The sequence below is a fragment of the Silanimonas lenta DSM 16282 genome (assembly GCF_000429065.1).
Taxonomy (GTDB): Bacteria; Pseudomonadota; Gammaproteobacteria; order Xanthomonadales; family Xanthomonadaceae; genus Silanimonas; species Silanimonas lenta.
Genome location: NZ_AUBD01000008.1, coordinates 1 through 55,741, shown reverse-complemented (window position 1 = coordinate 55,741; position 55,741 = coordinate 1). Strand labels below are relative to the sequence as shown.

At 71.2% G+C, this 55,741-nt stretch carries 51 protein-coding genes, 1 pseudogene and 1 riboswitch (1 of these 53 cut by a window edge); of the genes and pseudogenes, 33 read left to right on the top strand and 19 right to left on the bottom strand.

Annotation, left to right across the window (positions count from 1 at the left end):
• On the bottom strand, positions 1–480 hold the 5' portion of the coding sequence (locus G408_RS0104350) for a hypothetical protein (RefSeq protein WP_028770097.1). 438 nt of this gene lie to the left of the window's left edge; the window shows 480 of its 918 coding nt (coding positions 1–480); it begins with the start codon at positions 478–480; its stop codon lies off the left edge, out of view.
• Between the two features lie 83 nt (positions 481–563).
• Between G408_RS0104350 and purT the strand changes: the two genes are divergently transcribed.
• Positions 564–1,757: a formate-dependent phosphoribosylglycinamide formyltransferase gene (purT, locus tag G408_RS0104345; RefSeq protein WP_037412255.1), complete on the top strand. Its 1,194-nt coding sequence runs from the start codon at positions 564–566 to the stop codon at positions 1,755–1,757.
• A 226-nt stretch (positions 1,758–1,983) separates the two neighbouring features.
• On the opposite strand, the gene G408_RS0104340 is transcribed toward purT, so the two are convergent.
• Genes G408_RS0104340 through G408_RS13120 form a run of 7 tightly spaced genes read right to left on the bottom strand, consistent with a single transcriptional unit; the run spans position 1,984 to position 8,319 of the window.
• Positions 1,984–2,673, bottom strand: coding sequence for a hypothetical protein (locus tag G408_RS0104340; protein WP_028770095.1), 690 nt, complete (start codon positions 2,671–2,673; stop codon positions 1,984–1,986).
• The gene (locus G408_RS0104335) at positions 2,670–3,899 is read right to left on the bottom strand and encodes an endonuclease/exonuclease/phosphatase family protein (RefSeq protein WP_028770094.1); all 1,230 of its coding nucleotides are present in this window, start codon (positions 3,897–3,899) and stop codon (positions 2,670–2,672) included. Before G408_RS0104335 ends, G408_RS0104340 begins: the two co-directional genes overlap by 4 nt.
• On the bottom strand, positions 3,896–4,615 hold the full coding sequence (locus G408_RS13135; protein WP_051282613.1) for an arginyltransferase: 720 nt from the start codon (positions 4,613–4,615) through the stop codon (positions 3,896–3,898). The genes G408_RS0104335 and G408_RS13135 overlap by 4 nt, the downstream gene beginning before the upstream one ends.
• 41 nt (positions 4,616–4,656) lie before the next feature.
• Positions 4,657–5,952, bottom strand: a complete 1,296-nt coding sequence (locus G408_RS15465; protein ID WP_051282612.1) for a GGDEF domain-containing protein — start codon at positions 5,950–5,952, stop codon at positions 4,657–4,659.
• Positions 5,949–6,815, bottom strand: a complete 867-nt coding sequence (locus G408_RS13125) for a type 2 periplasmic-binding domain-containing protein (RefSeq protein WP_051282611.1) — start codon at positions 6,813–6,815, stop codon at positions 5,949–5,951. The genes G408_RS15465 and G408_RS13125 overlap by 4 nt, the downstream gene beginning before the upstream one ends.
• Positions 6,815–7,657, bottom strand: a complete 843-nt coding sequence (asd, locus tag G408_RS0104315) for an archaetidylserine decarboxylase (RefSeq protein WP_028770093.1) — start codon at positions 7,655–7,657, stop codon at positions 6,815–6,817. Before asd ends, G408_RS13125 begins: the two co-directional genes overlap by 1 nt.
• Positions 7,654–8,319, bottom strand: coding sequence for an SCO family protein (locus G408_RS13120; protein WP_084628062.1), 666 nt, complete (start codon positions 8,317–8,319; stop codon positions 7,654–7,656). The genes asd and G408_RS13120 overlap by 4 nt, the downstream gene beginning before the upstream one ends.
• A gap of 101 nt (positions 8,320–8,420) precedes the next feature.
• On the opposite strand from G408_RS13120, the gene prmB reads away from it, so the two are divergent.
• The 9 genes from prmB to hutG all read left to right on the top strand — a co-directional run bounded on the left by prmB (position 8,421) and on the right by hutG (position 18,570).
• Positions 8,421–9,338 (top strand): 50S ribosomal protein L3 N(5)-glutamine methyltransferase, encoded by a 918-nt coding sequence (gene prmB / locus G408_RS0104305; RefSeq protein WP_028770092.1) that lies wholly within the window; start codon positions 8,421–8,423, stop codon positions 9,336–9,338.
• 19 nt (positions 9,339–9,357) lie between these two features.
• On the top strand, positions 9,358–10,491 hold the full coding sequence (aroC, locus tag G408_RS13115; protein WP_037412253.1) for a chorismate synthase: 1,134 nt from the start codon (positions 9,358–9,360) through the stop codon (positions 10,489–10,491).
• Between the two features lie 132 nt (positions 10,492–10,623).
• On the top strand, positions 10,624–11,643 hold the full coding sequence (locus G408_RS0104295) for an aspartate-semialdehyde dehydrogenase (RefSeq protein WP_028770091.1): 1,020 nt from the start codon (positions 10,624–10,626) through the stop codon (positions 11,641–11,643).
• A gap of 139 nt (positions 11,644–11,782) precedes the next feature.
• Complete coding sequence (locus G408_RS14720) at positions 11,783–14,158, top strand: FimV/HubP family polar landmark protein (RefSeq protein ID WP_156890046.1); 2,376 nt, start codon at positions 11,783–11,785, stop codon at positions 14,156–14,158.
• A 33-nt stretch (positions 14,159–14,191) separates the two neighbouring features.
• On the top strand, positions 14,192–15,022 hold the full coding sequence (truA, locus tag G408_RS13105) for a tRNA pseudouridine(38-40) synthase TruA (protein WP_084628061.1): 831 nt from the start codon (positions 14,192–14,194) through the stop codon (positions 15,020–15,022).
• Between the two features lie 4 nt (positions 15,023–15,026).
• The gene (locus tag G408_RS0104280) at positions 15,027–15,680 is read left to right on the top strand and encodes a phosphoribosylanthranilate isomerase (protein ID WP_037412250.1); all 654 of its coding nucleotides are present in this window, start codon (positions 15,027–15,029) and stop codon (positions 15,678–15,680) included.
• Positions 15,649–16,878: a tryptophan synthase subunit beta gene (gene trpB, locus G408_RS0104275; RefSeq protein WP_028770089.1), complete on the top strand. Its 1,230-nt coding sequence runs from the start codon at positions 15,649–15,651 to the stop codon at positions 16,876–16,878. The genes G408_RS0104280 and trpB overlap by 32 nt, the downstream gene beginning before the upstream one ends.
• A 101-nt stretch (positions 16,879–16,979) precedes the next feature.
• Positions 16,980–17,771, top strand: coding sequence for a tryptophan synthase subunit alpha (trpA, locus tag G408_RS0104270; protein WP_028770088.1), 792 nt, complete (start codon positions 16,980–16,982; stop codon positions 17,769–17,771).
• Between the two features lie 10 nt (positions 17,772–17,781).
• Positions 17,782–18,570 carry an N-formylglutamate deformylase gene (gene hutG, locus G408_RS0104265; RefSeq protein ID WP_028770087.1) on the top strand — a complete coding sequence of 263 codons (789 nt, stop codon included), beginning with the start codon at positions 17,782–17,784 and terminating at the stop codon, positions 18,568–18,570.
• A gap of 262 nt (positions 18,571–18,832) precedes the next feature.
• Here hutG and parE read toward each other — a convergent pair whose 3' ends face one another.
• Complete coding sequence (parE, locus tag G408_RS0104255) at positions 18,833–20,734, bottom strand: DNA topoisomerase IV subunit B (RefSeq protein WP_028770086.1); 1,902 nt, start codon at positions 20,732–20,734, stop codon at positions 18,833–18,835.
• Positions 20,735–20,919: 185 nt separating this feature from the next.
• Here parE and G408_RS0104250 point away from each other — a divergent pair, with 185 nt between their 5' ends.
• From G408_RS0104250 to truD, 8 genes are all read left to right on the top strand, one after another.
• Complete coding sequence (locus G408_RS0104250) at positions 20,920–21,351, top strand: Sbal_3080 family lipoprotein (protein ID WP_037412248.1); 432 nt, start codon at positions 20,920–20,922, stop codon at positions 21,349–21,351.
• Positions 21,352–21,423: 72 nt separating this feature from the next.
• Positions 21,424–23,085 (top strand): CTP synthase, encoded by a 1,662-nt coding sequence (locus G408_RS0104245; protein ID WP_028770084.1) that lies wholly within the window; start codon positions 21,424–21,426, stop codon positions 23,083–23,085.
• Positions 23,085–23,921 (top strand): 3-deoxy-8-phosphooctulonate synthase, encoded by an 837-nt coding sequence (gene kdsA / locus G408_RS0104240; RefSeq protein WP_028770083.1) that lies wholly within the window; start codon positions 23,085–23,087, stop codon positions 23,919–23,921. The genes G408_RS0104245 and kdsA overlap by 1 nt, the downstream gene beginning before the upstream one ends.
• A gap of 48 nt (positions 23,922–23,969) precedes the next feature.
• Positions 23,970–25,259 (top strand): phosphopyruvate hydratase, encoded by a 1,290-nt coding sequence (gene eno, locus G408_RS0104235; protein ID WP_028770082.1) that lies wholly within the window; start codon positions 23,970–23,972, stop codon positions 25,257–25,259.
• A 31-nt stretch (positions 25,260–25,290) separates the two neighbouring features.
• Entirely contained in the window at positions 25,291–25,623 is a 333-nt protein-coding gene (locus G408_RS0104230; protein WP_342664909.1) for a septum formation initiator family protein, read from the top strand.
• Positions 25,620–26,318: a 2-C-methyl-D-erythritol 4-phosphate cytidylyltransferase gene (gene ispD / locus G408_RS0104225; RefSeq protein WP_028770080.1), complete on the top strand. Its 699-nt coding sequence runs from the start codon at positions 25,620–25,622 to the stop codon at positions 26,316–26,318. The genes G408_RS0104230 and ispD overlap by 4 nt, the downstream gene beginning before the upstream one ends.
• 10 nt (positions 26,319–26,328) lie before the next feature.
• A complete protein-coding gene (gene ispF / locus G408_RS0104220; RefSeq protein WP_037412245.1) occupies positions 26,329–26,811 on the top strand; it encodes a 2-C-methyl-D-erythritol 2,4-cyclodiphosphate synthase in 483 nt (160 codons plus the stop codon).
• The gene (gene truD / locus G408_RS13100; protein WP_051282609.1) at positions 26,808–27,890 is read left to right on the top strand and encodes a tRNA pseudouridine(13) synthase TruD; all 1,083 of its coding nucleotides are present in this window, start codon (positions 26,808–26,810) and stop codon (positions 27,888–27,890) included. Before ispF ends, truD begins: the two co-directional genes overlap by 4 nt.
• A 30-nt stretch (positions 27,891–27,920) precedes the next feature.
• On the opposite strand, the gene G408_RS0104210 is transcribed toward truD, so the two are convergent.
• On the bottom strand, positions 27,921–28,475 hold the full coding sequence (locus G408_RS0104210; protein ID WP_051282608.1) for a Smr/MutS family protein: 555 nt from the start codon (positions 28,473–28,475) through the stop codon (positions 27,921–27,923).
• A 101-nt stretch (positions 28,476–28,576) separates the two neighbouring features.
• Between G408_RS0104210 and surE the strand changes: the two genes are divergently transcribed.
• Genes surE through G408_RS0104195 form a run of 3 tightly spaced genes read left to right on the top strand, consistent with a single transcriptional unit; the run spans position 28,577 to position 30,962 of the window.
• Positions 28,577–29,353, top strand: a complete 777-nt coding sequence (gene surE, locus G408_RS0104205) for a 5'/3'-nucleotidase SurE (RefSeq protein WP_028770077.1) — start codon at positions 28,577–28,579, stop codon at positions 29,351–29,353.
• Complete coding sequence (locus tag G408_RS0104200) at positions 29,350–30,024, top strand: protein-L-isoaspartate(D-aspartate) O-methyltransferase (protein ID WP_028770076.1); 675 nt, start codon at positions 29,350–29,352, stop codon at positions 30,022–30,024. The genes surE and G408_RS0104200 overlap by 4 nt, the downstream gene beginning before the upstream one ends.
• Positions 30,024–30,962 (top strand): peptidoglycan DD-metalloendopeptidase family protein, encoded by a 939-nt coding sequence (locus tag G408_RS0104195; RefSeq protein ID WP_028770075.1) that lies wholly within the window; start codon positions 30,024–30,026, stop codon positions 30,960–30,962. Before G408_RS0104200 ends, G408_RS0104195 begins: the two co-directional genes overlap by 1 nt.
• Positions 30,963–30,976: 14 nt before the next feature.
• Here the strand turns inward: G408_RS0104195 and G408_RS0104190 are convergent, their stop codons facing one another.
• Positions 30,977–31,357 (bottom strand): Mth938-like domain-containing protein, encoded by a 381-nt coding sequence (locus G408_RS0104190; RefSeq protein WP_028770074.1) that lies wholly within the window; start codon positions 31,355–31,357, stop codon positions 30,977–30,979.
• A gap of 8 nt (positions 31,358–31,365) precedes the next feature.
• Positions 31,366–31,668, bottom strand: a complete 303-nt coding sequence (yhbY, locus tag G408_RS0104185) for a ribosome assembly RNA-binding protein YhbY (RefSeq protein WP_028770073.1) — start codon at positions 31,666–31,668, stop codon at positions 31,366–31,368.
• 87 nt (positions 31,669–31,755) lie between these two features.
• Between yhbY and rlmE the strand changes: the two genes are divergently transcribed.
• From rlmE to folP, 4 genes are read left to right on the top strand one after another with little or no spacing between them, the layout of a single operon-like run.
• Entirely contained in the window at positions 31,756–32,388 is a 633-nt protein-coding gene (rlmE, locus tag G408_RS0104180) for a 23S rRNA (uridine(2552)-2'-O)-methyltransferase RlmE (RefSeq protein ID WP_028770072.1), read from the top strand.
• Positions 32,385–34,292 (top strand): ATP-dependent zinc metalloprotease FtsH, encoded by a 1,908-nt coding sequence (ftsH, locus tag G408_RS13095; protein ID WP_084628059.1) that lies wholly within the window; start codon positions 32,385–32,387, stop codon positions 34,290–34,292. Before rlmE ends, ftsH begins: the two co-directional genes overlap by 4 nt.
• Positions 34,289–34,516: a hypothetical protein gene (locus G408_RS0104170; RefSeq protein ID WP_028770071.1), complete on the top strand. Its 228-nt coding sequence runs from the start codon at positions 34,289–34,291 to the stop codon at positions 34,514–34,516. The genes ftsH and G408_RS0104170 overlap by 4 nt, the downstream gene beginning before the upstream one ends.
• Positions 34,517–34,532: 16 nt before the next feature.
• On the top strand, positions 34,533–35,435 hold the full coding sequence (gene folP, locus G408_RS0104165) for a dihydropteroate synthase (RefSeq protein WP_028770070.1): 903 nt from the start codon (positions 34,533–34,535) through the stop codon (positions 35,433–35,435).
• Between the two features lie 10 nt (positions 35,436–35,445).
• Here the strand turns inward: folP and G408_RS0104160 are convergent, their stop codons facing one another.
• Positions 35,446–36,513 carry an alkane 1-monooxygenase gene (locus G408_RS0104160; protein WP_028770069.1) on the bottom strand — a complete coding sequence of 356 codons (1,068 nt, stop codon included), beginning with the start codon at positions 36,511–36,513 and terminating at the stop codon, positions 35,446–35,448.
• Positions 36,514–36,621: 108 nt separating this feature from the next.
• Between G408_RS0104160 and miaA the strand changes: the two genes are divergently transcribed.
• From miaA to G408_RS0104125, 7 genes are all read left to right on the top strand, one after another.
• On the top strand, positions 36,622–37,596 hold the full coding sequence (gene miaA / locus G408_RS0104155; protein ID WP_051282607.1) for a tRNA (adenosine(37)-N6)-dimethylallyltransferase MiaA: 975 nt from the start codon (positions 36,622–36,624) through the stop codon (positions 37,594–37,596).
• A gap of 39 nt (positions 37,597–37,635) precedes the next feature.
• On the top strand, positions 37,636–37,923 hold the full coding sequence (gene hfq, locus G408_RS0104150) for an RNA chaperone Hfq (protein ID WP_028770067.1): 288 nt from the start codon (positions 37,636–37,638) through the stop codon (positions 37,921–37,923).
• The gene (hflX, locus tag G408_RS0104145; protein WP_028770066.1) at positions 37,920–39,215 is read left to right on the top strand and encodes a GTPase HflX; all 1,296 of its coding nucleotides are present in this window, start codon (positions 37,920–37,922) and stop codon (positions 39,213–39,215) included. Before hfq ends, hflX begins: the two co-directional genes overlap by 4 nt.
• 50 nt (positions 39,216–39,265) lie before the next feature.
• A complete protein-coding gene (gene hflK / locus G408_RS0104140; RefSeq protein ID WP_028770065.1) occupies positions 39,266–40,366 on the top strand; it encodes an FtsH protease activity modulator HflK in 1,101 nt (366 codons plus the stop codon).
• A gap of 7 nt (positions 40,367–40,373) precedes the next feature.
• The gene (gene hflC, locus G408_RS0104135) at positions 40,374–41,261 is read left to right on the top strand and encodes a protease modulator HflC (RefSeq protein ID WP_028770064.1); all 888 of its coding nucleotides are present in this window, start codon (positions 40,374–40,376) and stop codon (positions 41,259–41,261) included.
• A 112-nt stretch (positions 41,262–41,373) separates the two neighbouring features.
• Positions 41,374–42,666: an adenylosuccinate synthase gene (locus G408_RS0104130; RefSeq protein ID WP_028770063.1), complete on the top strand. Its 1,293-nt coding sequence runs from the start codon at positions 41,374–41,376 to the stop codon at positions 42,664–42,666.
• Positions 42,667–42,767: 101 nt separating this feature from the next.
• Complete coding sequence (locus G408_RS0104125; protein WP_028770062.1) at positions 42,768–46,070, top strand: sensor histidine kinase; 3,303 nt, start codon at positions 42,768–42,770, stop codon at positions 46,068–46,070.
• Positions 46,071–46,093: 23 nt separating this feature from the next.
• On the opposite strand, the gene G408_RS0104120 is transcribed toward G408_RS0104125, so the two are convergent.
• From G408_RS0104120 to G408_RS15230, 6 genes and pseudogenes are all read right to left on the bottom strand, one after another.
• Positions 46,094–46,411, bottom strand: a complete 318-nt coding sequence (locus tag G408_RS0104120; protein ID WP_028770061.1) for a hypothetical protein — start codon at positions 46,409–46,411, stop codon at positions 46,094–46,096.
• A gap of 118 nt (positions 46,412–46,529) precedes the next feature.
• Positions 46,530–49,448 carry an aminomethyl-transferring glycine dehydrogenase gene (gene gcvP, locus G408_RS0104115; protein WP_028770060.1) on the bottom strand — a complete coding sequence of 973 codons (2,919 nt, stop codon included), beginning with the start codon at positions 49,446–49,448 and terminating at the stop codon, positions 46,530–46,532.
• A 276-nt stretch (positions 49,449–49,724) separates the two neighbouring features.
• Positions 49,725–49,826, bottom strand: a riboswitch (glycine riboswitch).
• Positions 49,827–50,102: 276 nt separating this feature from the next.
• Positions 50,103–50,264: pseudogene (locus G408_RS15030) on the bottom strand (type II toxin-antitoxin system YafQ family toxin); the annotation flags it as partial.
• 149 nt (positions 50,265–50,413) lie between these two features.
• Positions 50,414–51,637, bottom strand: a complete 1,224-nt coding sequence (locus G408_RS0104105; RefSeq protein ID WP_028770059.1) for a DUF3322 domain-containing protein — start codon at positions 51,635–51,637, stop codon at positions 50,414–50,416.
• A complete protein-coding gene (locus G408_RS0104100) occupies positions 51,634–55,047 on the bottom strand; it encodes an ATP-binding protein (RefSeq protein ID WP_028770058.1) in 3,414 nt (1,137 codons plus the stop codon). Before G408_RS0104100 ends, G408_RS0104105 begins: the two co-directional genes overlap by 4 nt.
• Positions 55,040–55,444 carry a DUF4194 domain-containing protein gene (locus G408_RS15230; protein WP_281168679.1) on the bottom strand — a complete coding sequence of 135 codons (405 nt, stop codon included), beginning with the start codon at positions 55,442–55,444 and terminating at the stop codon, positions 55,040–55,042. Before G408_RS15230 ends, G408_RS0104100 begins: the two co-directional genes overlap by 8 nt.
• Positions 55,445–55,513: 69 nt before the next feature.
• Here G408_RS15230 and G408_RS0104090 point away from each other — a divergent pair.
• Positions 55,514–55,741, top strand: a 228-nt coding sequence (locus G408_RS0104090) for a transposase (RefSeq protein ID WP_037412314.1), incomplete at its 3' end; no start/stop codon positions are given.

The following is a 55,741-nucleotide window of genomic DNA, read 5'->3' as shown; positions in this document are numbered from 1 at the left end:
CACGGCCTCGCAGTCGCGGGCGCCATCCGGCCAGCGGAATTCCAGGGTCCAGGCCGGGCGCAGGCGCAGGCCGGGCGTGAGCGCCTTCGGTTCCTCCACCACCAAAAGCCTCAGTGTGCGGCGCAGGCCGCCGTTGTCGCCGGTGTCGGCGATCAGCAGGTAGCGCCTCCCCTCGAGGGTGAAGGCGGCCAGGTCCTCCCAGTCGGTGTTGCGCACGCCGTCCACCGGCACGCTGGCGAGGTGCTCGCCGCTGGCCGACATCAGGTGCAGTTCCGGGGCGTTGCCGCTGTCGTTGTGCACCCAGAAGGCGTTCTCGCGCACGCGCGCCGGCACCATGCCGCTGGTCTCGTCCAGTCGGGTGTCGTTCATCAGCCCGGCGATCTCGGGCGACCCCCAGCCACCGGCCGCGGCTGCCGGGGCGCAGGGGAGGAAGGCAAGGGCGAGCAGGGCGCCCGCGAAGCGTCGGGAGAGCATCGGCATCGGCCAAGGATGCGGCCCCGGTACGGTAGGCCACAAGCCGGGGCTACACTGCGCGCCCCTGCCCGCTTATCGAGACCCTGCCCATGAGCCACGGCCCCGTCACGCTGGGAACGCCGCTTTCGCCCACCGCCACCCGGGTGCTGTTCCTCGGCAGCGGCGAGCTGGGCAAGGAGGTGGCGATCGAGCTGCAGCGCCTCGGCGTGGAGGTGATCGCCGCCGACCGCTACGCCCATGCCCCGGCGATGCAGGTGGCGCACCGCAGCCATGTGCTGAACATGCTCGATCCGGCGGCGCTGCGCGCCCTGATCGAGCAGGAGAGGCCGCAGCTCGTGGTGCCGGAGATCGAGGCCATCCACACCCCGACCCTGGTGGAACTCGAGGCGCAGGGGCAGCGCGTCATCCCCACCGCCCGCGCCGCCCGCCTCACCATGGACCGCGAGGGCATCCGCCGCCTCGCCGCCGAGACGCTCGGCCTGCCCACCTCGCCCTACCGCTTCGTCGATACCGAGGCCGAGTACCGCGCCGCGGTGGCGGCGCTCGGTCTGCCCTGCGTGGTCAAGCCCTTGATGTCGAGCTCCGGCAAGGGCCAGAGCGTGGTGCGCAGCGAGGCCGACATCGCGCCGGCCTGGGCCTATGCCCAGACCGGGGGCCGCGCGGGCCAGGGCCGCTGCATCGTCGAGGGCTTCATCGACTTCGACTACGAGATCACCCTGCTCACCGTACGCCACCGCGATGGCACGAGTTTCTGCCCGCCGATCGGCCACCTGCAGGTCGCTGGCGACTACCGCGAGAGCTGGATGCCGCAGCCGATGTCGCCGCTGGCGCTGGCCGAGGCCGAGCGCATCGCCAGGGCCGTCACCGACGATCTCGGCGGCTTTGGCCTGTTCGGCGTGGAGCTGTTCGTGAAGGGCGATGCGGTGTGGTTCTCGGAAGTGAGCCCGCGGCCGCACGACACCGGCCTCGTGACCCTGGCAGGACTCGAGCTTTCGGAGTTCGCCCTGCATGCCCGCGCCATCCTCGGCCTGCCGATCCCGGCCCTGCGGGCGCTGGGCCCGGCGGCCTCCTGCGCCATCGTGGCCGAGGGGACGGGCGTGCCGGTGTTCGAGGGCGTGGACGCGGCGCTCGCCGAGCCGGACACCGCCCTGCGCCTGTTCGGCAAGCCGCGTGTGGAAGGCAGCCGCCGGGTGGCGGTGACCCTGGCCCGCGATGCCGACGTGGAGTCCGCCCGGGCCAAGGCCCGGCGCGCCGCGGCGGCCCTGCGGGTGCGGCTGGTCTGAGGGGGCGTGCCGCAGGCCAGGTGCATCATCGGCGTGCGCCTGCCTTCGCGGTGATTGCGCCCCCATGCCGCTCAAACTCTGCGTCCAGCGCCGTATTCGCGGACGCTCGGCGTCGTGCCTCGCTCACGGGGGCGCATCCCCCGCGGGGGGAAGAGCGAAATGCCGCACGCGGCAAGCTAGCCTGCTGAAACCGCCGTCCGCACGAGGCAGACGCCCTACGACCGGCCTACTCCCGGAGCGGCCTCGCGGTCCGCGGGAAGCCGAGGGCGAAGGTGGGCGGCTCGCCCTCGGGGAAGCGCAGGCTCACTTCCACATCGAGGCTGCGGCCGCAGCCCTTCACGTCCCACATCTCCACCCGGTCGGCCAGGGCCGACATCGAGCTCGCATCGGGGCGCAGGATCGGCGGCGGGGCCGGGCGCACGCGCACGCCCTCGAGCGCCTCGCAGGCCATCAGCTTGCTGGCCACCGGAATGATCTCGTCCAGCACCTCGGCGCGGGTGTCCTCGTCCAGGGTGTTGCCGGTGAGCGGCAGGGCCGGTTCGCCGCGCAGGGTGAGGCGCAGCCGCCCGCAGGTGTAGGCGAGCGTGTCGGCCTCGGCGCTGGCGAAGCGCTGCTCCGCCTGCTTCCGGATCGCGGCGTCGATGGCCTCACGGCCCTGGCCCTGCGAGGCGGCGATGCGCTCGACCAGGGCCGCGGCCTCGGTGAGGATGGCGGCGCGGCGCTCACGCCACTGCGCCAGCTCGGCCTGCCAGGGCGCATCGGTGAAGGCGGGCAGGCTGCGGCAGCGCTCCACGAGCACGGGGAAACTCAGCGCTTCGGCATGCCGCTCGACGAGGCGCTGCTGCTGGCGCTCGCCGGCGATGAGCACGGCGGGCAGCAGGGCGAGGCAGGCCAGGGTGGTGAGCGCGCGCCTCATGGAAGGGCCTCCGGCCCTGCCAGGTCGACCCAGACCGGATGGTGGTCGCTGGCCTCGATCCAGTCGGCCCCGGTCTCGCCGGGCAGGGGCCAGAACACGCCGCTTGCCCGCACGTCGAAGCCGGTGGAAGGCAGCACGTAATCGAGGCGCAGGGTGCCCGATCCCGGGCCGAAATCGCCGGTGGCATGCGCGGGGTTGCCGCGCCGCGGCAGCTCCGGGTAGCGCCGGGCCGCGGCCACGGCGCCACGGCTTTCGGGGGTGCGCAGGCGCAGCACCCGCGGGTGCTCGAGCAGTTCCACGATGGCCTCGCGCAGCCCGTTCCCGTCGGCGGGGTCGTTGTTGAGGTCGCCGGCGATCACGAAGCGCGCCCCGGGGGGAAGCCCGCCGCAACGTCCCTGATCGTCGCAGAGCCAGGGCGCCTCGCCGCCATCGAGGTAGTGGCGCCAGAGGGCGAGTTCGTCGGCATTGCGCAGGCCGTTGCGGTTCTCCTCGCCATCGAACACCGGCGGCGTGGGGTGCGAGACGAGGAAGTGCAGCCGGCCGAGCGGGGTGTCCACTGGCACGTCCCAGTGCGATTTCGAAGACAGCCTGAGCCGCGGCCAGACCGCATCGTCGTACCACCAGCCGCCGCCCACGGGATCGATGGGCCGGCGCGCCCCCGGCAGCGCGGCCCAGGGCAGCCGCTGGAAGGTGCGGACCTCGTCCATGGCGATGGGGAAGCGCGAGAGCACCAGCATGCCGTACTGGCCGGGGTACAGGCCGTAGCCGAAGGCATCGTCGCCATGCTCCCGGCCATGGCCGCCGATCCGGCCATCGCGGTTGAGGTCCATGCCACTCGGCACGCCGGTGTTCACCGGCGCGAGGAAGCGGTAGGGGTAGTGGATGGGCGCTTCGCCGAACTGCCCGACCTCGAGGTACTCGCGCTGGAGCAGGTCGGCCAGCCGCCCGCCCTCGTCGTAATCGACCTCGTTGAGCAGCAGCAGATCGGGACGCAGGTGTTGCAGCACGGCGGCCACCCGTCGCGCCTGCCGGTCCCGGCCGCCCGCCAGGCGGGCGAATACGGCGCCGGCTTCCTCGCCATAGAGCGAGACGTTGTAGGTGGCCACGCGCAGCGTCGTCATGGCGGCAGCCGGCGGTGGCTCAGGCGCCGGGCCGGGCGCGGTACAGGCCGCCAGCCACGCGCCGGCGCCGAGCGCGGCCGCAAGGCAGAGGACGGCCGCCCTCACGCCGGGGCCCCATCGAAGGCGATCCAGTGCCCGTTCCACAGGCGTTCGAGGGGGCGGAAGCGGCATTTGTAGTGCATCTTGGGGTGGTGCTTGAGCCAGAAGCCGAGATAGAGGTGGGGGCGGGCGGTGCGCCGCGCCCAGTCGATCTGCCCGAGGATGGCCTGGGTGCCGAGGCTGCGTGCTGGCAGGTCGGGATCGAAGAAGGTGTAGACGGCAGAGAGCGCGTTCGGCGTCACGTCGGTCACCGCCACCGCCACCAGCCGGCCGTCGAGGCGCCATTCGAAGAAGCGGGTCGGACTCCAGTCGCCGACGAGGAACTGGTCGAACTCCGTCTCGTCGGGATCGGCCATCGGGCTGTCGGGGTGGCGCGCGCCGAGGTAGCGCTCGTAGAGGGCGAAATGCTCGGCGCTGCGCTTGGCCGGCCCGACGCTCATCACGAGGTCGGCGTTGCGCTTCCAGGTGCGGCGCTGGCTGCGGTCGGGGCGGAAGGCCGCCACCGGCACCCGCACCGGCAGGCAGGCGGTGCACAGCCCGCAGTGGGGGCGGTACACATGGCGGCCGGAGCGGCGGAAGCCGAGGCCCAGGGCCTGTTCGTAGAGCGCCGGCAGGGCCGGTTCCATCGGGTCGAGCACGAGATCGCGGGCCGGGCGGTCGTGCCAGTAGCCGCAGGGGTGGGCCTGCGTCAGGTAGACCTTGATGTCGGTAAGGGCGCCCATGGCGGCAGTGTAGTGCCCCGCGAAGGTGCCGGGGCACGGTTTCAGCCGGCCTCGACCACCCGGTTGCGGCCTTCGCGCTTGGCCCGGTAGAGGGCGGCATCGGCGGCCGCCAGCAGGCTGTCGATGTCTTCCGCGGCGCTGGCGGTGAAGGCGAGCCCGATCGAGACGGTGATCGCCACCGCAGCGCCTCCGGGCAGGGTAACGGGCCCGGCCGCCACGGCGGCGCGCAGGCGCTCTGCCACCTGCCGCGCTACCTCCCGGCCGGTGGCGGGCAGTACCACCCCGAATTCCTCGCCTCCCAGGCGGCCAAGGAGGTCGTGGGCCCGCAGCTGGGCGGCACAGGTGGCATGGAAGGCCCGCAGCACGGCATCGCCGCCGGCGTGGCCATGGGTGTCGTTCACCCGCTTGAAGTGGTCGATGTCGAGCAGCAGCACGGCAAGCCCGCCTCCCTCGCGGGCGGCGCGTGCCCGCTCGCGCCCGGCCAGCTCGAGGAAATGGCGGCGGCTCAGCGCGCCGGTGAGGGCATCGGTGTTGGCCAGGGCCTCGATGGCCCGGCGCTGTTCCTCGAGCTCGCGGTTGCGTTGCTCGAGTTCGGCGGTGCGTTCGCGTACCTGGGCCTCGAGGGTGGCGGCGTGGGCCGCGATCTCGTCCCGCAGCCGCTCGATCTCGCGCACATCCCGGCTCACCTGCGCGCGCATGGTCTGCAGGGCGGTTTCCAGCCGGCCGATCTCGTCGTTCGCGGCATGGGGGCGCAGGGGGGCATCGTCCGCGGGCTCTTGCGAACGCACCGAGAAGCGCTCGATGCGCCGGGTAACTGCCGCCAGCGGCCGGCCCACCCGCTGGCGGAACAGCCAGGCGCCGGCCACCGCGCTCACGCCGAGGGCCAGCACCAGCACCAGCAGGGTGCCGAGGGCACGGCGTTCGAGGCGCCCCCTGAGCACGGCATTGCCCAGGCTCACCTCGAGCTCGCCGAGCGGCAGGTCGCCGGCCTTGCGGTAGCGCAGCGGGAAGCGGCCTGTCTCGAGAACGCCCTGGCGGGCATCGCCGAGCACCCGGCGCCGGCCCTCCTCGTCGGTCAGCACCACGCGGGCCACGGCGGGGTTTTCCACCAGGCCCTGCAGGATGGCCTCGATCTGCGGGGTGTTGATGCCCCACAGGGCCTCCTCCAGGCTGGGCACCGTGGATTCGCGGACCAGTTCGAGCTGCTCTTTTGCCGCCCGGCGCTCGTCGGCCACGATCCAGGCGAGCTGCGCCAGCACCGCGAGCAGGCCGACCAGGGCCGAGAGCAGCAGGCTCGGCAGCAGCACCCGGCGGGTGACGGTGGTGGGGCGGCTCATGGCCCGGCCTCCGGTTGCCACCACCAGCGTGGGTCCTGGCTCAGCGCCCCGGCGGCGAGCAGCGGGTTTTCCAGGGCCAGCACGCGCCACGGCCCGGCGGCCACGCTGGCCAGGTCTTCCTGGTACACCTGCCGGAACAGGGCCTCGAAGCGGCCATCGTCCATGGCCTGCCGCAGGCCGCGCTCGAGGGCCTCGGCCAGCACCTCGTCGCCCGGATTGACGTAGAACACCAGTGCCGTGCGGTAGTGCAGCAGCAGGCCCGGCACCAGCACCAGGCCTTCCGCCTCGCGCAGCCCGAGCTCGCGCCGGGCTTCCGCCAGCGAACGGCTGGCATGGTCGGCGCGCCCGCGCCGCAGCATCGCGAACAGGCCCGGGTAACTCGCCGCCGCCTGCACTGGCAGGCCGTTGTGGCGCTGGATCACGAGGTCTGGCCAGTCGTGCCCCTGCACCCCGGTGAAGCGGGCCAGGGCGGCCCGGTCCCGCACTCCGGACAGGGCCTCGGCGGCGGCCGGGGTGGCGAGCAGGCGCCGCCAGCCGAGCAGGCCGCGGTCGATGGGGTAGGGGATGGCCCGAAGTCGCGCCATGCGCTCGTCGGTGGCCATCGACCACATCACATCCATCTGCCCGCGTTCCACGAGGCGCAGGGCGCGCTCTTGGGTGGCCTCGGCCGGGAAGGCCTCGAGCCGGGCCGGCTGCCCGGCGGCCTTCAGCGCCAGCTCCAGCACGGCCAGCGGGTAGCGCAGCCGTGGGTCGTCGCCGGATTCCCCGGCAGGATGCACCACCACCAGCGCCCCGGCGCCGGCCTCTGCGCCGGCAGCGAAGGCCAGCAGCAACAGGGCGGCGAGGCGGGCGACGGTGCGCATCAGGCCAAGGTACCGATCCTCTGCCCCAGCGTCACCGGGGTCTCGGCGGCCAGCGCTTCCATCGAGGCCAGCATGGCCTTCGGGAACAGCAGCACCACGGTGCTGCCGTAGTTGAAGCGCGCCATCTCGGCGAAGCGCTCCAGCGTGATGCCATGGCCGCGCCAGTCCTTGCGGACCACGCGGTCGGCATAGGCGGGGATCTCCTCGCCCGACCACACGGTCTCGACGCCGGAGACGAGGATGGCGCCCACCATCACCGCCACGAAGGGGCCGTGCTCGCCTTCGAAGTGGCAGACGAGGCGCTCGTTGCGGGCGAACAGGCGGGGGATGGCGCGGGCCGCCCAGGGCGCCACGCTGAACAGCCGACCCGGAACATGGACGGTCTCGACCAGCGTGCCTTTCAGGCTCATATGCACCCGGTGGTAGTCGCGCGGGCTGAGGTAGACGTTGGCGAACCAGCCGTCGCGGTAGGTCTCGGCCTTCACCTCGTCGGCGAGGAACTCGGCCGCCGTGAAGTGCTGGCCCTTGGCCTGGAAGATGCGTCCGTCCTCGATCCGCCCGATCTGTGCGATCCTGCCGTCGGCCGGGCAGAGCACCGCCTTCGGGTCCGGGTCGGCCACCCGCGCCCCGGGCTTCAGCGGCCGGGTGAAGAAAGCATTGAAGCTGGGGTAGCTCTCCGGATCGGGATTCGCCGCCTCGGCGAGATCGACATCGAACCTCCGCACCACGGTACGGATCAGCCAGCGTTTCAGCGGCGGCCACTCCGAGCGCGCCAGGCGATAGGCCAGGGAGGAGAGCAGGCGGTGGGGCAGCAGGTACTGCAGCAGGACCGCCGGGCTCACGGCGCGGCTCCGGCGAGCCGGGCGAGGTCGCGCGCCACGGCCCCGGGGTCGATGGTGGCGATGGCGCCGCTGCCGGGCAGGGCACCGCCCGGCAGCTTCGGGCGGATCACTCCGGCCACCCGCACCTCGGGATCGAGCAGCACCATCGAGCTGCTGTGGTCCATGGTGTAGGTCTCGCCCATCGGCACCTTGCGGAACACCAGGCTCAGGCTGGTGGTGAAACGCTCCAGGGCGGCGAGGTCGGGCTGGGTGGCGGCCAGGGTGGCGGGGTGGAAGTGGCGGGCGTAGCCGGCCAGCAGCTCGGGCGTGTCGCGCTCCGGATCGATGGAGACGAACAGCAGGCGCGGGCGGCGTGCTTCCGGCAGGGCCTCCCAGGCCTTCTGCGCCTTGGCCATGTCGGTGAGCGTGGTGGGGCAGACGTCCGGGCAGGTGACGAAGCCCACGAACACCACGGTCCAGCGGCCACGCAGGGTATCGGCGGTCACCGGTCCTTCGGCCGAAACCAGTTCGAAGGGCGGGACCGGCCGCGGCGCGGGGTAGGGCGTGATGGCCTCGAAGCCGGTGGCAGCGGGGCCTCGGGACAGCCAGCGATCGGCCGCCAGCAGGCCGAGGCCTGCGAACACGGCGGCGACGATGACCAGCAAAACGCTGCGGTTGAACATGGATATGCCCGCAAAACATCAGGAAACAGGCCGCAAAGTATAGGGGCGCTGGCTATACTCCGGCGTTCGTTCCGTGAATCCGCCGCCCGCACGACCCCCGCATGCCTGCCGAACTGCAGACGATCATCGACCTGATCCGCTACGGCGCGAGCCGCTTCGGCGAGGCCGGCCTGACCTTCGGTCACAGCTACGACAACGCGATGGACGAGAGCACCCAGCTGGTGCTCCACGCCCTGCACCTGCCCCATGACCTGAACCCGATCTACGGCGCCTCGCGCGTCACCGCCGAGGAGAAGGCCAAGGTGCTGGCCCTGTTCCAGCGCCGCATCGAGGAGCGCATCCCGGCTTGCTACCTCACCGGCGAGGCCTGGTTCGCCGGTCTGTCCTTCAAGAGCGATGCGCGCGCCCTGGTGCCCCGCAGCCCGATCGCCGAGCTGATCCTCAATGGTTTCCAGCCCTGGATCGGCGACGTGGACGTGCGCGACGCGCTCGACCTCTGCACCGGTGGTGGCTGCATTGCCATTGCCATGGGGCACTACAACCCCGCGTGGAACGTGGATGCCGTCGATCTCAGTGCCGAGGCGCTCTCGCTGGCACGGGAGAACCTCGAGCGGCTCGATGTCCGCAACGTGACGCTGCACCAGGGCGACCTGTTCGGACCGCTCACCGGCCGGCACTACGATCTCATCGTCACCAACCCGCCCTACGTCACCAATGCCGAGACCGACGCCCTGCCGCGCGAGTACTCGTACGAGCCGGAGATGGCCCTGCGCGCTGGCGACGACGGTCTCGACCTCGTGCTGAAGATCCTGCGCGACGCGCCGCTGCACCTGCGCAAGCACGGCATCCTCATCTGCGAGGTGGGCGAGAGCCAGCAGCATCTCGAGCGCCTGCTGCCGGAGGTGCCCTTCGCCTGGATCGAGTTCAAGGTGGGGCAGATGGGCATCTTCGCCCTGCACCACGACGATCTCGTGGCCCATCACGCCGAGATCCGGCGTCTCGCCGACCAGCGGCCCTGAGCCCGGACGCCCGACGCCCATGGCCAGCAACACCTTCGGCCGGCTGTTCGCGGTCACCACCTTCGGCGAAAGCCATGGGCCGGCCATCGGCTGCGTGGTCGACGGCTGCCCGCCCGGCCTCGCCATCGCCCCGGAGGACTTCCGCCGCGACCTCGAACGCCGTGCCACCGGCCGCTCGCGCCACACCTCGCAGCGCCGCGAGGCCGACGAGATCGAGATCCTCTCCGGGGTCTACGAGGGCCGGACCACCGGCACGCCGATCGCCCTGCTGATCCGCAATACCGATGCACGCTCGAAGGACTACGCGAAGATCGGCGAGCAGTTCCGCCCCGGCCACGCCGATTACGCCTACTGGCAGAAGTACGGCATCCGCGACCCGCGCGGCGGCGGCCGTAGCTCGGCCCGCGAGACCACCATGCGTGTCGCCGCCGGTGTCATCGCCAAGAAGTGGCTTGCCGAGCGTTTCGGCGTCACCGTGCGCGCCTGCGTCAGCCAGCTGCATACCCTCACTCCGAAGGCCTGGGACTGGTCGGTGGTGGAGGACAGCCCCTTCTTCTGGCCGGACGCCGCCCAGGTGCCCGAGCTCGAGACCTTCATGGACGCGTTGCGCAAGTCCGGCGACTCGGTCGGCGCGCGGGTGCGCGTGGAGGCCCACGGCCTGCCGCCGGGCTGGGGGGAGCCGGTCTACGGCAAGCTCGACGGCGAGCTTGCCCACGCCATGATGTCGATCAATGCGGTGAAGGGTGTGGAGATCGGCGCCGGTTTCGCCAGCGTCAGCCAGCTCGGCACCGAGCACCGCGACCTGATGCATCCCGAGGGCTTCGCCAGCAATCACGCCGGCGGCGTGCTGGGCGGCATCAGCACGGGCCAGCCACTCGTCTGCGAAGTGGCCTTCAAGCCCACCTCCAGCCTGCGCCTGCCGGGCCCGACCGTGGACGTGCACGGCAACGCGGTGGAGGTGGTCACCACCGGCCGTCACGACCCCTGCGTGGGCCTGCGTGCGCCGCCGATCTGCGAGGCCATGATGGCCCTGGTGCTGATGGACCAGGCCCTGCGCCACCGCGCCCAGTGCGGCGACGTAGGCGAGGTTGCGCCGCGCATTCCGGGTGGGGGCGGCGCAGCGGGCGGGAACGCCGTCGAGCGAAAACCCTAGCCTCGGGCATCACGCTTCCGAGGCCCGGGGCCATTGATCGCCGTACGCCAGGCAGAGCGCCTGCGTGCCCCGCGCCGGCGCCATGCGCCGCGCATTACCGCCAACGCAAACGCATTCGAGAGGAAACCGTCCATGTCCAACCGTTTCAGGGTCGCCGTCGTCGGCGCCACCGGCGCCGTCGGTGAAACCATGCTCTCCATCCTCGCCGAGCGCCGCTTCCCGGCCAGCGAGGTCATCGCGCTCGCCAGCGAGCGCTCCGCCGGCAGCCGGGTCGATTTCGGCAACGACACGCTCGCCGTGCAGGACCTCGCCGGCTTCGACCCGGCCGGCGTGGATTTCGCCCTGTTCTCGGCCGGTGGCGACATCTCGCGCGAGTATGCGCCGAAGTTCGCCGCCGCCGGGGCCATCGTCATCGACAACAGCTCGGCCTTCCGCATGGAGCCCGACGTGCCGCTGGTGGTGGCCGAGGTGAACCCGGAGGCGCTCGCGCGCATTCCGCGCGGCATCGTCGCCAACCCGAACTGCTCGACCATGCAGATGGTGGTGGCGCTGAAGCCGATCCATGATGCCGCTGGCATCACCCGCATCAATGTCGCCACCTACCAGTCGGTATCCGGCGCCGGCCGCTCGGCGCTGGAGGAACTCGGGCGGCAGAGCGCCGCCCTGCTGCGCTTCGAGGATCCGAATCCCTCGCGCTTCCCGGTGCAGATCGCCTACAACCTGATCCCGCAGATCGACGCCTTCGCCGACAACGGCTACACCAAGGAGGAGCTGAAGCTGGTCTTCGAGACCCGCAAGATCCTCGGCGACGATTCGATCCAGGTGAACCCCACGGCGGTGCGCGTGCCGGTGTTCTACGGCCATTCCGAGGCCGTGCATCTCGAGACCCGCGACAAGATCACGGCGGCCGAGGCGCGTGCGCTGCTGGCAAAGGCTCCGGGGGTGGTGGTGGTCGACGATCCCGCCAAGGGCGAATGGCCGACCCCGGTCACTCATGCTTCCGGGAACGACCCGGTCTACGTCGGCCGCATCCGCGAGGACATCTCGCATCCGCGCGGGCTCTCGCTGTGGATCGTGGCCGACAACATCCGCAAGGGGGCGGCGCTCAACGCGGTGCAGATCGCCGAACTGCTGGCGACAGGAGGGCGTTGAGGCGGTCTTCCGCCGCGGCCGGCGCCCCGCCACCGGCCCGCCATCCTTGGCGGCACGGGCGCGTTCGGCGTACTGTTGCGGCGTTTTTCAATCGTTGACGATCGGCCGGCCCCCGCCGGCCGCGTCCATGGAGACAGGCATGAAGTACCCGGTGAAGCTCCTCCCGCTGGTCACGGCCCTGGCGCTGGCCGCCGGCCAGGCCCAGGCCCTGGGCCTGGGGGCGCTGGAGGTGAAATCGCAGCTCAACCAGCCGCTGGTGGCCGAGATCCCCCTGATCGGCGTCGCCCCGGGCGAACTGGATGCCCTGAGCGTGCGCCTGGCGCCGCCGGAGGCCTTCGAGCGCGTGGGCCTGCCGCGGCCCGCCGGGGTTACCGCCAACCTGCAGTTCAGCGTGGGCCGCAATGCCCGCGGCGAGCCGGTGGTGCGGGTCACCACCAGCAACCGGGTCGATGATCCCTTCGTTTCCTTCCTGCTCGAAGCCGACTGGGGGCGGGGCAGTGTGGTGCGCGAGTTCACCGCCCTGATCGATCCGCCGCACATCGCCGCTGCCACCGTCACCCCGATGGCCCCGGCCACCGTGGCTGCCGCGCCTGCCGCTCCGCGGCCCGCGCCGGTGCCAGAGACTTCGGCGCCGGTCGCCGCCGCGGCCCCCGCCGCCGCCGAACCGCTGCCCGCTCCGCCGCCCGCCCGTCCGGCCCCGCCCGCCGCCCGTCCGGCTGCGGCTCCGGCTGCGCCGCCCTCAGCCCCCGCCGCTGCGCCGGGGCAGCGTGTGGTGCAGGCGGGCGAGACGCTCTGGCGCATCGCCAGCGAAACCCGTCAGGGCATGAGCGTGGCGCAGATGATGCTGGCCATCCAGCGCGCCAATCCCGAGGCCTTCATCGGCAACAACATCAACCAGATGCGGCGTGGCGCCGTGCTGCGCATCCCCACCGCCGCCGAGGCCCAGGACCTCTCGCGCGAGGCTGCCGAGGCCCAGGTGCGCGAGCAGATGGCCGCCTGGCGCGGGGGCAGCCCGGTGCCGACCCCGGTGCCGGCGGAAACCCCGGCCATGGCCGCCGCGCCGGCCCAGGCCCGCAGCCCTTCGCGTCCTGCCCCGTCCTCCACCGGTACCGGCCCGCGGCTGGAGATCGCGCCTCCGGCCGGGGGCGGGCAGGCTGGCGCGCAGTCCGGCGCAGCCGTCGGTGGTTCGGGCAGCGAGCTGCGGGCCGAGCTCCAGCAGCTGCGCGAAGACCTGAGTGCGCGCGATGCCGAGATCCGCGAGCTGCGCTCGCGGCTTGCCGAGCAGGAAGCCCTGGCCAGCGACCAGCAGCGTCTGCTGCAGCTCAAGGACAGCCAGCTGAGTGCGATGGAGGAAGCCTTGCGCCGCCAGCGCGAGGGCGAGCCGGCGGCTGCCGAGGCCGTGGCGCCGGCCGTGCCGGCGGAAGGCGGGCCGGCGGAAGGCGTGGCGGATACCGCCCCGGCCGTGCCCGCCCCGCCTGCCACCGCCCCGGCGGGCCCACCGGCGGCTCCGGCGGCAGACAGCGCTGCCGCGCCCGCTGCCACGGCGCCCGAGCCGGCCACGCCCTGGTACCAGCAGCCTCTGGTGCTGGGGGCCGGCGGCCTCGTGCTGGTGGGCGGCCTGCTTGCCCTGCTGCTGCGGCGCCGTTCCGCGCCGGTGGCCAAGCCGGTGCTGCCCGCCGCCGCGGCCGGCGCCGGTTCACGCGGCCGACTGTCCGAGGATGCCGAGTTCCTCTCCAAGCTCGCCCCGTCTCCGGCGCCGGTTCCGGGGGCGGAGGACGGGGAGGGCGACGTGACCCGGGTGCGCCCAGCGGTGGGCCTGCCCGCGGCCGAGGATGCCCCGGACACGGACCGGACCGGGCAGGCCCCTGCCGAGGCCGCTCCGCTTGCCGGTATCACCCAGGTCATGCCGGTCGTGCCACCGGCGGAGGCGCCCGGGTCCGCTCCGGGGCCCAGCGCCACCAGCCGTGATCCGGTGCGGGCCGAACTCGAGCGCCGCATCGCCGCCAATCCGGCGGACCTCGAGACCCACGTCGCCCTGCTGCGCCAGCACTACAACGCCGGCGATGCCGAGGCCTTCCTAGCCGCCGCCGAGGCCATGCGCCCGCAGGTGGGCGAGCCCGGCGATCCGCGCTGGCGCGAGGTGGTGGTGATGGGCATGGGCCTGCTGCCCGGCCACGCCCTGTTCCGCGAGGTGCGCTGGAACCCGGTGAACGCTGCCGATGTGCGGACCCGCAACGATGCTCCCCCGGCCACGCCGGCACCTCCGGTTGCGCCGTCCGCCCCGTCTGCCTCCGCGGGCGAGGACTTCGACGCCGAGATCACCGCCCAGCGTCCGGCCGTCTCCCTGCCCGAGCCCGAGGCCGCGGACATGGACGACACCCGCCTCGAGCTCGCCAAGGCCTATATCGAGATCGGCGATGCGGAAGGAGCACGCGGCATGCTGGAGGAAGTGCTGGCGGAAGGTGGCGCGGCGGCCCGCGCCGAGGCCGAGCGCCTGCTCAAGCAACTCGGGTGAGGACCGGCCGCGGGGAAGCCCCGCGGCCCTCGGATGCGCTACGCACTCGGCATCGAATACGACGGCAGCGCTTTCCTGGGCTGGCAGCGCCTCGCCCATGGCGACTCCGTGCAGGGGGCCGTGGAGGCGGCGCTCAGCTCGATCCTGGGGCACCCGGTGGATGCCGTGTGCGCCGGCCGCACCGATGCCGGCGTGCACGCCACCCAGCAGGTCGTCCACCTCGATACCGCGGTGGAGCGGCCGCTGCGCGCCTTCGTCGAGGGCAGCAACACCCGCCTGCCGCCGGCGGTACGGGTGCTCTGGGCGCAGGCCGTGCCCGAGGCCTTCCACGCCCGGCATTCCGCCCGCGCCCGGCGCTACCGCTACCGCCTGCTCAACCGCCGGGTGCGCCCGGCCCTGATGCGCGAGCAGCTGAGCTGGGAGCCGCGCCCGCTGGATGCCGCGGCCATGCACCGCGCCGCCCAGGCCCTGCTCGGCGAGCAGGACTTCAGCGCCTTCCGCACCGCGCAGTGCCAGGCCCGCCACCCGATGCGCGACCTGCAGTCGATCGAGGTGCGCCGCGAGGACGAGCAGGTGGTGGTGGAAGTGCAGGCCAATGCCTTCCTGCACCACATGGTGCGCAACATCGTCGGCAGCCTGCTGCTGGTGGGGCGGGGGGAGCGGCCCGAGGCCTGGATCGCCGAACTGCTGGCGGGCCGTGACCGTACCCGGGCCGGCCCCACGGCGCCGGCCGCCGGTCTCACCTTCCTCGGGCCCCGCTATCCGCGCACCTGGGGCCTGCCCGAGGCGGTCTGCCTGCCCGAGGGCTGGGTCGATCGCCCACGGCCGCTCGCCCTGCGGCCCTACGCCGATCTGGACGCCTGAACCCATGCCCCACCGCACCCGGATCAAGTTCTGCGGCCTCGTGCGCCCCGGCGACGTGCGCCTCGCCGGCGAGCTCGGAGTGGATGCCCTCGGCTTCGTCTTCGTGCCCGGCAGCCGCCGGGCGCTGGAGCCGGCGCAGGCCGCCGCCCTGCGTGCGGCCGTGCCGCCGCTGGCCCAGGTGGTCGCGCTGTTCATGGACCCCGACGAGGCCTGGGTGCGCGAGGTGATCCGCGCCCTGCGCCCCAGCCTGCTGCAGTTCCATGGTCGCGAGGACGCCGCGTTCTGCGAGCGCTTCGGCCTGCCCTACGTGAAGACCCTGCCGATGGGCGAGGGCGTGGAGGCTGCGGAAGCGCTCGCCGCACGCTACCCTTCTGCCGATGCCTTCCTGCTCGATGGCCACAAGGCCGGCGAGCCGGGCGGGCAGGGCGCCCGGTTCGACTGGGCGCGCCTGCCCGCGCTGCCGAAGCCCTGGCTGCTCGCCGGCGGGCTGACTCCCGACAACGTCTTCGAGGCGGTCCGCGCCGCGCGGCCGTTCGGCGTGGATGTGTCCAGTGGCATCGAGGACGCCCCCGGCCGCAAGGACGGCGGGCGCATGCACCGTTTCGTCGAAGAGGTACGCAAGGCCGATGGCTCCACCGCAGATTCCCCCCTCCGTTGAGGATTTCCACCAGTACCCCGACGCCCGCGGCCATTTCGGTCCCTACGGCGGCAGCTTCGTCGCCGAGACCCTGATGCAGCCGCTGGCCGAACTGGCCGAGGCCTACCGCATCGCCAAGGACGACCCCGTCTTCCAGGCCGAGCTCGCCGAGGACTACCGCCACTACGTGGGCCGCCCGAGCCCGATCTACCACGCCGCCCGGCTCTCGGCGAAGGTGGGCGGGGCGCAGATCCTGCTGAAGCGCGAGGACCTGAACCACACCGGCGCGCACAAGATCAACAACACCATCGGCCAGGCCATGCTGGCCAAGCGCATGGGCAAGACCCGCATCATCGCCGAGACCGGTGCCGGCCAGCACGGCGTGGCCTCGGCCACGGTGGCGGCGCGCCTCGGCCTCGAGTGCGTGGTCTACATGGGCGCCACCGATGTCGAGCGCCAGGCGCCGAACGTGTTCCGCATGAAGCTGCTCGGCGCCACCGTGGTGCCGGTGGAGAGCGGCAGCAAGACCCTGAAGGACGCGCTGAACGAGGCCCTGCGCGACTGGGTCACCAACGTGCACGACACCTTCTACATCATCGGCACCGTGGCTGGCCCGCACCCGTACCCCACGCTGGTGCGCGACTTCAATGCCGTGGTCGGCCGCGAGGCGCGGGCGCAGATGCTGGCCGAGTACGGCGCACTGCCCGATGCCGTGGTCGCCTGCGTGGGCGGCGGCAGCAACGCCATCGGCATGTTCCATGCCTTCCTCAACGACCGCGAGGTGGCCCTCTACGGCGCCGAGGCCGCGGGCGATGGCGTCGAAACCGGGCGCCATGCCGCTTCGCTGGTGGCCGGCCGCCCCGGCGTGCTGCACGGCAACCGCACCTACCTGCTCTGCGACGACGACGGCCAGGTCATCGAGACCCATTCCATCTCCGCCGGCCTCGACTATCCCGGCGTCGGCCCCGAGCACGCCTTCCTCAAGGACACCGGACGTGCGCAGTACGTCGGCGTGACCGATGCCGAATGCATGGAGGCCTTCCACCTGCTGGCACGCACCGAGGGCATCCTCGCCGCGCTGGAGAGCAGCCATGCCGTGGCCCAGGCCATCAGGCTCGCGAAGACGATGCGCCGGGACCAGCGCGTGCTGGTGAACCTCTCCGGCCGCGGCGACAAGGACATCTTCACCATCGCCAGGCGCGAAGGAATCGAACTCTAGGGACGAGTGGAGAGGAAAGAGGAGCGAGGGGCTCGCCGTGGGCCCGCACGCCGTCCCTCTTTCCTCTTTCCTCGCTTAATCACTCGTTTCTCGGACTCCACATGAACCGCATCGACGCGAAACTCTCTGCCCTGAACGCCGCCGGCCGCAAGGCCCTCGTCCCCTTCATCACCGCCGGCGATCCCTCCCGCGAATCGACGGTGCCGGTGATGCATGCCCTCGTCGAGGCGGGAGCCGACCTGATCGAGCTCGGCGTGCCCTTCTCCGATCCGATGGCCGACGGCCCGGTGATCCAGAAGAGTTCCGAACGTGCCATTGCCCGCCGGGTGGGCCTGTCCTTCGTGCTGGAGGCCGTGCGCACTTTCCGCGCCACCGATGCCAGCACCCCCGTGGTGCTGATGGGCTACCTCAACCCGATCGAGATGCGCGGCGTGGAGCGCTTCGCCGAGGAGGCCGCGGCGGCCGGGGTGGATGGCGTGCTGCTGGTCGACCTGCCGCCCGAGGAGGCCGATCCGGTGCGCACGGTGCTCAATGCCCGCGGCCTGCACCTGATCGCCCTCGTGGCTCCCACCACCACCGAGGCCCGGCTGGAGCCCCTGCGCCGCCACGCGCAGGGCTACCTCTACTACGTCAGCTTCGCCGGCGTCACCGGCGCCAGCAAGCTCGATGCCGGCGATGTCGCCGCCAGGGCGGCGGTGGTCCGGCGCCTGAGCCCGGTGCCACTGCTGATCGGCTTCGGCATCAAGGACGCGGCCTCCGCCCGGGCCCTCGCGGCCCATGGCGATGGCGTCATCGTCGGCAGCGCACTGGTGCAGGCGCTGGCCGAGTCGGCCGACCCCGTCGCCACCGCCCGGGCCTTCCTGGCGCCGATCCGGGCCGGCCTCGATGCCTGAGCCCGGCACCATGGAGTGCTTCCACCTGCGCCATGGGCGGGCCCCACTGCTCATCAGCCTGCCGCACGATGGCACCTACCTGCCGCCGGCGCTGGCGGAGCGGATGACGCCCGAAGCCCGCCGCGTGCCGGATACCGACTGGTGGATGTCGAAGCTCTACGGCCCGATCGCCGAGGCCCTCGATGCCTCGCTGATCGTGCCCACCCACTCGCGCTACGTCATCGACCTCAACCGCCCGCCCGAGGACCACTCGCTCTATCCCGGCCAGAACACCACCAGCCTGTGCCCGGCGGTGCGCTTCGATGGCGGCCCGGTCTACCTCGAAGGCGAGGCGCCCGGCCCCAGCGAGGTCGCCGGGCGGATCGAGCGCTACTGGCGGCCCTACCACGAAGCCCTCGCCGCCGAACTCGCCCGGCTGCAGGCCCGGCATGGCCGGGTACTGCTCTGGGAGGGGCATTCGATCGCCTCGCGCCTGCCCTGGCTGTTCGAGGGCGAGCTGCCGGAACTCAACCTCGGCACGGCCTCCGGGACGAGCTGCCACCCGGCCACCGAGGCGGCGCTGCGTGCGGCGCTCCAGGCGCAGTCGCGCTTTGGCTGGGTGGTGAACGGCCGCTTCAAGGGCGGCTTCATCACCCGTCACTACGGCCGTCCGGAACAGGGGGTGGAGGCCGTGCAGCTGGAGGTTGCCCAGCGCGCCTATCTCGAGGAGCCGGCCGGCCCCTGGGACCCGGAGCGTGCCGCGCCCCTGCAGGCCCAGGTGCGGGCCCTGATCGAGACCGCCCTGGCCGCTCTGCGCTGAAGGCCGTCCGTCTTGCGCGTCCGGCCTCCACGGCGCCCGGGCAGGGGAGGCGCGTAAATCCTGATTAAACGGCGTGCCGGCCGTCAGCACGCCGTCATCTTTGGCGTGTAAATCTATCGTTAACCGGGGTCCCGCCCACCCCGGTGCACGGAGCCCCGCCATGACCCCCGGACTGTCCCTCGCCCGCCTCCTCGTCGCCGGCCTCGTGGCCGTGCTGATGCTGGCCATGTCGAAGGCCGAAGCCTCGGCCTGAGATCCGCCCCTATACCTCCAGCGAGGCCAGGTCGCCCTTGGCCTCGAGCCAGGCCTTGCGGTCCGCGGCGCGCTTCTTGCTGAGCAGCATGTCCATCAGCGCGCTGGTCTCCCCGTCATCTTCCACCGTCAACTGCACCAGCCGGCGCGTATCCGGGTGGATGGTCGATTCGCGCAGCTGCGCGGGGTTCATCTCGCCCAGGCCCTTGAAGCGCGTCACCGTGACCTGCCCGCGGAGCTTCTCGCGCTCGATCCGCTCCAGCAGCAGGCGCTTCTCTTCCTCGTCCAGGGCATAGAACACCTGCTTGCCCACGTCGATGCGGAACAGCGGCGGCATGGCCACGAACACGTGGCCGGCGCGCACCAGGGCGGGGAAATGCCTGAGGAACAGGGCCGAGAGCAGGGTGGCGATGTGCAGGCCGTCGGAATCGGCGTCGGCGAGGATGATGATCTTGCCGTAGCGCAGGCCGTCGAGGTTTTCCACGCCAGGATCGCAGCCGATGGCCACGGCGAGGTCGTGCACCTCCTGCGAGCCCAGCACCGAGCCGCTCTCCACTTCCCAAGTGTTCAGGATCTTGCCGCGCAGCGGCAGGATGGCCTGGAAGTCCTTGTCACGCGCCTGCTTGGCGCTGCCGCCGGCCGAGTCGCCCTCGACGAGGAAGAGCTCGGTGCGCGAGAGGTCCTGCAGGATGCAGTCGGCCAGCTTGCCGGGCAGGGCGGGGCCTTGCGTGACCTTCTTGCGCACCACCTGCTTTTCGGTCTTGAGCCGCGCCTGGGCGCGGGCGATGGCCAGCTGGGCGATGGCCTCGCCCTGTTCGACGTGCTGGTTCAGCCAGAGCGAGAAGGCATCATGCGCCGCGCCCTCGACGAAGGCCGCGGCCTGCCGCGAGGAGAGGCGCTCCTTGGTCTGGCCGCTGAACTGCGGGTCGCCCATCTTCAGGCTGAGGATGAAGCTGGCGCGGTCCCAGACATCCTCCGGCGCCAGCTTCACACCGCGCGGCAGCAGGTTGCGGAAATCGCAGAACTCGCGCAGGGCATCGGTGATGCCGGAGCGCAGGCCGTTCACGTGCGTGCCGTGCTGCGCGGTGGGAATCAGGTTGACGTAGCTCTCCTGCGGCAGTTCGCCTTCCGGGGTCCAGGCCATGGCCCATTCCACCCTCTCGCCTTCCTTGGCCAGCCGGCCCACGAACAGCTCGGCCGGCAGCCAGTCCGGCTCGCCGCCACGGGCGACCAGTTCGCCCTTCAGGTAGTCGCGCAGGCCGTCCTCGTAAAACCACTCGTGGCGTTCGCCGCTCGCCTCCTCGAACAGCGTGACCTTGAGTCCGGGGCAGAGCACGGCCTTGGCGCGCAGCAGATGGCGCAAGGCGCGCACATTGAACTTCGGGCTGTCGAAGTACTTTGGATCGGCCCAGAAACGCACCCGGGTGCCGGTGTTGCGCTTGCCCACCGTGCCGATGGTCTCCAGCGGCGAGAAGCGCTCGCCATTGCGGAACTCCATGCGGTATTCATGGCCATCGCGGCGGATCTGTACGACCACTCGGGTGGAGAGCGCGTTCACCACCGAAACACCCACGCCGTGCAGGCCGCCAGAGAAGGCGTAGTTCTTGTTGCTGAACTTGCCGCCCGCATGCAGGCGGGTGAGGATCAACTCGACGCCGGGGATCTTCTCCTCGGGGTGGAGGTCCACCGGCATGCCGCGGCCGTCGTCGTTCACCTCGCAGCTGCCGTCGGCGTACAGCACCACCTCCACCGTCTTCGCATGGCCGGCCAGGGCCTCGTCCACGGCGTTGTCGATCACCTCCTGCGCCAGATGGTTGGGGCGCGAGGTGTCGGTGTACATGCCGGGGCGGCGCTTGACCGGGTCGAGACCGGAGAGGACTTCGATGTCGGCGGCGTTGTAGCGGGAGCTCATGCGAGGGAGGGGATCTACGGGTCGGGAGGGCGCCTGGCCACCGGAGGTGGCTCTCGCGCCGGAGGGCGGCAGGATGCGGGCGGGGGAGGGTGGGGTCAAGGCGGCCGCGGGCGATGCGTCTTGCCCTCGCCTCCGCCCATCCTGTAGCGTCGCTCGACCACCCCGAAGACTTTCAAGGAAGGACCATGCATCTGATCTCGCGTGTCGCGTTCGTTTTCCCGGCCTTAGTCCTCGCCGCCTGTGCCATCAAGCAGGACGTCCGTCCGGTCGTCGGGCTGCCGTCCGGCCAGCAGGTCTGCATCGTCGATGCCCCGTCGGTCCGCCAGGGGTTCCGGGATGAACTAGTGGCCTCACTGCGCCGCAAGGGTTTCCAGCCCGAGGTCAAGCCGGCCGGTTCGCCGACCACCGTTTGCCCCGTGACCGTGACCTACCTTGCCCGCTGGAGCTGGGACCTGACCATCTACCTGTCCTACGCCGAGGTCAACGTGTATCGCGACGGCATCCAAGGGGGCTCGGCGCGCTACGACTCGACCCGCGGCGGCGCGAACATGGGGAAGTTCATCGACGCCGAGCGCAAGGTGAATGAGCTGGTGGAGCAGTTGTTCCCGGCGGGCTGAGGCGTTGCCCGGGGCGAAGTCGCGTTCTCGCCGGGGGGTCGGTAGAATGCCGCTTTCACGCGGTTGCCTCCCATGACTCCCCTGATCTTCGTGACCGGCGGTGTGGTGTCCTCGCTCGGCAAGGGCATCGCGGCCGCCTCGCTCGCGGCCATCCTCGAAGCGCGCGGCCTGCGCGTGACGATGATGAAGCTGGACCCCTACATCAACGTCGACCCGGGCACGATGAGCCCGTTCCAGCATGGCGAGGTCTACGTCACCGACGATGGCGCCGAGACCGACCTCGACCTCGGACACTACGAGCGTTTCATCCGCACCCATCTCACGCGGAAGAACTCGATCACCACCGGGCGCATCTACGAGGAAGTGATCCGCAAGGAGCGCCGCGGCGACTACCTCGGCGCCACGGTGCAGGTGATCCCGCACATCACCGACGAGATCAAGCGCTGCATCGACGCCGCCACCGAGGGCTTCGATATCGCGCTGGTGGAGATCGGCGGTACGGTGGGTGACATCGAATCGCTGCCTTTCCTCGAAGCGATCCGCCAGCTCCGCACCGAGCGCGGCCCAGACAAGGCGATCTTCATGCATCTCACCCTGGTGCCCTGGATCGCCGCCGCCGGTGAGCTCAAGACCAAGCCCACCCAGCATTCGGTGAAAGAGCTGCGCTCGATCGGCATCCAGCCCGACGTGTTGCTCTGCCGCTCCGAGCAGCCGCTGCCGGATGGCGAGCGGCGCAAGATCGCGCTGTTCACCAATGTGCCCGAGGATGCCGTCATCTCGGCGGTGGACCTCGACAACATCTACAAGATCCCGGGCTGGCTGCACTCGCAGGGACTCGACCGGATCGTGGTCGAGCGCCTGCGCCTCGAGGGCAAGGCCAGGCCCGCCGACCTCTCGGAATGGAATGCCGTGGTCGATGCCATGGAGCACCCGGTGGACGAGGTGACGGTGGCCATCGTCGGCAAGTACGTCGACCACCAGGATGCCTACAAGTCGCTCGCCGAGGCGCTGAAGCATGGCGGCCTGCGCCAGCGTACCCGGGTGAACCTGAAGTGGCTGGAATCGGAGCAGATCGAGGCCGAGGGCACCGCGGCGCTGGCCGGGGTGGACGCCATCCTGGTGCCCGGCGGCTTCGGTGACCGCGGCTTCGAGGGCAAGGTGGCCACGTCGAAATATGCCCGCGAGACCGGCATTCCCTATTTCGGCATCTGCTACGGCATGCAGGCCGCGGTGGTGGACGTGGCCCGCCATCTCGCCGGCCTCGAAGGGGCGAACACCACCGAGAACGACCGCCATGCGCCGCATCCGGTGATCGGCCTCATCACCGAGTGGCGCACCGCCACCGGCGAGGTGGAGAAGCGCGACGAGAACTCCGATCTCGGCGGCACCATGCGCCTCGGCCTGCAGGAACAGCGCATCAAGCCGGGCACGCTGGCGCACCGGCTGTACGGCAGGGAGGTGGTGGGCGAGCGCCACCGCCACCGCTACGAGTTCAACAACCGCTACCGCGCCCAGCTCGAGGCGGCGGGTCTGGTGATTTCGGCCAAGTCGATGGACGACCTGCTGGTGGAGATGATCGAGCTGCCGGCGTCGATGCACCCGTGGTTCCTGGCCTGCCAGGCCCACCCCGAGTTCACCTCCACTCCGCGCGACGGCCACCCGCTGTTCGTCGGGTTCATCCGCGCCGCCCGCGAACGCAAGGCCGGCGGCGCCCTGCTCAAGGAGGCTTCCTGATGGAGCTCTGCGGCTTCGAGGTCGGGCTGGACAGGCCCCTGTTCCTGATCGCCGGTCCCTGCGTCATCGAATCGCTGGAACTGCAGGTCGAGGTGGCCGGACGGCTGAAGGAGATCACCTCGGCGCTGGGCATGCCCTTCATCTTCAAGTCCAGCTTCGACAAGGCCAACCGCACCTCGGCGACGAGCTTCCGCGGCCCCGGCATGGAGGAAGGACTCAAGGTGCTCGCCGAGGTGAAGCGCCAGGTCGGCGTGCCGGTGCTCACCGACGTGCATGAGTACACCCCGATGGAGGAGGTGGCCAGCGTGGTCGACGTGCTGCAGACCCCGGCCTTCCTCTGCCGCCAGACCGACTTCATCCAGAAGGTGGCGCGCGCCGGGCGGCCGGTGAACATCAAGAAAGGGCAGTTCCTCTCGCCCTGGGAGATGAAGCACGTCACCGCCAAGGCGCTCGCCACCGGGAACCGCCAGATCATGGCCTGCGAGCGTGGCGTGAGCTTCGGCTACAACAACCTCGTCTCCGACATGCGCAGCCTCGCGGTGATGCGCGACACCGGCTGCCCGGTGGTGTTCGATGCCACCCATTCGGTGCAGCAACCCGGTGGTCTCGACGGCCGCTCGGGTGGCCAGCGCGAGTTCGTGCCGGTGCTGGCCCGCGCCGCCGTGGCCGTGGGCGTGGCCGGCCTGTTCGCCGAGACCCACCCGGACCCGGAGAAGGCCCTCTCCGACGGCCCGAACGCCTGGCCGCTGGGCAAGATGAAGGCCCTGCTGGAGACCCTGGTCGAGATCGACCAGGTCGCCAAGCGCGCGCTCGCCCGCGACGCCTCGCTGCTCTGACCTCGCCACGCCCCACTCATTTCACTCTCCTTGGCACTCCCTCCTCCCATGACCACCGCCATCACCCGCATCCACGCCCGCGAGATCCTCGATTCCCGAGGCAACCCCACGCTCGAGGCCGAAGTCACGCTGGCCAGCGGCCATGCCGGCCGCGCTGCCGTGCCCTCGGGCGCCTCGACCGGCACCAAGGAGGCGGTGGAACTGCGTGACGGCGACAAGAGCCGCTACCTCGGCAAGGGCGTGACCAAGGCCGTGGGCAACGTCAACACCACGATCGCCTCCGCGCTCGCGGGCTTCGATGCCGCCGACCAGGCCGGCCTGGATGCGAAGCTGATCGCGCTCGATGGCAGCGAGAACAAGGGCACGCTGGGCGCCAACGCCCTGCTCGGCGTGTCGCTGGCCGCGGCGCATGCCGTGGCGGCCGCGCGCGGCCTGCCGCTGTGGAAGCACCTCGCCGGCGAGCGCGCGCCGGTGCTGCCGGTGCCGATGATGAACATCATCAACGGCGGGGCCCATGCCGACAACAACGTCGACATGCAGGAATTCATGGTGCTGCCGGTGGGCTTCGGGCGCTTCTCCGAGGCCCTGCGCGCCGGTGCCGAGATCTTCCACGCCCTGAAGTCGGTGCTGAAGGGCCGCGGCCTGTCCACCGCCGTGGGCGACGAGGGCGGTTTCGCTCCCGATCTCAAGTCGAACGAGGAGGCCATCGAGGTGATCCTCGAGGCCATCGGCAAGGCGGGCTACACCGCCGGCGAAGACGTGCTGCTGGGCCTCGACGTGGCGAGCTCGGAGTTCTTCGAGAACGGCAAGTACAACCTGGTGGGCGAGGGCAAGCGCCTGTCCACCGAGCAGTTCGTCGAGTTCCTCGCCGGCTGGACCCGCCAGTACCCGATCATCACCATCGAGGACGGCATGTCGGAACACGACTGGGAGGGCTGGTCGCAGCTCACCCGGGCCATCGGCGGCACGGTGCAGCTGGTGGGCGACGACCTGTTCGTGACCAACCCAAAGATCCTGCGCGAGGGCATCGAGAAGGGGGTGGCCAACTCCATCCTCATCAAGGTGAACCAGATCGGCACCCTTACCGAGACCCTGGCGGCCATCGCCATGGCCGAGGCCGCCGGCTACACCCAGGTGATCTCGCACCGCTCGGGCGAGACCGAGGACACCACGATCGCCGACATCGCCGTGGCCACCAGCGCCACCCAGATCAAGACCGGCTCGCTGTGCCGCAGCGACCGGGTGGCGAAGTACAACCAGCTGCTGCGCATCGAGGAGGCGCTGGGGGCGCAGGCCCACTACGCCGGCCGCGCCGCCTTCCCCGGCCTGAAGCGCTGATCCCGCCGGTTTCCCTGAGCCGGTCCTGCGCGTGATCCGCCGCTGGCTGCCGCATGCCGTGCTGCTTGCCATCGCGCTTTCGCTGCTCTGGCAGCTCGAGCGCGGGGAAGGCGGGCGCCTGCAGGTGGCCCGGCTGCAGGACAGGATCGCGGCCCAGCGGGCCGAGAATGCCCGCCTCGAGCAGCGCAACCAGGCCCTGGCCGCCGACGTGGCCGAGCTGAAATCCGGCGAGGCCGCGGTGGAGGACCGGGCCCGCGCCGAGCTCGGCATGATCAAGCCGGGCGAGACCTTCTACCGGGTGGTCGAGGAGCTACCGGGCAGCCGCCCGGCGCCGGCGGCCGACGAGGGCGAGCCGGGACGATGAGCTGGGTGGTGGTGCCGGCCGCGGGCCTGGGCCGCCGCTTCGGCGGCGAGGTGCCGAAGCAGTACCTGCCCCTGCTGGGGCGGCCGGTGATCGAGCACACCCTGCGCGCGCTGCTGGCGCATCCGGCGGTGAGCGGGGCGATGGTGGCCCTGGCCCCGGGCGACCCCCACTGGCCCGGCTGGCGCGAGCTGGAGGGCAAGCCGGTGCTGACCTGCCTTGGCGGCGGCGAGCGCGCCGACTCGGTGCTCTCGGCCCTGCGCGCCCTGCCGGCCACCGTGGCCGAGGACGGCTGGGTGCTGGTGCACGATGCCGCGCGTCCCTGCCTCAAGGCCATCGATCTTTCCCGCCTGTTCGCCGCGCTCAGGAGCGATCCGGTGGGCGCCCTGCTGGCGGCCCCGGTGCGCGATACCCTGAAGCGGGCGGACGGGGAGGGCCGGGTCGAGGCCACGGTGCCGCGCAGCACGCTCTGGCGTGCCCTGACCCCGCAGGCCTTCCGCCGCGGCAGCCTGGTGCGGGCGCTGGAGGCCGCCTTCCGCGCCGGTGTCCTCGTCACCGACGAGGCCATGGCGATGGAACGCCTCGGCCTGAAGCCGCTGCTGGTGGAAGGCGCGGAGGACAATCTCAAGATCACCACCCCGGCCGACCTCGCGGTGGCCGAATCCCTGCTGCGCCGCATGGGCGGCGGGCAGGCCTGAAGGAGGGCGCATGGGCAGCATCCGCATCGGCCAGGGCTTCGACGTGCATGCCTTCGGCCCCGGCGACCACGTGGTGCTGGGCGGCGTTCGCATACCGCACACGCAGGGCATCGTCGCCCACTCCGACGGCGACGTGCTGATCCATGCCCTGTGCGACGCCATCCTCGGCGCCTTGGCGCTCGGCGACATCGGCGTGCACTTCCCGCCCTCCGACCCGCAGTGGAAGGGCGCCGACTCGCGCCGCTTCCTCGCGCATTGCGCGGCGCTGGCCGCCGCGCGCGGCTACCGCGTGGGCAATGTCGATGCGACGGTGATCGGCGAGCGCCCGAAGGTGGGCCCGCATGCGCCGGCCATCCGCGCCGCCCTGGCCGGCGAACTCGGCATCGGGCTGGACGCCGTGTCGGTCAAGGCCACCACCACCGAGAAACTCGGCTTCACCGGCCGCGGCGAGGGCCTGGCGGCCATGGCCGTGGTGCTGCTGGAGCGGGCATGAGCGGCGACGCGGCGGCACGCACCGGGGCATACGGTGCCCCGGTCTGCTCGGCGCGGATCAAGGCAGCGCCGGAGGATTTCCGCGTCGAGGAACGGGCGGCGGAGCCGGCCACCGGCCGGGGCGAACACCTGCTGCTATGGATCGAGAAGCGCGGCCTCGCCACCCGCGAGGTGGTGCAGCGCCTGTGCCGCTGGGCAGGCGTGGCCCCGGTGGCGATCGGCTACGCCGGCCTCAAGGACCGGCAGGCCGTGACCCGGCAGCGCTTCACCGTGCACCTGCCGAAGCGCCAGTCTCCGGCGACGGAGGCGCTGGAGGGCGAGGGGCTCGTGGTGCTCTCCGCCGACTGGCATGCCCGCAAGCTGCCGCGCGGCGGGCTTTCCGGCAACGCCTTCACCCTGGTGCTGCGCGAGCTGCGCGGCCCCCAGGGGCAGGCGATGGACGCGGCGGTCCGCGCCGCCATCGAGGCGCGGCTCGCCACCATCGCCGCGCGCGGCGTGCCCAACCGCTTCGGCCTGCAGCGCTTCGGCCGCTTCGGCGACAACGTCGGTCAGGCGCGGCGCCTGTTCGCCGGTGCCCGGGTGGGCCGCGAGACCCGCTCGATGCTGCTTTCGGCCGTGCGTTCGGAACTGTTCAACCGCGTGCTCGGGCAACGCGTGGCCGACGGCAGCTGGGAGCGGGCGATCGAGGGCGAGGTGCTGATGCTGGACGGCCGGCGCAGCGTGTTCGGCCCCGAGCCGCTCACGCCGGAGATCGAGGCCCGGGTGGCAGCCTTCGATCTGCATCCCACCGGCCCGCTCTGGGGCCGGGGCGAGCCACGCACGAGCGGCGCGGCCGGGGCGATCGAACGCGCGGTGGCGGCGGCGGAACCGGCACTGTGCGCGGGACTGGAACGGGCCGGGCTGGCGCAGGAGCGCCGCAGCCTGCGCCTGCGTCCGCAGGGGCTCGCCTGGACATGGCAGGGCGATGCGGCCCTGGAACTGCGCTTTTTCCTGCCACCCGGCGCCTATGCCACCGCGGTGCTGGCGGAACTTTGCGGCGAGGGGGGCGAAGGCGAGACCGAGGACAGCGGGGGCGACTGAAAAAGCGCCCGCAGTTCCGTGGCCCGGGCTTCAGTGGCCGCGCAGCAGCACCAGGGTGGCGCCGGTGCCGCCCTGGGCCGGGGGCGCCGAGGCGAAGGCCAGCACGTCGCCGCGCTGGCGCAGCATCCGGTCGACCAGCGCCTTCAGCACCGGCCCGGCCTCCGAGCGCAGGCCCTTGCCGTGCACCAGACGCACGCAGGGGAACTGCTGGCGGCGCGACTCGCCGAGGAAGGCCCGCAGCGCGGCCTCGGCCTCGTCCACCCGCATCCGGTGCAGGTCGAGTTCGTCCTGCACCGCGAATTCGCCGCGCTTCAGCCGCCTCAAGGTGCGTGGCGGCACCTCCTCGCGGCGGAACTCCAGCACTTCGCCGAAGGCCTGGGCGATGGCGTCCAGCGGCTGGCGCAGGCTCTCGCGCAGGGCGGCGGCCTCGTCCTCGTCGTGGCGCCGGGTGTCGGGCAGGGGCTTGGGCTTCTCCACCGCCGGCGCTTCCACCGCGATGCGCCGCACCGGGCCGATCGCCTCGTGGAACAGGGCGATGTCCTCGCTCGGGGGCGGCGTGGCGGGGGCAGGGCGGCGCGGGCGCATGGATGCAGGCTAGCGCAGTGGCCGCGATGCTGTCGCGACCCGTGCATCGAAACCGCCTCCGGGCATTCGCTATCATGGCGCCTGCTTTGGTTGGAGATCCCATGCGCGTCCTGGTCAGCAACGATGACGGTGTCGATGCCCCGGGCATCCACGCCCTCGCCGAAGGGCTCCGTGCCGCCGGCCACGAGGTCACCGTCGTCGCCCCGGACCGCGACCGCAGCGGTGCTTCCAACTCGCTCACCCTGGACGTGCCGATCCGCGCCAAGCGCCTCGACGGACGCACTTTCCGTGTCGCCGGCACGCCCACCGACTGCGTGCACCTGGCGCTCGCCGGCCTGCTCGACGAGCAGCCCGACATCGTGGTCTCCGGCATCAACAACGCTGCCAATCTGGGCGATGACGTGATCTACTCCGGCACCGTGGCGGCGGCGATGGAGGGGCGTTTCCTCGGCCTTCCGGCCATCGCCATGTCACTGGTGGGCAATGGCCACGAGCCGCGGCATTTCGACACTGCCGCCCGCGTGGCGGTGGAACTGGTGCGCCGCCTCGTGGCCGATCCGCTGCCGGCCGACACCATCCTCAACGTCAATGTGCCGGACCGGCCCTGGGCAGCGCTGGCGGGCTTCGAGGTGACGCGCCTCGGCCATCGCCATCGCGCCGAGCCCTGCGTGCAGCAGTGCGATCCGCGCGGCCGTCCGGTGTGGTGGATCGGCCCCGCCGGCCCCGAGCAGGACGCCGGCCCCGGCACCGATTTCGATGCCGTGCGCCGCGGTTGCGTCTCGATCACCCCGATCCACGTCGATCTCACCCGCTACCAGGCCCTCGAGACCGTGGCCGGCTGGGTGGACGGCCTTGCCCAGGGGCTTGGCCGGGCATGATGCCGCGCCTCAAGCTGCAGCCGGAGGCCAGGGGCCTTGGCATGACCGGGCAGCGGGCCCGCGACCGCCTGGTGCAGCGCCTGCGCGAGCAGGGCATCCGCGACGAGCGGGTGCTGCAGGCCATCGGCACCCTGCCACGCCACCAGTTCATCGACGAGGCGCTCGCCAGCCGAGCCTATGAGGACACCGCCCTGCCGATCGGCCTCGGCCAGACCATCTCGCAGCCCGCGGTGGTGGCGAGGATGACCGAGGCCCTGCTCGAGGCCGGCCTGCCGCGGCGGGTGCTGGAGATCGGCACTGGCAGCGGCTATCAGGCCGCGCTGCTCGCCAGCCTGGGGATCGAAGTCTTCACCGTCGAGCGCATCGAGGCCCTGTTGCGCGATGCCCGCCGGCGGTTCCGCCAGCTCGGCCTCGACATCCGCTCGCGCCACGACGATGGCCGTCTCGGCTGGAGCGAGCACGCTCCCTTCGACGCCATTCTCGTCACTGCCGGGGGCGCGGCCCTGGAGCCGGCCCTGCTCGGGCAGCTCGGGGAGGGGGGCGTCCTCGTGGCGCCGGTGGGCGGGGCCAACGAACAGCGCCTGCTGCGCCTGCGCAAGGGGCCGGCGGGCATCGAACAGGACGATCTGGGCGCGGTGGTCTTCGTGCCCCTGCTGCCGGGAGTGCGTTGATGCGGAAACCCTTGCTCGGAGTGCTCTTCCTGCCCCTGCTGCTGGCCGCCTGCGCGACCACCACCGTGGTGCGCGAGGAACCGGCGCCGGCCGCGTCTCCGCGCCCGGCGCCAGCTCCGCGCCCGGCCAGCGCGCCAGTCCCGGCAGGCCCCACCTATGAGGTCAGGGCCGGCGACACCCTCTATGGCATCGCTTTCCGCAACCGGCTCGACTGGCGCGAGCTGGCACGCTGGAACGACATCCCCGAGCCTTACCTCATCCGCGTCGGGCAGGTGCTGCGGCTCTCGCCGCCGGCCCCGGCCGCCCCGCCGCCGATCCCGCGCGGCCCGGCAGGGTCGGCCGGCGCGGTGGTACAGGCACCGCCCCCGCCGCCTGCGAGCCCCGCCCCGTCCACCCCGCGTCCGGCGCCATCTCCGCCTCCCCCGCCGCCGGTCGCCGCCCCGGCTCCGGCTCCCGCGGCCGCCTCCCCGCCGCCCGCCAGCGCGCCGCCTGCCGTGGCCACGCCCGCACCCTCGCCGCCCGCGGGTCCCGTGCCTCCGGCGACCCCCGGCGCCGCCGTGTTCCGCCCCGGCCAGTGGCAGTGGCCCACCCAGGGCCAGGTGGTCTCGCGCTATGCCGAAGGCGACAAGGCCCGGCAGGGCATCGCCATCGCCGGCACCGCCGGCCAGCCGGTGCGCGCCGCCGCGGCGGGCACCGTGGTCTACTCCGGTGCCGGGCTGGTGGGCTATGGCGAGCTCATCATCATCAAGCACGACGACGAATGGCTCTCGGCCTACGGCCACAACCGCCGGCGGCTGGTGGCCGAGGGCGCCACGGTCAGCGCCGGGCAGCAGATCGCCGAGCTGGGCCGTACCGGCACCAGCCGCGACATGCTGCATTTCGAGATCCGCCGCAACGGCCGCCCGGTCGACCCGCTGCCGCTGCTGCCGGCGCGCTGAGCGCCCGGCGCCTTTCAGCCGGCGTCGATCAGGAAGGCCGCCACCACCCGCCGGCCTTCGCCGGCCAGCACGGCGAAGGTGCGGGCCGCGGCGGCGTTGTCCATGGCCTCGAGGCCGATGCCGCGGGTGAGCGCCGCGGCCAGCACGGCGGGCGCCGGGAAGGCGTGGCGGGTCCCGGTGCCGAGCAGCAGCACCGCGGGGGCGAGCGCGAAGGCGGGCTCGAGGTCTTCGGGAACCAGCTCGGCCACCCGGCGCGGCCGCCAGTGCTCCACCAGCACCTCGGCAGAAACGAGGAAGCTCGCCGAGAAGCAGCGCTCGTTCAGGGTGACCCGGCCCTCGGCATCGACGCCGCGCGGCACGTAGCGGAAGTCCGGGAGTTCCTGGGCCAGGGGCATGCCGGGGCTCAGCGGGGCAGGGCGATCAGCGGCTTCTCGGCCCGGGCACGGTACAGCACCGCGATGTTGCCGATGCGCTGCACCAGCGCCGCGCCGGTACCTTCGGCCAGGGCGGCGATCATGGCATCGCGGGTCTCGCGGTCCTCGGCGGCCACCTTCACCTTGATGAGCTCGTGGATCTCGAGCGCCGCCGCGGTCTCGGCCACCAGCGCCTCGGTCACTCCCTTGCCGCCGACGAGCACCACCGGCCTGAGTGCGTGGGCGAGACCGCGCAGGTAGCGGGCCTGGGCGGAGCTGAGGGCAGGGGACATGGCAGAACCTCGGGAATGCAGGACATCCGGCCAGCGGCCGTTGCGGGTGCGCAGGGTATCATGGGCTCCCGTCTTCTCCGTTTCCCCATGCCCCGCAGCAAGAGCAGCCAGCGCTGGCTCCGCGAGCACTTCAGCGACCCTTTCGTGAAGAAGGCGCAGGCCGAGGGCCTGCGCTCGCGGGCCGCCTACAAGCTCGAGGAACTGCTCGAACGTGACCAGTTGCTGAAGCCCGGCATGACCATCGTCGACCTCGGGGCCGCCCCGGGCGGCTGGTCGCAGCTGGCGCGCAAGCGGCTCGGCGACAGCGGGCGGGTGGTGGCGCTCGACATCCTCGAGATGCCGCCGATCGCCGGCGTGGATTTCCTTCACGGTGATTTCAGGGAAGCCGAAACACTGTCCCGACTCGACGCCCTCCTGGCGGGAGCCCCGGTGGACCTTGTGCTTTCCGACATGGCCCCCAACATGAGTGGCGTGGCCGTCGCCGACCAGGCGCGGGCGATGCATCTGGCCGAGCTGGCGCTGGAGTTCGTCGATGGCCACCTCAAGCCCGGCGGAGCCTTCCTCATCAAGCTGTTCATGGGGACGGGCTTCGACGATTACCTGCGGCAGCTGCGGGCCCGTTTCGGGCGCGTGGTGATCCGCAAGCCCGAGGCCTCGCGGAAACGCTCGGCCGAGGTGTATGCGCTGGCCACGGCCAGGCGCGAAGGACCTGTGAAATGAACGACCTCGCCCGCAACCTGCTTCTCTGGCTCGTCGTCGCCATCGTGCTGACGATGGTGTTCCAGAACTTCTCCGGTGGCCCCGGCGGCACCCGCGAGGTCAGCTACAACGACTTCATCGAAGAGGTGAAGGCCGGGCGCATCCAGAAGGTGGACATCGCGCCCAACGGGCTGCGCATCAATGCCACCCGCAAGGATGGCAGCACCCTCGTCACCGGCAACCCGCGCGACGACCGGCTCAACGACACCCTGCTCGACAATGGCGTGGTGGTGAACCAGGCCCTGCCTTCCGACAGCATCTGGGGTTCGCTGTTCATCAGCCTCCTGCCGGTGCTGCTGCTGGTCGGCGTATGGATCTACTTCATGCGCCAGATGCAGCAGGGCGGCGGCCGCGGGGCGATGAGCTTCGGCCGTTCCAAGGCCAAGCTGATGAGCGAGGATCAGATCAAGGTCACCTTCGCCGACGTCGCCGGCTGCGACGAGGCCAAGGAGGAGGTGGCCGAGCTGGTGGAGTTCCTGCGCGACCCCGGCAAGTTCCAGAAGCTCGGCGGCAAGATCCCGCGCGGCGTGCTGATGGTGGGGCCGCCGGGCACCGGCAAGACCCTGCTGGCCCGTGCCATCGCCGGCGAGGCCAAGGTGCCGTTTTTCAGCATCTCCGGCTCGGATTTCGTCGAGATGTTCGTCGGCGTGGGCGCCAGCCGCGTGCGTGACATGTTCGAGACGGCGAAGAAGCACGCCCCCTGCATCATCTTCATCGACGAGATCGACGCCGTGGGCCGCCATCGCGGCGCCGGCCTCGGCGGCGGCCATGACGAGCGCGAGCAGACCCTCAACCAGATGCTGGTGGAGATGGACGGTTTCGAGGGCGGCGAGGGCGTGATCGTGATCGCCGCCACCAACCGCCCCGACGTGCTCGACCCGGCCCTGCTGCGCCCGGGCCGCTTCGACCGCCAGGTGGTGGTGGGCCTGCCCGACGTGAAAGGCCGCGAGCAGATCCTCAAGGTGCACATGCGCAAGGTGCCGCTCGCCGACGACGTGGTGCCGATGACCATCGCCCGCGGCACGCCGGGCTTCTCTGGCGCCGATCTCGCCAACCTCGTGAACGAGGCGGCGCTGTTCGCCGCCCGCGAGAACGCCAAGCTGGTGCGCATGGAGCACTTCGACAAGGCCCGCGACAAGATCCTGATGGGTGCCGAGCGCCGCTCGATGGCGATGAGCGAGGAGGAGAAGCGCCTCACCGCCTATCACGAGGCTGGCCACGCCATCGTTGGCCGCCTGGTGCCCGAGCACGACCCGGTCTACAAGGTCACCATCATCCCGCGTGGCCGCGCGCTCGGCGTGACCATGTACCTCCCGGAAGGCGACCGCTACAGCCACAACCGCACCCAGATCGAGTCGATGCTCTGCTCGCTCTACGGCGGGCGCGTGGCAGAAGAGCTGATCTTCGGCGCCGACAAGGTCACCACCGGGGCCAGCAACGACATCGAGCGTGCCACCAAGATGGCCCGCAACATGGTCACCAAGTGGGGGCTCTCCGACGAACTCGGTCCGATCGCCTATGCCGAGGACGAGGGCGAGGTGTTCCTTGGCCGCACCGTCGCGCAGACCAAGAACGTCTCCGACGAGACGGCGCGGCGCATCGACGAGGTGGTGCGCGGCATCCTCGACAGGGCCTATGCCCGCACCACCCAGATCCTCAAGGACAACATGGACAAGCTGCACCTGATGGCCGAGGCGCTGCTGACTTACGAGACCATCGACGCGCAGCAGATCGACGCCATCATGGAGGGCCGTCGCCCCGGCCCGCCGGCCGACTGGGGCAAGACCGGTGGCAGTTCCCCGGCCCCGGATGGCGAGGAGCCGCCGGCCGGGGCGCCGATCGGCCCGGCTGCCCCGCAGGCGTGAGCCAGCCCGATCCGGCCCGCTGCCCGCAGCGCCTCGCCTCGAGGCGCCGGCGCCTTCTGGGCGCCATCGGTGGAGGCATGCTCGGCAGCGGGGCCGCGACCCTGGTGGTTTCGGCCCTGAATGCCTGGTCGGGCAAGCCCTCCCTGCTGGTCTGGGCCGGGCTGGCCATGGGCCTGCCGATGACCGTCGCCGGCATCGTCCTCATCAACCGCGTCTCCGACTGAAAGTTTCCGCGCCGCGATGTTCAGTCTCGATGCCACGCCCGTGCTCGCCTGCGGCGAGCGCCTCCTGCCGCTCGACCGTCCGCGGGTGATGGGCATCGTCAATGTCACGCCCGATTCCTTTTCCGATGGCGGCCGCTATGCCGGCCTCGAGGCGGCGGTGGCGCATGGCCTGCGGCTGGTCGAGGCGGGCGCCGACCTGCTCGACATCGGGGGGGAGTCCACCCGGCCCGGGGCGGCGCCGGTGGACGAAGCCGAGGAGCTGGCGCGCGTCATCCCGGTGGTCGAGGCCCTGGCGGCCCGAACATCCGTCCCGATCAGCATCGATACCCGCAAGCCCGCCGTGATGCGGGCGGCCCTCTCGGCCGGCGCCGGCATGGTGAACGACGTGATGGCCCTGCGCGCGCCCGGCGCCCTGGAAGCGCTGGCGGAAAGCAGGGCCGCCGTGGTGCTGATGCACATGCAGGGCGAGCCGCGCTCGATGCAGCAGGCCCCGCACTACGAGGACGTGGTGGGCGAAGTGCACCGCTTCCTCGCCGAGCGCGTGTTCGCCTGCGAGATGGCCGGCATCGACCGGCGCCGGATCGTCATCGATCCGGGCTTCGGCTTCGGCAAGACCCTCGAACACAACCTGGCGCTCCTGGCGCAGCTGCGGCGCTTCACCGAACTCGGGGTGCCGGTACTCGCCGGGCTTTCGCGCAAGCGCAGCCTGGGCGAGCTCACCGGCCGCGAGGTCGATGGCCGGCTCGCTGCCTCGGTGGCGGCGCACCTCATCGCGGTGCAGCAGGGCGCCGCCATCGTGCGCGTGCACGACGTGGCCGAGACCGTGGATGCCCTCAAGGTCTGGACGACGGTGGCCGCCGTGCCGGTGCCGCGCGGCAGGCCAGCCACGCCCTCGGTCCGCTGGCCGGACGAAGACTGAAAGCCCGGCCTCAGCCGCCGCGGAAGGCGGCGAGCCGCGGATGGATCACCCGGAACCACAGCGGCGGCACCAGGGCCAGCACGAACATGGCCGCATAGCCGCCCGGCAGCTGCGGGCTGTCGGCGTGGTGGCGAAGGATGGCGTAGGGCCGCTTCGGGAAGGCGTGGTGGTCGCTGTGCCGCTGCAGCTGGAACAGCATCAGGTTGGAGAGCCGGTAGTCCGAGTTCCAGCTGTGCAGGTGGGTGGTGCGCTCGTAGCGCCCGTCCGGCAGGCGCCGGCGTTCCAGCCCGTAGTGCTCGATGTAGTTGATGACCTCCAGCGAACTGGCGGCGAACAGCCCTTGCAGCAGGAAGAAGCCGAGCCCCGCCGGCCCGAGCCAGGCCGTCATGCCGGCGGCCATGGCGAGCCAGACGAGCGTCCAGCCGATGAGCTCGTTGCGCCAGTGCAGGGCCGGCAGGCCGAGCCGGCGCAGGCGCTCTGCTTCCAGCCGCCAGGCGTTCCGGGTGTTGCGCAGCAGGGCGCGGGGCAGGAAATGCCACAGGCCCTGGCCGTAGCGCGCGCTCGAGGCGTCCTCGGGGGTGGAGACGTGCACGTGGTGGCCGCGCAGGTGTTCGACCTTGAAACCGTGATAGCCCACCGAGGCGAGCAGCAGGCCGCCCACCGCCTGCTCGAGGCGGCTGTCTTTATGAATCAGTTCGTGCGCGGTGTTGATGGCCAGCACGCCGCCGACCACCCCCTGCGAGAGCAGCCAGCCCGCGGCCCCCACCACGCCCAGGTCAGTGCTGCTGAACCACCAGCCGCTCCAGGCCAGCACGCCGAGGTGCACCGGCAGGGCCGCCAGGGTGAGCCCACGGAACCAGCGGGCACGGGCCAGCCGGGCCTCGAGCGCGGGCGGCACATTGGCGCTGTCGTGGCCGAGGGCATAGTCGAGGAGGGGCAGCAGCACGAACAGGGCGAACAGCGGGAACCAGCCCGCCAGCGCCGGCGGCAACCCGTTCCCGGCCAGCCAGGCCGCGGCCGGCAGGGTGGCGGGCACCAGGAACACCAGCAGGAAACCGAAGGCCTTGAGGCGCGACATGGCGGCTCCGGGGGCAGGGTGTGGCGTGCTTCCAGCAATCTACGCCCGCGGCCCCGGGGCTTCAATGCGGCGCGGCGGGGCCACCGCGGGCGGGTATGCTGCGCGCCCATGCTGCCGCCCCTTGCCCCCCCCGATGATCCCCGCGCCGACCGGCGTCCGCTCGCCGTGGCGGTGATGGGGCCAACGGCCTCCGGCAAGACTGCCTTCGCGGTGGACTGGGCCGAGCGCCTGGGCAGCGAGATCGTGAGCGTCGATTCGGCACTCGTGTACCGCCGCCTCGACATCGGCAGCGCCAAGCCGGATGCCGCCACCCTGCGCCGCGCCCCGCATCATCTGATCGATCTTCGTGAGCCGCACGAACCCTATTCGGCGGCCGATTTCGCCCGCGATGCCCTGCCGGTGATGCAGGCGCTCGCCGCCCGTGGCCGGGTGCCGCTGCTGGTGGGCGGCACCGGGCTGTACTTCCGCGCCCTGCTGGAGGGGCTTTCCGAACTGCCGGAATCCGAGCCGGCGATGCGTGCCGCCCTGCAGGCCGAACTGGCGGCCCGTGGCCTGCCGGCCCTGCATGCCGAGCTGGCGGCCGTCGATCCCGAAGCCGCGGCGCGGATCAAGCCTGGGGATACCCAGCGCATCCTGCGCGCCCTCGAGGTATTCCGCCTGAGCGGCGTGCCGATCAGCGTCTGGCAGGCACGCGCCGCGCCGCGCCGCGTGTTCCCGTTCCGGGTGCTGCGGCTGGTGCTGGCACCGCGCGACCGCGGGCTGCTGCATGCCCGGATCGAGGCCCGTTTCCGGCAGATGCTGGCGCAGGGCTTCCTCGACGAAGTGCGCGGGCTGATGGCCGATCCGCGCCTGCATCCGGACCTGCCGGCCATGCGCGCGGTGGGCTACCGCCAGGCCTGGCGGCATCTCGCCGGCGAGACCGATGCCGCCACCTTCTTCGAGGAGGGCGTGGCCGCCACCCGCCACCTCGCCAAGCGGCAGCTCACCTGGCTGCGTGGCGAGCCAGGCGCGCTGTGGTTCGATCCGATCGAGGAGCGCGCGGCGCTGGACCGCGCGATGGCGGCCTTCCTCGGCGGGCGCTAGGATGCGCGTCCCGAGAAGAACAACCACGCCGGACACCCCATGTCGAAAGGCCAGAGCCTGCAAGACCCCTTCCTCAACGCCCTGCGCCGCGAGCGCATCCCGGTGTCCATCTATCTTGTCAATGGCATCAAGCTGCAGGGCACCATCGAGAGCTTCGACCAGTTCGTGGTGCTGCTCAGGAACACCGTGAGCCAGATGGTCTACAAGCACGCCATCTCCACCGTGGTGCCCTCGCGCAATGTGCGCCTGGGCCCGGGCGGTGGGCAGCCTGGCACGACCGACGCCGCCGGGGACGCGGCAGGCGAGGGCGACGAGCGCGAGGCGTGAGCGCCGCGCCGACCCGCGCCCTGCTGGTGCAGCCGCAGGCCCCGGGGCAGCGCGATCCGGCGCTGCCCGAGGAGTTCGCCGAGCTGGCCCGCTCCGCCGGCGCCGAGGTGGTGGCCCTCGTCGAGGCCCGGCTCGAGCGGCCCAGCGCCAGCCATTACCTTGGCAGCGGCAAGGTCGAGGAGCTGAAGGATGCCTGCGAGGCCGCCGGCATCGATCTCGTGCTGGTGAACGCCGCGCTCAGCCCGGTGCAGGAGCGCAACCTCGGCGATGCGCTCGGACGCCGCGTGGTCGACCGCGTGGGCCTGATCCTCGACATCTTCGCTCTGCGTGCTGCCAGCGCCGAAGGCAAGCTGCAGGTGGAACTGGCGCAGTTGAAGCACCAGGCCACGCGCCTCGTCGGCCGGGGCAAGTCGCTCGATTCCCAGCGCGGCGGCGCCATCGGCCTGCGCGGCCCCGGCGAGACCGCGCTGGAGACCGACCGCCGGCTGATCCGCGCCCGCATCGACGCCCTGCAGAAGCGGCTTTCGCGCATCGAGGTGCAGCAGGCGCAGATGCGCCGCGCGCGGGTGCGGAACGCCGTGCCGCGGGTGGCGCTGGTGGGCTACACCAATGCCGGGAAGTCCACCCTGTTCAACGCCCTCACCGGCGGCGCGGTGTATGCCGCCGACCAGCTCTTCGCCACCCTCGATCCGACCGTGCGGCGGGTGGAGGGCCTGGCCTGCGGTCCACTGCTGCTCTCCGACACCGTCGGCTTCGTGCGCGACCTGCCGCATGAGCTGGTGGCGGCCTTCCGCTCGACCCTCGCCGAAGCCCGCGAGGCCGATCTGCTGCTGCACGTGGTGGATGCCGCCGATCCCGAGCGCGAGGCGCGCATCGCCGCGGTGGAGACCGTACTCGCCGAGATCGGCGCCGGCGGGCTGCCGCAGTGGCGGGTGTACAACAAGATCGACCGCATCGAAGGCCTCGTGCCGCGCGTCGAGCTGCGCGAGGGCGATGCGGCCCAAGTCTGGCTCTCGGCGCGCGATGGCCGCGGCCTCGACCTGCTGCGTGAAGCCCTGGGGCGGCGCTTCGCCCGCGCGCTGCTGGAAGGCACCGTGCTGCTCGGCCATGGCGACGGGCGTCTGCGGGCGCGCCTGCATGCGCTCGGCGCGGTACTGGCGGAGCACCACGACGAGGCCGGCTGGACGCTGCGTATCAGGATGGAGCGGACGGTGGCGGAACGGCTTGCCGCCATGCCGGAAGGGCAGCCGCTTCACCCGCTCTTGCTTGTTGCGCAGGGCGCCCCTCCCTAGAATCGCCCTTTCACCGACGCGGCCCCGGCCGGCGTCTGCACGGAGCCCCCATGGCCTGGAACCAACCCGGAAACCGCAACAACGATCCCTGGCGCGGCAAGGACCCCAACCGCGAGGTGCAGGCCTTCGTCGCCCGTCTGCGCGGCATGTTCGGCGGCGGCGGTGGTGGCCGTCCGTCCGAGGCCTTCAATCCGCTGCCACTGGTGGCCGGCCTGCTGCTCGTCTGGCTGGTGTTCGATTCCTTCAAGATGATCGATGCCCGCGAGCGCGGCGTGGTGCTGCGCTTCGGCGAGTTCAGCCGGATGATGGAGCCGGGCGCGAACTTCAAGCTGCCGCGACCGATCGAGCGGGTGGTGGTGGTGCAGGCGCAGGAAGTGGCCGCCACCTCCGACCAGATGCTGGTGCTCACCCGCGATGAGAACCTGGTCGAGATTGGCTACAACGTGCAGTTCCAGATCACCGAGCCGAAGGATTTCCTCTTCGGCACCCGCGACCCGCGCGACCTGATCCGCCAGATCACCGAGAGCGCGGTGCGCGAGGCGATCGGCAATGCCGACCTCGATACCGCGCTCAACCGTCGCGACACCCTGACCCCGGGGGTGCAGGAGGCGGTGCAGGCCGCCCTCGACAACTTCAACACCGGCCTGACCGTCACCTCGCTCGGCCTGCCCATCGCCGCCCCGCCGGCGCCGGTGAAGCCCTCCTTCGACGACGTGATCGCCGCCGAGCAGGATGCCCAGCGCTTCCAGAACGACGCCAAGGCCTACGAAGGCGAGATCGTTCCCCAGGCCCGCGGCCAGGCCGCCCGCACCGTGGCCGCCGCCAACGGCTACCGCGAGGCGGTGGTGGCGCGGGCCGAGGGCGAGGCGCAGCGCTTCGAGCTGCTGCTTGCCGAGTACCGCAAGGCCCCCGATGTGACGAGGAAGCGCCTCTACCTCGAGACCGTGCAGCAGGTGCTGGCGGAGAACCCGCGCGTGCTGGCCGCCGCCGGCGGCAACACCCTGCTGCTGCAGTTGCCGGGAAGCGAGGCCCCGGCGCCGCAGCCGCAGCCGCCGGCGCCCCTGGTGCGCCCGGCGGTGCAGGCCGCCGCCGTCGAGTCGGCGCCGCCGCCGTCGCGCAGCAATGCCCGTACCCGCGAAGGAGCCCGCTGAGACCATGATGCGCCAGCTTCCCAATCTCCTCGTCGGCCTCGCGCTCGCCCTGCTGCTGCTGATGGGCTCGGTGTTCACCGTGCAGCAGTCGGAGACCGCCATCGTGCTGCGCTTCGGCGAGGTGGTGCGCAGCGACGTGCAGCCTGGCCTGCGCTTCAAGGTGCCGCTGATCGACAACGTGCGCACCTTCGACCGCCGCATCCTCACGCTCAAGGCCGAGGACAAGCGCTACCTCACCTCCGAGCAGCAGGACGTGCAGGTCGACTACTTCGTGGCCTGGCGCATCGAGGACGTGGCGCAGTACTACCGCGCCGCCGGCGGTGGCATCGAGGACCAGGCCATCACCCGGCTCTCGCCGATCGTCGAGAACGCCCTGCGCAACCTGATCAACCGCAGCACCCTGCGCCAGCTGGCCGAGGCCGGGCGCCGCAGCGAGACGGTGAACCTGATCGAGGGCATCAACAACGGCGCCAGGACCCTCGGCATTCGCGTGGTCGACGTGCGGATCAAGCGCATCGACCTGCCGGACGACGGCGTGGCCGGGGGCGAGTCGGTGCTGGAGCGGGTGTACAACCGCATGCGCGCCAACCGCAACGAGGTGGCCACCCGCACCCGCGCCGAGGGCCAGGAACTCGCCGAGAAGATCCGCGCCGAGGCCGACAAGCAAAAGCAGGTGATCCTCGCCAATGCCGAGCGCGAGGCCGCCCGCCTGCGCGGCGAGGGCGACGCCCGGGCCGCCGAGATCTATGCCGCGGCCTACGGCAAGGACCCGGAGTTCTACGCCTTCCACCGCAGCCTCGAGGCCTACCGCGAGTCGCTGGCCGATGGCCGCACCACCCTGGTGCTGGACCCGGACTCCGAGTTCCTGCAGTACCTCGAGAAGTCCCGCCGCTGAGGCCGGCCGCCGCCGGGGCTGGCGGGGGCGGGCGAAAGCAGGGATAATTTCGCAAAGCCGGGGCGCGACAGCGCTCCGGCTTTTGTCTTTTCCACTTTTCGAGGGCTCGGCCGTGGGTCAGTCGGTTGTCGTGTTGGGCGCCCAGTGGGGCGATGAGGGCAAGGGCAAGATCGTCGATCTGCTCACCGAGGACATCGGTGCGGTGGTGCGCTTCCAGGGCGGGCACAACGCCGGCCACACCCTGGTCATCAACGGCAACAAGACGGTGCTGCACCTGATCCCCTCGGGCATCCTGCGCGAAGGGGTGCTCTGCCTGATCGGCAACGGCGTGGTGCTCTCGCCCGCGGCCCTGCAGAAGGAGATCGGCCAGCTCGAGGCGGCCGGGGTCGAAGTGCGCCCGCGGCTCAAGATCAGCCCGGCCACACCGCTGATCATGCCCTACCACATCACGCTCGATCAGGCCCGCGAGAAGGCCGCCGGCGGCAAGGCCATCGGCACCACCGGCCGTGGCATCGGCCCCGCTTACGAGGACAAGGTGGCGCGCCGTGGCATCCGCGTGGCCGATCTCGCCTATCCGCAGGAGCTGGCCGAGAAGCTGCGTGGCACGCTGGACTACCACAACTTCGTGCTCACGAAGTACCTCGGCGTCGAGCCGGTGGACTACCAGAAGACGCTGGACGAGGCCCTGGCCTTCGGCGCCTATGTCGATCCGATGAAGGCCGATGTGGCCGGCATCCTCCACGAGCTGCGCAGGCAGGGGAAGCGGGTGATGTTCGAGGGCGCGCAAGGCTCGCTGCTCGACATCGACCATGGCACCTATCCCTACGTCACCTCCTCGAACACCACGGTGGGCGGCGCGCTCGCCGGCACCGGCGTGGGCGCCGATGCCATCGACTACGTGCTCGGCATCGCCAAGGCCTATGCCACCCGCGTGGGCGGCGGCCCGTTCCCGACCGAGCTCGATGACGAGATCGGGCAGGGCATCCGCGACCGCGGCCAGGAGTACGGCGCCACCACCGGCCGTCCGCGCCGCTGCGGCTGGATGGACATCGTGGCGCTGAAGCGCGCGGTGGCCATCAACGGCATCACCGGTCTTTGCATCACCAAGCTCGACATCCTCGACGGGATGGAGAAGCTGAAGATCTGCATCGCCTACGAGTACCGCGGCAAGCGCACCGAGTACGCGCCACTCGATGCCGCGGGCTGGGAGGAGTGCACGCCGGTCTACCTCGAGTTCCCCGGCTGGAAGGAGAGCACCGCCGGCATCACCGAGTGGGAGAAGCTGCCGCCGGCGGCCCGCGCCTATCTCCGGGCGCTGGAGGAGCTGGCCGGCTGCCCGCTGGCCATCGTCTCCACCGGCCCGGGCCGCGAATCGACCATCATCCTGCGCGATCCCTACGCCTGAGGGTCCGGGGCGTCTGACGGGGCTTCACCTCCCCGTGCTGCGGCGGTGCCCGGGCTCTGCCATGATCGCGGGGGCGCCATGGCAGGCGCGGGGAGCGGGGAATGCCGGACGAGCGGTCCCGGGGCCGTGGAGGCGACAGGTGCTTTGGCGCCGGGGCCTGGTTCGCGCCCGCCCTGGCCTGCCTGCTGGCCTGCCCGGGCCTTGCCGCCTTCGTCGGTGCGCCGCCGCCGGTCCAGACCCTGGCCGATGCGCGGGCGGTGCCGAACGGCATCGTCACCGCACTCGCCGAGGATGCCGAGGGCCGGCTCTGGGTGGGGTCCACCAATGGCCTGCTGGCCTTCGATGGCCTGCGCCTGCGCCCGGAGGGCGGGGCCGGCCTGCCGCGGGCCTTCGTGCAGTCGCTGCTGGCCGCCCGCGATGGCCGCCTGTGGGTGGGCCTGCAGGGCCATGGCCTGTGGGTGCGTGAACCGGTCACCGGCCGCTTCAGCCCGGTGGGCCGCGATGCGGCCGGGGGGCCGGGCCTCGGCCTGACCCCGCTCGCCCTGGCCGAGGATTTCGATGGCAGTCTCTGGGTGGGCGATGCCCGCGAGGGCCTGCGGCGCCTGCTGCCCTCGGGCGAGGTCGATGCCGGGTTGCAGCTCCTGCCCGGGCAGGCGGTTCGCAGCCTGCGCATCGACCGCCGGGGCGATCTCTGGCTGGGCCACCGCGGCGGGCTCATGCGCAAGCGCGCCGGCCGTGCCGAGGCCGAGAGCATCGCGGCGCTCGCCGGGCGCTACGTCTACGCCCTGTTCGAGGCCAGCGACGGCCGGATCTGGATCGGGACCCAGGCCGATGGCGCCGCCGTGCTGGAGCCCTCGACCGGCGTCGTCCGTTTCCTGCCCCCGGTGCACCAGCCCGGGGGGGTGGCCCATCCCTGGGTGGATGGCTTCGCCGAGCGGGTGCCGGGCGAAGTCTGGCTCTCCACCTTCGGCGGCGGGCTGGAGGTGCGCGACGGCAACGATCTGCGCCTGCGCCTGCGCCTGCGGCAGGCGCCGGGGCAGGTGGGCAGCCTGGCCACCGACCGCGTGCAGTCGCTGCTGCGCGACCGCGCAGGGCAGCTGTGGATCTCGACCTGGGGCGGGGGCCTGCAGCGCCTGCCGGCCAGCCTCGGCGCGCTGCGCTGGCTGCCGGCCGGGGGCGAGGGCGGCCTGCGCCATCCCACGGTGATGAGCAGCGTGGAGCTGCCGGGTCGGCGCCTGTGGGTGGGCTCCGGCGCCTTCGGCATCGACGAGATCGATCTCGAGCGCCTGCGGGTGACGCGCTCCTTTCCGGTGGCCGAGGGCCTGGCCGATGGCACGGTGCGGGCCCTGCTGCGCACCGCCGATGGCGCGGTCTGGGCCGGGGTGCAGGAGGGCGGGCTGTGGCGCTCGGCCGATGGCGAGGCCGTCTTCCAGCCGGTGAGCGGTGGCTGGGAGGAGCAGCGCATCCGCACCCTGGCGCCAGCCCTGGCCGGCGGGCTGTGGGTGGGGCTGGAACGCGGCCTGCGCCGGGTCGATGCCTCGGGGCGCAGCGACCCGCCCCTGGCGCGGGCCGATGGCCAGCCCTTCGCCGAGCTGGTGTGGTCGGTGGCCGAGCATCCACGTGGCGGGCTCTGGGTGGGCACGCCGATGGGCCTGTGGTGGCAGCCCCCGGAAGGCGGCGGCCTGCGCGAATGGCCGCCGACGCAGGAGGCGGGGACGGAGGGCGCCCGCGCCGCCGAGCGCTCCGGGGTGCTGATGCTGCGGGTGGGGCCGCGGGGCGGGTTGTGGATGCTGGCCCGCGATGGCCTGTACCGGATGGAGGTGCAGCGCGGCGGCGGCCGTTTCGAGCGTATGGTCGATGCCGACCGGGTGCCCCAGGGCCTCGGCGAGCAGCTGGTGGTGGACCGCGATGGCGTGGCCTGGACCGGGCGGGTGCGCTACGACCGGCGCAACGGCCATCTGCAGGTGCTGGGGCCGGCCGATGGCATCGACGTGGCGAACCAGGTCTGGGGCTCGGCCAGCCTGCTCGAGGATGGCCAGCTGGTGCTCGGCAGCAGCACCGGGCTGGTGCTGGTCGACACCCTGCAGTTTCCGGCCTGGCGTTACCTGCCACGGGTGGTGGCCACCGGCATCGAGCTGGATGGCCAGCCCCTGCCGCGCGAGGCGGCCGGCCTGCGCATTCCCCCGGGGCGGCATCGCTTCGCGGTGGAGTTCGCCGCCCTCGACTATTCCGAGCCCGAGTCGCTGCGCTACCGCTACCGGCTGGAGGGCCGGGACGAGGACTGGATCGAGACCGGGGCCGACCAGCGGGTGGCCGCCTACGGCAATCTCTGGCCCGGGCGCTACACCCTGCGCGTGCAGGGCAGCAACCGGGTGGGCGAGTGGAGTCCGCAGCTCCTGGAACTGCCCATCGAGGTGGCGCCGGCCTACTGGCAGACCGGTCCCTTCCTCGTGCTGCTGCTGGCGGGCGGCGGCCTGCTGCTCTACGTCCTGGTGCAGTGGCGGGTGGGGCGGGCCGCCCGCCGCTCGCGCGAGCTGGAGGCCCTGGTGGCAGCGCGCACCGGGGAACTGGTACAGGCCCGCGACGCCGCCGAGGCGGCCTTGGTCGAGCTGCGGGAGGCGCAGCGGCAGCTCGTCGAATCGGAGAAGATGGCCTCGCTCGGGCAGCTGGTGGCCGGCGTGGCACACGAGCTGAACACCCCGCTCGGCAATGCGCTGATGGCGAGCTCCACCCTCAAGGACCAGGCCCAGCACTGGCGCGAGGCCCTGGCCGCGGGGCAGCTGCGGCGCAGCGAGCTCGAGGCCTTCCTCGAGGCCCTGCGCGAGGGCAGCGAGCTCGTGGTGCGCAGCGTGGCCCGGGCCCATGAGCTGGTCTCCGGCTTCAAACAGGTGGCGGTGGACCGCTCCAGCAGCAAGCGTCGCCGCTTCGAACTGGCCGTGGTGCTGCGCGAGGCCCTGAGCATGCTCTCGCCCAGCCTGCGCGGCCGCGCCTGGCGGGTGGAGACCGACCTGCAGCCCGGCATCGAGCTCGACAGCTACCCCGGGGCGATCGGCCAGATCGTCGGCAATATGGTGAACAATGCCGCGCTGCATGCCTTCCCCGAGGACCGGCCGGGCGTCCTGCGCATCCAGTCGCGCCTGGAGGGCGAGGGGGCGGCCAGCGAACTCGTGCTGAGCTTCGAGGACGATGGCGTGGGGATGGACGAAGCCACTCGCCGGCGTATCTTCGAACCTTTCTTCACCACCCGCATGGGCCGCGGCGGCACCGGGCTTGGCCTGCACATCGTCTACAACCTCGTCACCCAGCTGCTCGGCGGTCGCATCCGCGTCGACAGCCGCCCGGGCGCGGGCACCCGCTTCGAGCTGCGCCTACCCCTCACCGCCCCCTACGGCGGCAGCGACTGAGAAGCCGAACGCCGGGGGACGATTCAGGCGCGCGCGTCGAACAGGCTGCCCAGGGCATCCTCGCGGGCACGGAACACCGCGGCATTGGCCTCTACCTCGCGGGCGGCGGCGCGGGCGTCCAGGGCATCGCGCACCGCGGCGCCGAGGCTGTCATTGGCCTCGGAACTGCGCACGGTACGGGCCTGCACCCCGCCCCCCAGGGCCTCGGACTGCTCCACCCGCAGGCGCTGGAAGCCTTCGGTCTGGCGGTTCGCGGTATTGCTGGCGGCAGCGTCGAGGCGCTGCAGGGCCACGGCGATGCCGGACTGGGGAATGGTGGAGGAAAGACCGTTGATGGCCATGGCCGGACTCCCGCAGGGAACGGCACCAGCCTACGCCCCGGGGGCGTTCGGAAACGGTGAATGGCGCACGCTTCCGCGCCCGCCCGGCCGGTGCCGGGCGGGCAGCGGGCGGGGGCTTTCAGCCGGCAGCCGGGGCGGGCTCCTTGAAGGCCTCGACCGGGATGCAGGCGCACATCACGTTGCGGTCGCCGTAGACATTGTCGACCCGGGCCACCGGCGGCCAGTACTTCTGCTGCCGCAGCGCGGGCAGCGGGAAGGCCGCCAGCTCGCGCGGGTAGCTGCGGGGCCACTCGCTGGCCGAGACCACCATCGCCGTGTGCGGGGCGCGCTTGAGCGGGTTGTCCTCGCGGTCGAGGCGGCCGTCCTCCACCGCCCGGATCTCCTCGCGGATCTCGATCATGGCGTCGATGAAGCGGTCGAGCTCATGCAGCGATTCGGACTCGGTGGGCTCCACCATCAGCGTGCCGGCCACCGGGAAGCTCAGGGTGGGGGCATGGAAGCCGAAGTCGATCAGGCGCTTGGCCACGTCCTCGGCGCTGATGCCGGTGGCCTCCTTGATCGGCCGCAGATCGAGGATGCACTCGTGCGCCACCAGGCCATTGCGGCCGCTGTAGAGGGTGGGGAAGTGCGGTTCCAGGCGCTTGGCCACGTAGTTGGCATTGAGCAGGGCCACCTGGGTGGCGCGGCGCAGGCCCTCGGCGCCCATCAGGGTGATGTACATCCAGCTGATCGGCAGGATGCTGGCCGAGCCGAAGCTGGCCGCCGAGACCATCGGGCCTTCGCCCACGCCGCCGGTGCGCAGGCCGTCGCGGGTGAGGACGCCCGGCAGGAAGGGAGCGAGATGGGCCTTCACCGCGCAGGGGCCGACGCCCGGTCCGCCGCCGCCATGCGGGATGCAGAAGGTCTTGTGCAGGTTGAGGTGGGAGACGTCCGAGCCCCACTTGCCGGGCTTGGCAAGCCCGACCAGCGCGTTCATGTTGGCGCCGTCGGTATACACCTGCCCGCCGTGGGCGTGGACGATCTCGCAGATTTCGACGATGGCCTCCTCGAACACGCCGTGCGTGGAAGGGTAGGTGACCATCAGCGCGGCGAGGTTCGCCGAATGCTTCTCGGCCTTGGCGCGCAGGTCGGCGACATCGACGTTGCCGTCCCTGTCGCAGGCCACCACCACCACCTCCATGCCCACCATCTGCGCCGAGGCCGGGTTGGTGCCGTGCGCCGATTCCGGGATCAGGCAGATGTTGCGGTGCCCCTCGCCACGGCTGCGGTGGTAGGCGCGGATGGCGAGCAGGCCGGCGTACTCGCCCTGGGCGCCGGAATTCGGCTGCAGGCTCACCGCATCGTAGCCGGTGCATTCCACCAGCATCTGCTCCAGCTCGGTGATCAGCTGGCGGTAGCCCTCCACCTGCTCGGCCGGGGCCAGCGGGTGGATGTTGGCGAACTCCGGCCAGGTGACCGGAATCATCTCCGCCGTGGCATTGAGCTTCATGGTGCAGCTGCCCAGCGGGATCATGGTGCGGTCCAGCGCCAGGTCCTTGTCGGCCAGCGAGCGCATGTAGCGCAGCATCTCGTGTTCGCTGTGGTGGGTGTTGAACACCGGGTGCTGCAGGAAGCGCGATTCGCGGCGCAGGGCCTCGGGGATCAGCGAAGGGGCGCTGGCATCGAGGGCCTCCACCGTGGGCAGGGACGCGCCCTCGGGGGCGAAGATCTCCCAGAGCAGCAGCAGGTCCTCGCGGGTGGTGGTCTCGTCCAGCGAAACGCCGAGCGCGCCGTCCTCGTAGCAGCGCAGATTGACGTGCCGGGCGCGGGCGCGCTCGAGGATGCGGCCGCGCGCCTCGCCCACGGCGAACTTGAGGGTATCGAAGGCACTGTCATGCACGCTCACCACCCCGAGCAGGCGCAGGCCCTCGGCGAGGATGGCGGTGAGCCGCGCCACCCGGGTGGCGATGCGCTTCAGGCCCTCCGGACCGTGGTAGACGGCATACATCGAGGCCATCACCGCCAGCAGCACCTGCGCGGTGCAGATGTTGGAAGTGGCCTTCTCGCGGCGGATGTGCTGTTCGCGGGTCTGCAGGGTGAGGCGGTAGGCCGGGTTGCCCTCGGCGTCGATCGAGACCCCGATCAGCCGCCCCGGCATCGAGCGCTTGAAAGCGTCCTTGCAGGCCATGAAGGCGGCATGCGGGCCGCCGAAGCCGAAGGGCACGCCGAAGCGCTGGCTGTTGCCGACCACGATGTCGGCCCCCCATTCGCCCGGCGGCTTCAGCAGGGTGAGCGCGAGCAGGTCGGTGGCGACCACGAGCAGGGCGCCGTGGCCGTGGATGGTGGCGGCTTCCGCACTCCAGTCGGTGATCCGGCCCGAGGAGGCCGGGTACTGCACCAGCGCCCCGAAGTAATCGCCGGCGGCCAGCCGGGCGCGGAAGTCTGCGCCATCACCCAGCACCTCGACCTCGATGCCGAGCGGCTCGGCGCGGGTGCGCAGCAGGGCGATGGTCTGCGGATGGGTGTCGCCCTCCACCAGGAAGCGCACCGACTTCGACTTCGCCGAACGTTTCGCCAGGGTCATGGCCTCGGCAGCCGCGGTGGCCTCGTCGAGCAGCGAGGCATTGGCGATCTCCATGCCGGTGAGTTCGGCGCAGAGGGTCTGGAAGTTGATCAGCGCCTCCATCCGGCCCTGCGAGATCTCCGCCTGGTAGGGCGTGTAGGCGGTGTACCAGGCCGGGTTCTCGAGGATGTTGCGCAGGATGACGTTCGGCGTATGGGTGCCGTAGTAGCCCTGGCCGATGAAACTCCTGAACACCTGGTTCCTGGCCGCGATGGTTCGCAGCCGGGCCAGGGCCTCGGTCTCGGTGAGCGGCGCCGGCAGGGAGAGCGGGGTGGTGGAGCGGATCGAGGCCGGTACGATGGCCTCGGTCATGGCTTCCAGCGAGGGCTGGCCGATCACCTCGAGCATGTGGGCGATTTCGGCCTCGTTGGGGCCGATGTGACGCTCGAGGAAGGCATCGTGGTGCTCGAGGTCGCGAAGCGAGGGCGTGGTCATGGCGGGTGTCTGGAGGTGAGGGCGGTGGGTCTTTCCGCGACCCTCCCGCGGGAGGGCGCAGATGGCTTCGGACCGCCGCGCCGGCCGGCGCGGCGGGGCTCGCGGGGCCCGCTGCTCGCACAGCGGGACCCCGCCCGTTCCGGCCCAGCGTGCTGCATCACGCCGGGCGCTCGCAGGCTCGTGGCTACGCCACTCGAATTCCCTGCTCGTTCCGGCCCAGCGTGCTGCATCACGCTGGGCGCTCGCAGGCTCATGGCTACGCCACTCGAATTCCCTGCTCGCCCCTCTGTCCTTCTGCCTGAGAGTTTGCGAAGCCGGTGGAGCGCTTCGCGTGCACCTTCGGCGCCGGATCGAACCGGTCTCTCCAGAGTTGCTCGCGCGCGACGGTACAGGGGCCTGAGCGATTACGGGCGTTGCGCCTTCGGCAGCACTGGCGTCGGGCCGGACCCGCCGCCACCGCTTCTCCCGCCGCGAGCAAGAGCCAGCAAAGTATAGCGGGGCAGGGCGGTTTCAGGCGGGCAAGCAGCCGCGCTGCATGAGCCTGCCGTGGTTCCAGCGCAACCCGCTGCCGACCGACTGGGTGGCGCAGCGGGAGGTGGTGGCGCGGTTCGATGCCTGACCGGGTCACGAGCCCTCGATCGCCCGTGCCACATCTCACTCCTCGAACAATTCAGAGTGCGTGCCCGTCCGCACGAAGATGATGGTGTTGCCATCCAGGCGGTAAATGAGCAGGAAATCGCCGCCGATATGACATTCGCGGTGGTCGGCCCAATCCCCCTTCAGCGGGTGATCCAGCCATTCAGGCCGTCCGATTTCGGGCGGTTCGGCAGCTGGCCACCCGCAGGGCGGGTCGCCGGAGCCCCGCGTGGTGTGGGGATTTCAGGCAAGAAAAAGGGCCCGGAGACTTTCCGGGCCCTGGTGATTGGTGGCGGGTAGTTTAGCCAGCGGAAAAGCGGCTCCCGAGCTTACGAGCGAGGGAGCGGGGCCACGGGGGCTCCCGAGGGGAGACAGGCCAGTCGATCGCACAACCAGCCAAACCCCACCCGCTCCTGCTCCAGACGCAGCCGGGGCTGGTGGCGATCGAATCGGAGGTCGTCATAGACCGCCGTCTCCTCGGCCGTGAGACGCGCCAGGTCGTGGCGCGCAGGGTCGGGCTCCTCGCCCCAGTGCAGGCGGTGGGCAAGGAGAGTCTCACGGTCCATGAGGAAGGACGCCGCGTGCGGAAAGTAACCTCGCAGATGGTCGAGGATGGCGAAGCCGTGGGTGTCGATGTCGCCCCAGTAGTGCAACTCGCATCGATGCAGCCACGAGGCGCGCGCCAGCGCCTCCCAACCGTAGCCCGCGCCGAAGACGGCGATGGCGTCCGCCGCTGGCGGGAAGGCGAGGAAGTTGGTCTCGTTCTCGGTGATGAAGACGCGCCGGGCCGGTAGCGTCAACGCCGCGAAGTTCGCGGCGTCCAGCGTGATGTCGGGCAGGCTCTGCGGTGAGGATAGGTAGCCCGGAAGGCTGGGCAGCGATGGGTCGAGCAGACGAAACCGAATCCGGACGGGCTTGTCGAGGAAGCCAAATCGGCGCGCGAACTGCGCGACGCCGGTCGCGTCAAGCTCGATGACTTCGGGTGGCAGAGCCAGGTCCAGCAACTCGGCCAAGACGCCTCGGTGGCCCTCGATGAACTTGCTGTCCACGCCGGGCACGTCAACCTGGCGCAGGTACACGCCCGGTCGAGGATGGGCCTGCAGCCATGCGACGACGGCCAGCAGACGCTCCCAGCGGTCGGCCAAGGCCAGCGCCTGCAGCGGCCGCCGAGACAACCAGGCCAGCAACACGGGCTGGGTGGCGGCCGTCTGCTGCCACACGGCCTCGAACCGCTGTGCCTGGCGTGCCTTGCCGATGAAGGCCAAGGCGTCCTGCAGGGTGTCGAGCCAGACGGCCACAGGAAGCCGCTGCGTCCCTTGGACGCGGTGGTTCCACTCGCGCCATTCGATTCGAACCTGAGGGGTATTGGCGATGGTGCACACCCACTCTCGCACGGCCTCGAAGCGGTCGGACAGGTCGGCAGACGACGGGATTTTCAGATTCAGGCGCAGCGGCCACAAAACGGTGTCCGTCACCGCCGCGCGCAGCAAGTCGCCCCGATCCCACAAGCGTTGGACCTGGGCGCGCAGATCGGCAGGCGTGGTCCAGCTCATAGCGCCGCGCCGTCTCCGGCGGCTTGGGATTCGGCCATCCCGTCCACGGTATCTGCCGCTTTCTGCGCCCGGTACTCCTCGATCGACAGGCAGCGCAGCCGCGAGTCGCGCCCGCCCTCGTTGTGCACGAAACCCACGCTGGCCACGAAGGGCTCGATGATGTGGATCTTCTGCAGCGGCGTGACGATCAACAGCTGCAGGTTGAGCTGCTGAAACAGGCGCAGCCCGTACTGCGCCGACTCGTCCGAGCCGCGCCCGAAAGCTTCGTCAATGACGACGAAGCGGAAGGAGCGCGAGCGCACCGCGCCCCACTCCAGCCCGAACTGGTAGGCCAGGCTCGCGGCCAGCACGGTGTAGGCCAGCTTCTCCTTCTGGCCGCCCGACTTGCCTCCTGAGTCCGAGTAGTGCTCATGCTCGGCACCATCAGCGCGCCAGCGCTCGCTGGCCGAGAACAAAAACCAGTTGCGCACGTCGGTGACCTTGGCGGTCCAGCGCCGGTCGGCATCCGCCAGCCCTTCACGGCCCCGGAAGCGATCAATGATCGCCTTGACCTGCAGGAATTTGGCTTCCGAATACTGTTCGTCGGCCGAGCCCGTCATCGCGCCCTCGGTGCACGCGCGCAAGTCCTGCTGGAAGTCGCGGATCTCCGCATCCGGGCTGGGCAGCGCCACCAGCTTGATGTACCGGCCGGGGTTGTAGTCGATGGTTTGGAGCGACTGGTTGATGAAATCGACGCGCTCCTTGATCGTCTCGCGCTCGCGGGCGAGCTGGGCGTTGAAGTTGGCGATCTCGTTGATCGTGTTGACGTTAAGCAGCTCCTTGAAGCGCGCCTCGAAGCGCGGCAGGTCGTCGTTCTTCAAGCCGGTGAGCATCCGCTCGTACTCCGGCAGCGCCGCCAGGCTTACGTCCATCTCGACGGTCTCCGCCTTGAACGCCTCCTTGAAGCCGCGCATGGCATTGACGATGCGCTCGGTCAGACGGGCCAGGCGCTTGTCCTCCGCGTCGATGCGATCCTGCAGCCACTTGCGCACCTCCTGTTCGCGGTTGTCGCAGGACTCCACCGACAGCTGATGCTCGCCCAGCGCCTTCGAACGATATCCATCCAGGTGCTCGATCTGCTCCTCCGTCAGCGGCGAGTCGTTCCAAATGTGGACCGTCTGATTCCGCAGTTCCTGCGCCGTCGCATGCTTGGTTGCGACCTCAGCGCGTTTGTCTCGGGCCTCGTCGCGCTTGCGTTCCGTTTCCGCGAGCCGGCCTTGCGCCGCTTTGAGCTGGTGCCCCAGCTCTTGCAGCGTGTTGGATGCGGCTTCAAGCCGCACGCGCTCCTCGGCGAGCAGCGCGATCTGGCGCGCCGGGCTCATCCAGTCTATTTCGGCAAAGCGCGTGAACTCTTCCAGCTTGCTCAGTGCCTCCAGCCGCCCCCGCAGCTCGTTGCGCGCTTGCTGGATCTCGCCCAGGCGCTGCCCAAGTGTGGCGAGCCTTGCCTCCAGACGCTCCCGCTGGTCACGCAAGGCCCGCAGCTTGTCGGCGTTGCTCCAGCCGAGCACGTAGCGGCTGCGGTCGTCGATCCGGCTGCGGTCGTCCTTCTCGTGGCGACCGCTCGGGTCCTTGATTTGCCCTGCGCGCGTGATGGCGCGGCCCTCGCGGCGGAACTGCTCGCCGGTGTCGCAGCAGGCGAAGTCAAAGCGGTTTTTGAGTTCCTGCTCCAGCCACTCGTAGAGCGGCGAGTCCGGCTTGATTTGGAGCTTTCTCACCAGCGACTGCGGATGCAGCATCCCGCCTTGCGCCCCCTTCCTTTGCCGTACATGGAAGTACACCAGTCGGGCGCCGAGATGTTGGCGGTCCACCCAGTCCGCCACGGCCTGGTAGTGCGCGTCCGGCACCAGCAGAGCAAGACCAAAGCCGCGCAGCAGCCGCTCGGCGGCGCCTTCCCAATCGCGCTGGTCGTCACGCACCTGGATAAGTTCGCCCGCGAAAGGCAGCTCGTCCTCGCCGATGCCCAACGCCGCGCACAACGCCTCGCGAATGCGAGCTTGGGCGGCGTCGATGTTGCTCTTGCGACGCTGGAGACTGTCGATCTCGTCGGACAAGGCCGCGTGCTCTTCGCGGCCCTTGCGAAACGCGAAGTCCTCCTCGCGCTCGCGGTTGTCCAAGTCGGCGATGCGCTCGCGCAAGTCTTCGGCACGCTGGGCAATGCTTTGCTGTTGAGCGAGGAAGCCGGCTTCATCCCCCGGCGCCGTCTCGTCGATGCGCGTCAGCAAGTCGCGATAGCGGTCGGCGCGTTGCTTGCGTTGCGTCTTGTCCTGCTCAAGACGGCGAATCTCTGCTGCCAGTTCCTCCAGGCGATCGCCGCCGTTGTCGCGCAGGGCGCGTTCCAGACGGCCGACCTCGATGCGCTCGGCTTCGCGCTGTGCGTCGAGACGCTCGATCTGCGCATCCAGCCTGGTTGCATCCTGCGCCAGCAGGTCAAGGCGGCGGTCCAGCAGCTCGCCCTTGAGCTTGGCGAAATACGGTCGCAGCTGATCGCGCGCCTCCCGCAAGCCCTGAATCTCGGCGGCCAGCGACTGATGACGATGGCCATCCTCGATCAAGGGCGTGAGCATCTCCACCTGCCGCTTGGCTTTGAGCACCGCCTGATGCGCCCGGTCCAGATCGTCGAAATGGCGGATCAGCGCCTCGATGCGTTGCCCCGAGTCGAAGGGCTCCAGCATGTGGCTGCGCACGAAGTCGGTGAGATTGCCCACCGACTTCATCGAGACGGTCTGGTGGAACAGTTCAAGGGCCTGTTCATGCTCGATGCCGAAGCGTCGGCGGAACCAGGCGCCATAGGGCGGGAAGCTGTCGAACAGCTCGCAGCCGGCGCCGCGCAGCTTCTTGCGCAGGGCGCCGATGTCGCTGCCGAAGCCGCTGAAGTCCTCGGCGATGGCCAGCGCCCGCTCGGCGGTCACGAACAGGCGCGCCGGCTGGCCCTGCGGGTCCTTCAGCCAGAACACCTGGGCCAGCGTCACGGCCTGATCGTAGCCCTCATTGCGGAAGACGCCGAGGATGACCGAGTAGCTCGACGCATCGCGCAGCGCCACAGGCTTGGCCGTGCCGGTCACCTCGTTGCGCTCGCTCTTGTAGTGGCCGAGCACGTAAGAGCGCAAGGAGCGCTCGCGCGCATCCGCCCCGGCGGCCTTGTTGTAGGCCACGCGATGTGCTGGCACGAGCAGGGTGGTGATGGCATCCACCAGCGTAGACTTGCCCGAGCCAATGTCGCCGGTCAGCAGGCCATTGCGTCCGGCCAGCGCCAGCCGCCAGACGCGCTGGTCGAAGGTGCCCCAGTTGAGCACCTCCAGCCGGTCGAGCCGAAAGCCCACCCGGCTGTCGTCGGCGACGAAGTCCAGCCCGAGCGTCGGTGCCTCAAGCATCGGCCTTCTCCTGACGGGCACCAAGACCCGCGCCGCCCGACAGCGCCGTGCGGTAAACCTCCAGCCGCGCATCGAAGTCGGCCAGCCACTGCGCATCCACAAAAGCCTTGAGAATGCGCCGCACTTCATAGCGGCCCGGGTCTTGCGCGCTGCCTGCCGCGGGCTTGAGCCGGCGCAGGAAGCCCAGATCCACCACTTTGGTGATCGTCGCGTCCACCTGGTCCATCAGCCGGGCCTCGTTGGGGCCCTCGGGCAGGAACACCCGCATCATCTCGGCGATGTCCTCGCGCGCGAGCACCAGGCGCGTGTCACCGCCACCCGCATCGAACTCGGCCAGGCGCTTGCGCAGCAAGGCCAGCATCAGGCTCACCGAGTAAGACAGCGGCCGGCGTGCCACTGACCTGCCTGGCGATTTTCGGTCCAGTTGAAAGTTGAGAGGATGGCTCCCGACGAAGACGAGGAGCCCATGCGTAAGTCCCGATTCACCGAAGAGCAGATGGTCAAGATCCTGCGGGAGGCCGACCGATCCCCCGTGGCGGAAGTGGCCAGGAAGCACGGCGTCAGCGAGCAGACCCTGTACCTGTGGCGGAAGCGCTACGGGCAACTGGAGGCGGCGGATGTGAAGCAGCTGCGCACCCTGCAGCAGGAAAACGCCCGCCTCAAGAAGCTGCTGGCCGAGCGCGACCTCGAGATC

Bases quoted from the DNA above. Each gene is read 5' to 3' on its own strand.
- purT (WP_037412255.1), top strand. From the start codon at position 564: ATGAGCCACGGCCCCGTCACGCTGGGAACGCCGCTTTCGCCCACCGCC.
- G408_RS0104340 (WP_028770095.1), bottom strand. From the start codon at position 2,673: ATGAGGCGCGCGCTCACCACCCTGGCCTGCCTCGCCCTGCTGCCCGCC.
- G408_RS13135 (WP_051282613.1), bottom strand. From the start codon at position 4,615: ATGGGCGCCCTTACCGACATCAAGGTCTACCTGACGCAGGCCCACCCC.
- G408_RS15465 (WP_051282612.1), bottom strand. From the start codon at position 5,952: ATGAGCCGCCCCACCACCGTCACCCGCCGGGTGCTGCTGCCGAGCCTG.
- G408_RS13125 (WP_051282611.1), bottom strand. From the start codon at position 6,815: ATGCGCACCGTCGCCCGCCTCGCCGCCCTGTTGCTGCTGGCCTTCGCT.
- G408_RS13120 (WP_084628062.1), bottom strand. From the start codon at position 8,319: ATGTTCAACCGCAGCGTTTTGCTGGTCATCGTCGCCGCCGTGTTCGCA.
- prmB (WP_028770092.1), top strand. From the start codon at position 8,421: ATGCCTGCCGAACTGCAGACGATCATCGACCTGATCCGCTACGGCGCG.
- aroC (WP_037412253.1), top strand. From the start codon at position 9,358: ATGGCCAGCAACACCTTCGGCCGGCTGTTCGCGGTCACCACCTTCGGC.
- G408_RS0104295 (WP_028770091.1), top strand. From the start codon at position 10,624: ATGTCCAACCGTTTCAGGGTCGCCGTCGTCGGCGCCACCGGCGCCGTC.
- G408_RS14720 (WP_156890046.1), top strand. From the start codon at position 11,783: ATGAAGTACCCGGTGAAGCTCCTCCCGCTGGTCACGGCCCTGGCGCTG.
- truA (WP_084628061.1), top strand. From the start codon at position 14,192: ATGCGCTACGCACTCGGCATCGAATACGACGGCAGCGCTTTCCTGGGC.
- G408_RS0104280 (WP_037412250.1), top strand. From the start codon at position 15,027: ATGCCCCACCGCACCCGGATCAAGTTCTGCGGCCTCGTGCGCCCCGGC.
- trpB (WP_028770089.1), top strand. From the start codon at position 15,649: ATGGCTCCACCGCAGATTCCCCCCTCCGTTGAGGATTTCCACCAGTAC.
- trpA (WP_028770088.1), top strand. From the start codon at position 16,980: ATGAACCGCATCGACGCGAAACTCTCTGCCCTGAACGCCGCCGGCCGC.
- hutG (WP_028770087.1), top strand. From the start codon at position 17,782: ATGGAGTGCTTCCACCTGCGCCATGGGCGGGCCCCACTGCTCATCAGC.
- parE (WP_028770086.1), bottom strand. From the start codon at position 20,734: ATGAGCTCCCGCTACAACGCCGCCGACATCGAAGTCCTCTCCGGTCTC.
- G408_RS0104250 (WP_037412248.1), top strand. From the start codon at position 20,920: ATGCATCTGATCTCGCGTGTCGCGTTCGTTTTCCCGGCCTTAGTCCTC.
- G408_RS0104245 (WP_028770084.1), top strand. From the start codon at position 21,424: ATGACTCCCCTGATCTTCGTGACCGGCGGTGTGGTGTCCTCGCTCGGC.
- kdsA (WP_028770083.1), top strand. From the start codon at position 23,085: ATGGAGCTCTGCGGCTTCGAGGTCGGGCTGGACAGGCCCCTGTTCCTG.
- eno (WP_028770082.1), top strand. From the start codon at position 23,970: ATGACCACCGCCATCACCCGCATCCACGCCCGCGAGATCCTCGATTCC.
- ispD (WP_028770080.1), top strand. From the start codon at position 25,620: ATGAGCTGGGTGGTGGTGCCGGCCGCGGGCCTGGGCCGCCGCTTCGGC.
- ispF (WP_037412245.1), top strand. From the start codon at position 26,329: ATGGGCAGCATCCGCATCGGCCAGGGCTTCGACGTGCATGCCTTCGGC.
- truD (WP_051282609.1), top strand. From the start codon at position 26,808: ATGAGCGGCGACGCGGCGGCACGCACCGGGGCATACGGTGCCCCGGTC.
- G408_RS0104210 (WP_051282608.1), bottom strand. From the start codon at position 28,475: ATGCGCCCGCGCCGCCCTGCCCCCGCCACGCCGCCCCCGAGCGAGGAC.
- surE (WP_028770077.1), top strand. From the start codon at position 28,577: ATGCGCGTCCTGGTCAGCAACGATGACGGTGTCGATGCCCCGGGCATC.
- G408_RS0104200 (WP_028770076.1), top strand. From the start codon at position 29,350: ATGATGCCGCGCCTCAAGCTGCAGCCGGAGGCCAGGGGCCTTGGCATG.
- G408_RS0104195 (WP_028770075.1), top strand. From the start codon at position 30,024: ATGCGGAAACCCTTGCTCGGAGTGCTCTTCCTGCCCCTGCTGCTGGCC.
- G408_RS0104190 (WP_028770074.1), bottom strand. From the start codon at position 31,357: ATGCCCCTGGCCCAGGAACTCCCGGACTTCCGCTACGTGCCGCGCGGC.
- yhbY (WP_028770073.1), bottom strand. From the start codon at position 31,668: ATGTCCCCTGCCCTCAGCTCCGCCCAGGCCCGCTACCTGCGCGGTCTC.
- rlmE (WP_028770072.1), top strand. From the start codon at position 31,756: ATGCCCCGCAGCAAGAGCAGCCAGCGCTGGCTCCGCGAGCACTTCAGC.
- ftsH (WP_084628059.1), top strand. From the start codon at position 32,385: ATGAACGACCTCGCCCGCAACCTGCTTCTCTGGCTCGTCGTCGCCATC.
- folP (WP_028770070.1), top strand. From the start codon at position 34,533: ATGTTCAGTCTCGATGCCACGCCCGTGCTCGCCTGCGGCGAGCGCCTC.
- G408_RS0104160 (WP_028770069.1), bottom strand. From the start codon at position 36,513: ATGTCGCGCCTCAAGGCCTTCGGTTTCCTGCTGGTGTTCCTGGTGCCC.
- miaA (WP_051282607.1), top strand. From the start codon at position 36,622: ATGCTGCCGCCCCTTGCCCCCCCCGATGATCCCCGCGCCGACCGGCGT.
- hfq (WP_028770067.1), top strand. From the start codon at position 37,636: ATGTCGAAAGGCCAGAGCCTGCAAGACCCCTTCCTCAACGCCCTGCGC.
- hflK (WP_028770065.1), top strand. From the start codon at position 39,266: ATGGCCTGGAACCAACCCGGAAACCGCAACAACGATCCCTGGCGCGGC.
- hflC (WP_028770064.1), top strand. From the start codon at position 40,374: ATGCGCCAGCTTCCCAATCTCCTCGTCGGCCTCGCGCTCGCCCTGCTG.
- G408_RS0104125 (WP_028770062.1), top strand. From the start codon at position 42,768: ATGCCGGACGAGCGGTCCCGGGGCCGTGGAGGCGACAGGTGCTTTGGC.
- G408_RS0104120 (WP_028770061.1), bottom strand. From the start codon at position 46,411: ATGGCCATCAACGGTCTTTCCTCCACCATTCCCCAGTCCGGCATCGCC.
- gcvP (WP_028770060.1), bottom strand. From the start codon at position 49,448: ATGACCACGCCCTCGCTTCGCGACCTCGAGCACCACGATGCCTTCCTC.
- G408_RS0104105 (WP_028770059.1), bottom strand. From the start codon at position 51,637: ATGAGCTGGACCACGCCTGCCGATCTGCGCGCCCAGGTCCAACGCTTG.
- G408_RS0104100 (WP_028770058.1), bottom strand. From the start codon at position 55,047: ATGCTTGAGGCACCGACGCTCGGGCTGGACTTCGTCGCCGACGACAGC.